Origin of the sequence: Stenotrophomonas sp. Bg11-02 (assembly GCF_002836635.1) — a bacterium.
Lineage (GTDB): Bacteria > Pseudomonadota > Gammaproteobacteria > Xanthomonadales > Xanthomonadaceae > Stenotrophomonas > Stenotrophomonas lacuserhaii.
Window position 1 is genome coordinate 1 of sequence record NZ_PJAY01000050.1, and the last position, 56,600, is coordinate 56,600.

The 56,600-nt window shown below is 66.4% G+C and carries 51 protein-coding genes and 1 pseudogene (1 of these 52 running past the window's edge); 37 read left to right on the forward strand and 15 right to left on the reverse strand.

Annotated features, from left to right (window positions below; translation table 11 throughout):
- Nucleotides 1-76: 76 nt before the first annotated feature.
- On the reverse strand, nt 77-1,198 hold the full coding sequence (locus CXG43_RS04575; protein WP_101098873.1) for an NADH:flavin oxidoreductase/NADH oxidase: 1,122 nt from the start codon (nt 1,196-1,198) through the stop codon (nt 77-79).
- Between the two features lie 491 nt (nt 1,199-1,689).
- On the opposite strand from CXG43_RS04575, the gene CXG43_RS04580 reads away from it, so the two are divergent.
- A complete protein-coding gene (locus CXG43_RS04580; protein ID WP_101098874.1) occupies nt 1,690-2,121 on the forward strand; it encodes a CBS domain-containing protein in 432 nt (143 codons plus the stop codon).
- 69 nt (nt 2,122-2,190) lie between these two features.
- Here CXG43_RS04580 and CXG43_RS04585 read toward each other — a convergent pair whose 3' ends face one another.
- Both CXG43_RS04585 and gloA read right to left on the reverse strand, forming a co-directional pair.
- A complete protein-coding gene (locus CXG43_RS04585; protein ID WP_101098875.1) occupies nt 2,191-2,619 on the reverse strand; it encodes a VOC family protein in 429 nt (142 codons plus the stop codon).
- 96 nt (nt 2,620-2,715) lie between these two features.
- Nucleotides 2,716-3,234, reverse strand: coding sequence for a lactoylglutathione lyase (gloA, locus tag CXG43_RS04590; RefSeq protein WP_101098876.1), 519 nt, complete (start codon nt 3,232-3,234; stop codon nt 2,716-2,718).
- A 119-nt stretch (nt 3,235-3,353) separates the two neighbouring features.
- Here gloA and CXG43_RS04595 point away from each other — a divergent pair, with 119 nt between their 5' ends.
- Nucleotides 3,354-4,463, forward strand: a complete 1,110-nt coding sequence (locus tag CXG43_RS04595; protein ID WP_101099026.1) for a PLP-dependent cysteine synthase family protein — start codon at nt 3,354-3,356, stop codon at nt 4,461-4,463.
- A 78-nt stretch (nt 4,464-4,541) separates the two neighbouring features.
- On the forward strand, nt 4,542-6,575 hold the full coding sequence (locus CXG43_RS04600; protein ID WP_101098877.1) for a M3 family metallopeptidase: 2,034 nt from the start codon (nt 4,542-4,544) through the stop codon (nt 6,573-6,575).
- 12 nt (nt 6,576-6,587) lie between these two features.
- Here CXG43_RS04600 and CXG43_RS04605 read toward each other — a convergent pair whose 3' ends face one another.
- From CXG43_RS04605 to CXG43_RS04615, 3 genes are read right to left on the reverse strand one after another with little or no spacing between them, the layout of a single operon-like run.
- Nucleotides 6,588-7,391 (reverse strand): SDR family oxidoreductase, encoded by an 804-nt coding sequence (locus CXG43_RS04605; protein ID WP_101098878.1) that lies wholly within the window; start codon nt 7,389-7,391, stop codon nt 6,588-6,590.
- Nucleotides 7,388-7,969: a DUF1415 domain-containing protein gene (locus CXG43_RS04610; protein WP_101098879.1), complete on the reverse strand. Its 582-nt coding sequence runs from the start codon at nt 7,967-7,969 to the stop codon at nt 7,388-7,390. Before CXG43_RS04610 ends, CXG43_RS04605 begins: the two co-directional genes overlap by 4 nt.
- 34 nt (nt 7,970-8,003) lie before the next feature.
- Nucleotides 8,004-8,486, reverse strand: a complete 483-nt coding sequence (locus CXG43_RS04615; protein WP_057508881.1) for a YajQ family cyclic di-GMP-binding protein — start codon at nt 8,484-8,486, stop codon at nt 8,004-8,006.
- Between the two features lie 79 nt (nt 8,487-8,565).
- Here CXG43_RS04615 and CXG43_RS04620 point away from each other — a divergent pair, with 79 nt between their 5' ends.
- The 3 genes from CXG43_RS04620 to CXG43_RS04630 all read left to right on the forward strand — a co-directional run bounded on the left by CXG43_RS04620 (nt 8,566) and on the right by CXG43_RS04630 (nt 11,491).
- Nucleotides 8,566-9,462: a DMT family transporter gene (locus CXG43_RS04620; RefSeq protein WP_101098880.1), complete on the forward strand. Its 897-nt coding sequence runs from the start codon at nt 8,566-8,568 to the stop codon at nt 9,460-9,462.
- Nucleotides 9,463-9,797: 335 nt separating this feature from the next.
- Nucleotides 9,798-10,805: a methionine ABC transporter ATP-binding protein gene (locus CXG43_RS04625; RefSeq protein WP_101098881.1), complete on the forward strand. Its 1,008-nt coding sequence runs from the start codon at nt 9,798-9,800 to the stop codon at nt 10,803-10,805.
- Nucleotides 10,802-11,491, forward strand: coding sequence for a methionine ABC transporter permease (locus CXG43_RS04630; RefSeq protein WP_101098882.1), 690 nt, complete (start codon nt 10,802-10,804; stop codon nt 11,489-11,491). Before CXG43_RS04625 ends, CXG43_RS04630 begins: the two co-directional genes overlap by 4 nt.
- A 38-nt stretch (nt 11,492-11,529) precedes the next feature.
- Here the strand turns inward: CXG43_RS04630 and CXG43_RS04635 are convergent, their stop codons facing one another.
- A complete protein-coding gene (locus tag CXG43_RS04635; protein ID WP_101098883.1) occupies nt 11,530-12,144 on the reverse strand; it encodes a lipocalin family protein in 615 nt (204 codons plus the stop codon).
- Between the two features lie 152 nt (nt 12,145-12,296).
- On the opposite strand from CXG43_RS04635, the gene CXG43_RS04640 reads away from it, so the two are divergent.
- Nucleotides 12,297-12,575 carry a hypothetical protein gene (locus CXG43_RS04640; protein WP_101098884.1) on the forward strand — a complete coding sequence of 93 codons (279 nt, stop codon included), beginning with the start codon at nt 12,297-12,299 and terminating at the stop codon, nt 12,573-12,575.
- A gap of 69 nt (nt 12,576-12,644) precedes the next feature.
- Nucleotides 12,645-14,747, forward strand: coding sequence for a prolyl oligopeptidase family serine peptidase (locus tag CXG43_RS04645; RefSeq protein ID WP_101098885.1), 2,103 nt, complete (start codon nt 12,645-12,647; stop codon nt 14,745-14,747).
- 57 nt (nt 14,748-14,804) lie between these two features.
- Here the strand turns inward: CXG43_RS04645 and CXG43_RS04650 are convergent, their stop codons facing one another.
- Nucleotides 14,805-15,998: a pyridoxal phosphate-dependent aminotransferase gene (locus CXG43_RS04650; protein WP_101099027.1), complete on the reverse strand. Its 1,194-nt coding sequence runs from the start codon at nt 15,996-15,998 to the stop codon at nt 14,805-14,807.
- 110 nt (nt 15,999-16,108) lie between these two features.
- Between CXG43_RS04650 and CXG43_RS04655 the strand changes: the two genes are divergently transcribed.
- From CXG43_RS04655 to CXG43_RS04720, 13 genes are all read left to right on the forward strand, one after another.
- Nucleotides 16,109-18,220 carry a S9 family peptidase gene (locus CXG43_RS04655; RefSeq protein WP_101098886.1) on the forward strand — a complete coding sequence of 704 codons (2,112 nt, stop codon included), beginning with the start codon at nt 16,109-16,111 and terminating at the stop codon, nt 18,218-18,220.
- A 127-nt stretch (nt 18,221-18,347) separates the two neighbouring features.
- The gene (locus CXG43_RS04660; protein ID WP_101098887.1) at nt 18,348-18,773 is read left to right on the forward strand and encodes a YbaN family protein; all 426 of its coding nucleotides are present in this window, start codon (nt 18,348-18,350) and stop codon (nt 18,771-18,773) included.
- A 65-nt stretch (nt 18,774-18,838) separates the two neighbouring features.
- Complete coding sequence (locus CXG43_RS04665; protein ID WP_101098888.1) at nt 18,839-19,117, forward strand: lipoprotein; 279 nt, start codon at nt 18,839-18,841, stop codon at nt 19,115-19,117.
- Nucleotides 19,118-19,190: 73 nt separating this feature from the next.
- Nucleotides 19,191-20,003: a diaminopimelate epimerase gene (gene dapF / locus CXG43_RS04670; RefSeq protein ID WP_101099028.1), complete on the forward strand. Its 813-nt coding sequence runs from the start codon at nt 19,191-19,193 to the stop codon at nt 20,001-20,003.
- Nucleotides 20,000-20,671, forward strand: coding sequence for a DUF484 family protein (locus CXG43_RS04675; RefSeq protein ID WP_101098889.1), 672 nt, complete (start codon nt 20,000-20,002; stop codon nt 20,669-20,671). Before dapF ends, CXG43_RS04675 begins: the two co-directional genes overlap by 4 nt.
- Before the next feature lie 5 nt (nt 20,672-20,676).
- A complete protein-coding gene (gene xerC, locus CXG43_RS04680; protein ID WP_269801227.1) occupies nt 20,677-21,597 on the forward strand; it encodes a tyrosine recombinase XerC in 921 nt (306 codons plus the stop codon).
- 246 nt (nt 21,598-21,843) lie between these two features.
- Nucleotides 21,844-22,374, forward strand: coding sequence for a fimbrial protein (locus tag CXG43_RS04685; RefSeq protein WP_101098890.1), 531 nt, complete (start codon nt 21,844-21,846; stop codon nt 22,372-22,374).
- A 106-nt stretch (nt 22,375-22,480) separates the two neighbouring features.
- Nucleotides 22,481-23,032: an ATP-dependent protease subunit HslV gene (gene hslV / locus CXG43_RS04690; protein ID WP_101099030.1), complete on the forward strand. Its 552-nt coding sequence runs from the start codon at nt 22,481-22,483 to the stop codon at nt 23,030-23,032.
- Between the two features lie 82 nt (nt 23,033-23,114).
- Nucleotides 23,115-24,488 carry an ATP-dependent protease ATPase subunit HslU gene (gene hslU / locus CXG43_RS04695; protein WP_101098891.1) on the forward strand — a complete coding sequence of 458 codons (1,374 nt, stop codon included), beginning with the start codon at nt 23,115-23,117 and terminating at the stop codon, nt 24,486-24,488.
- Between the two features lie 331 nt (nt 24,489-24,819).
- On the forward strand, nt 24,820-25,371 hold the full coding sequence (locus CXG43_RS04705) for a fimbrial protein (protein ID WP_101098893.1): 552 nt from the start codon (nt 24,820-24,822) through the stop codon (nt 25,369-25,371).
- A 274-nt stretch (nt 25,372-25,645) separates the two neighbouring features.
- On the forward strand, nt 25,646-26,263 hold the full coding sequence (locus CXG43_RS04710; protein ID WP_101098894.1) for a fimbrial protein: 618 nt from the start codon (nt 25,646-25,648) through the stop codon (nt 26,261-26,263).
- Between the two features lie 6 nt (nt 26,264-26,269).
- Nucleotides 26,270-27,016 (forward strand): fimbria/pilus periplasmic chaperone, encoded by a 747-nt coding sequence (locus tag CXG43_RS04715; protein ID WP_101098895.1) that lies wholly within the window; start codon nt 26,270-26,272, stop codon nt 27,014-27,016.
- Nucleotides 27,017-27,119: 103 nt separating this feature from the next.
- Entirely contained in the window at nt 27,120-29,690 is a 2,571-nt protein-coding gene (locus CXG43_RS04720) for a fimbria/pilus outer membrane usher protein (protein WP_101098896.1), read from the forward strand.
- 70 nt (nt 29,691-29,760) lie between these two features.
- Here CXG43_RS04720 and CXG43_RS04725 read toward each other — a convergent pair whose 3' ends face one another.
- Nucleotides 29,761-30,411 carry a TetR family transcriptional regulator gene (locus CXG43_RS04725; RefSeq protein ID WP_101098897.1) on the reverse strand — a complete coding sequence of 217 codons (651 nt, stop codon included), beginning with the start codon at nt 30,409-30,411 and terminating at the stop codon, nt 29,761-29,763.
- Between the two features lie 178 nt (nt 30,412-30,589).
- Between CXG43_RS04725 and smeD the strand changes: the two genes are divergently transcribed.
- The 3 genes from smeD to CXG43_RS04740 are packed head-to-tail and all read left to right on the forward strand — an operon-like array spanning nt 30,590 to nt 36,363.
- Nucleotides 30,590-31,819, forward strand: a complete 1,230-nt coding sequence (gene smeD / locus CXG43_RS04730; protein WP_101098898.1) for a multidrug efflux RND transporter periplasmic adaptor subunit SmeD — start codon at nt 30,590-30,592, stop codon at nt 31,817-31,819.
- Between the two features lie 12 nt (nt 31,820-31,831).
- Nucleotides 31,832-34,978 carry a multidrug efflux RND transporter permease subunit SmeE gene (smeE, locus tag CXG43_RS04735; protein WP_101098899.1) on the forward strand — a complete coding sequence of 1,049 codons (3,147 nt, stop codon included), beginning with the start codon at nt 31,832-31,834 and terminating at the stop codon, nt 34,976-34,978.
- Nucleotides 34,975-36,363 carry an efflux transporter outer membrane subunit gene (locus CXG43_RS04740; RefSeq protein ID WP_101098900.1) on the forward strand — a complete coding sequence of 463 codons (1,389 nt, stop codon included), beginning with the start codon at nt 34,975-34,977 and terminating at the stop codon, nt 36,361-36,363. Before smeE ends, CXG43_RS04740 begins: the two co-directional genes overlap by 4 nt.
- Before the next feature lie 146 nt (nt 36,364-36,509).
- Here the strand turns inward: CXG43_RS04740 and CXG43_RS04745 are convergent, their stop codons facing one another.
- The 3 genes from CXG43_RS04745 to CXG43_RS04755 all read right to left on the reverse strand — a co-directional run bounded on the left by CXG43_RS04745 (nt 36,510) and on the right by CXG43_RS04755 (nt 37,965).
- Nucleotides 36,510-36,920: a low affinity iron permease family protein gene (locus CXG43_RS04745; protein WP_101098901.1), complete on the reverse strand. Its 411-nt coding sequence runs from the start codon at nt 36,918-36,920 to the stop codon at nt 36,510-36,512.
- 93 nt (nt 36,921-37,013) lie between these two features.
- The gene (locus CXG43_RS04750) at nt 37,014-37,340 is read right to left on the reverse strand and encodes a hypothetical protein (protein ID WP_042615015.1); all 327 of its coding nucleotides are present in this window, start codon (nt 37,338-37,340) and stop codon (nt 37,014-37,016) included.
- Between the two features lie 172 nt (nt 37,341-37,512).
- Nucleotides 37,513-37,965, reverse strand: a complete 453-nt coding sequence (locus CXG43_RS04755; RefSeq protein WP_101098902.1) for a nucleoside deaminase — start codon at nt 37,963-37,965, stop codon at nt 37,513-37,515.
- A 76-nt stretch (nt 37,966-38,041) separates the two neighbouring features.
- Between CXG43_RS04755 and ubiE the strand changes: the two genes are divergently transcribed.
- Both ubiE and CXG43_RS04765 read left to right on the forward strand, forming a co-directional pair.
- Nucleotides 38,042-38,803 carry a bifunctional demethylmenaquinone methyltransferase/2-methoxy-6-polyprenyl-1,4-benzoquinol methylase UbiE gene (ubiE, locus tag CXG43_RS04760; RefSeq protein WP_101098903.1) on the forward strand — a complete coding sequence of 254 codons (762 nt, stop codon included), beginning with the start codon at nt 38,042-38,044 and terminating at the stop codon, nt 38,801-38,803.
- 184 nt (nt 38,804-38,987) lie between these two features.
- Nucleotides 38,988-40,919, forward strand: coding sequence for a M1 family metallopeptidase (locus CXG43_RS04765; RefSeq protein WP_101098904.1), 1,932 nt, complete (start codon nt 38,988-38,990; stop codon nt 40,917-40,919).
- Nucleotides 40,920-41,131: 212 nt separating this feature from the next.
- On the opposite strand, the gene CXG43_RS04770 is transcribed toward CXG43_RS04765, so the two are convergent.
- On the reverse strand, nt 41,132-41,755 hold the full coding sequence (locus tag CXG43_RS04770; RefSeq protein WP_101098905.1) for a TetR/AcrR family transcriptional regulator: 624 nt from the start codon (nt 41,753-41,755) through the stop codon (nt 41,132-41,134).
- A gap of 130 nt (nt 41,756-41,885) precedes the next feature.
- Here CXG43_RS04770 and CXG43_RS04775 point away from each other — a divergent pair.
- The 3 genes and pseudogenes from CXG43_RS04775 (at nt 41,886) to CXG43_RS04785 (ending at nt 44,419) form a co-directional block, all read left to right on the forward strand.
- Nucleotides 41,886-42,940, forward strand: a pseudogene (locus CXG43_RS04775) (MBL fold metallo-hydrolase).
- 130 nt (nt 42,941-43,070) lie between these two features.
- Entirely contained in the window at nt 43,071-43,799 is a 729-nt protein-coding gene (locus tag CXG43_RS04780) for a hypothetical protein (RefSeq protein ID WP_101098906.1), read from the forward strand.
- Nucleotides 43,796-44,419: an HAD-IA family hydrolase gene (locus CXG43_RS04785; RefSeq protein WP_101098907.1), complete on the forward strand. Its 624-nt coding sequence runs from the start codon at nt 43,796-43,798 to the stop codon at nt 44,417-44,419. Before CXG43_RS04780 ends, CXG43_RS04785 begins: the two co-directional genes overlap by 4 nt.
- 86 nt (nt 44,420-44,505) lie before the next feature.
- Here CXG43_RS04785 and CXG43_RS04790 read toward each other — a convergent pair whose 3' ends face one another.
- Nucleotides 44,506-45,444: a carbohydrate kinase family protein gene (locus CXG43_RS04790; RefSeq protein ID WP_101098908.1), complete on the reverse strand. Its 939-nt coding sequence runs from the start codon at nt 45,442-45,444 to the stop codon at nt 44,506-44,508.
- A 370-nt stretch (nt 45,445-45,814) separates the two neighbouring features.
- Between CXG43_RS04790 and CXG43_RS04795 the strand changes: the two genes are divergently transcribed.
- From CXG43_RS04795 to CXG43_RS04835, 8 genes are all read left to right on the forward strand, one after another.
- Complete coding sequence (locus CXG43_RS04795; RefSeq protein WP_057509333.1) at nt 45,815-46,861, forward strand: rod shape-determining protein; 1,047 nt, start codon at nt 45,815-45,817, stop codon at nt 46,859-46,861.
- A 118-nt stretch (nt 46,862-46,979) separates the two neighbouring features.
- Nucleotides 46,980-47,939: a rod shape-determining protein MreC gene (gene mreC, locus CXG43_RS04800; RefSeq protein WP_101098909.1), complete on the forward strand. Its 960-nt coding sequence runs from the start codon at nt 46,980-46,982 to the stop codon at nt 47,937-47,939.
- A complete protein-coding gene (mreD, locus tag CXG43_RS04805) occupies nt 47,936-48,421 on the forward strand; it encodes a rod shape-determining protein MreD (protein WP_101098910.1) in 486 nt (161 codons plus the stop codon). The genes mreC and mreD overlap by 4 nt, the downstream gene beginning before the upstream one ends.
- Before the next feature lies 1 nt (nt 48,422).
- Nucleotides 48,423-50,576 carry a penicillin-binding protein 2 gene (gene mrdA, locus CXG43_RS04810; RefSeq protein ID WP_101098911.1) on the forward strand — a complete coding sequence of 718 codons (2,154 nt, stop codon included), beginning with the start codon at nt 48,423-48,425 and terminating at the stop codon, nt 50,574-50,576.
- The gene (rodA, locus tag CXG43_RS04815; RefSeq protein WP_101098912.1) at nt 50,573-51,685 is read left to right on the forward strand and encodes a rod shape-determining protein RodA; all 1,113 of its coding nucleotides are present in this window, start codon (nt 50,573-50,575) and stop codon (nt 51,683-51,685) included. Before mrdA ends, rodA begins: the two co-directional genes overlap by 4 nt.
- 463 nt (nt 51,686-52,148) lie before the next feature.
- The gene (gene mltB, locus CXG43_RS04825; RefSeq protein ID WP_101098914.1) at nt 52,149-53,297 is read left to right on the forward strand and encodes a lytic murein transglycosylase B; all 1,149 of its coding nucleotides are present in this window, start codon (nt 52,149-52,151) and stop codon (nt 53,295-53,297) included.
- Nucleotides 53,294-54,625 (forward strand): septal ring lytic transglycosylase RlpA family protein, encoded by a 1,332-nt coding sequence (locus CXG43_RS04830; RefSeq protein ID WP_101098915.1) that lies wholly within the window; start codon nt 53,294-53,296, stop codon nt 54,623-54,625. The genes mltB and CXG43_RS04830 overlap by 4 nt, the downstream gene beginning before the upstream one ends.
- A gap of 107 nt (nt 54,626-54,732) precedes the next feature.
- A complete protein-coding gene (locus tag CXG43_RS04835) occupies nt 54,733-55,944 on the forward strand; it encodes a D-alanyl-D-alanine carboxypeptidase family protein (RefSeq protein WP_101098916.1) in 1,212 nt (403 codons plus the stop codon).
- Nucleotides 55,945-56,161: 217 nt separating this feature from the next.
- On the opposite strand, the gene CXG43_RS04840 is transcribed toward CXG43_RS04835, so the two are convergent.
- On the reverse strand, nt 56,162-56,600 hold the 3' end of the coding sequence (locus CXG43_RS04840) for a lipid A deacylase LpxR family protein (protein WP_101098917.1). Its footprint extends 623 nt past the window's final position; only the last 439 of its 1,062 coding nucleotides appear in the window; its start codon lies off the right edge, out of view — the gene reads right to left on this strand; its stop codon occupies nt 56,162-56,164.

Here is a 56,600-nt window from a genome sequence, read left to right on the forward strand (position 1 = left end):
TCAGACGTGTGTAAGAAACAGAAGCAGAACCGCAGGCTTTGGAAGTTGACGTTGACGTTGACGTCAAACCTCCTGCTTACTGCGCCGAAGCGCGGCCCGGCCCGCGGTAGCGCGCCAGCCAGTGCGCGTACGGCGCCGGCAGGGTGGTCCAGGCCGGGTTTTCAACCCCCAGTTCCTGCGCCAGCTGGTACGGGTAATGCGGGTTGGCCAAGTGCGCGCGGCCGATCATCACCAGGTCGCTCTGCTGCTCCTGCACGATGGTTTCGGCTGCTTCAGCGCCATCCACGCACCAGCCAACCGCCACCGCGATGCCGGCTTCATCGCGCACGCGCTGGGCAATCGGCGCCAGGAACGAGGGAGTACCCCACGGCACGACGCCGGTCGGGATGACGAAGTTGACGCTGACGTTGAGCAGGTCCAGCCCACGTTCGCGCATCTGGCGGACCAGTTCGATGGACTCGGCCACGGTTTCTTCATCGCGCCCGTCGTATTCGATGACGCCCATGCGCGCGGTCAACGGCAGCTCGGCCGGCCATACCGCGCGTACCGCGGCCACCGTTTCCAGCAGGAACCGGGCGCGGTTGTCGAAGCTCCCGCCATAGGTGTCATCGCGCTGGTTGCCATGGGCGGAGAAGAAACTCTGCGCCAGGTAACCGTGTGCGAAGTGCAGTTCCAGCCATTTGAACCCGGCATCGCGCGCGCGTTCGGCGGCGGAGACGAAGTCAGCCTGCACGCGCTTGATGTCCTCGACCGTCATTTCCTGCGGCAGCTTGGACAGACCGCCGCCGAAGGCAATCGGCGAGGGCGCCAGAGTCGGCCAGCCGCGCGCGTCGTCATCGGCGATATGGTCGTCACCTTCCCACGGCAGGTTGGCACTGGCTTTGCGGCCAGCATGGCCGATCTGGATGCCCGGTACCGCACCGGTCTCGGCGATGGCGGCGGCAATCGGGGCAAGTGCGTCAGCCTGCGCCTGGTTCCACAGGCCCAGGCAGCCGGGAGTGATGCGGCCTTCCGGCGATACGCCGGTGGCTTCCACGATGACCAGGCCAGCACCGCCGCGGGCCAGTCCGGTGTAGTGCGCCAGGTGCCAAGCGTTGGGCACGCCATCGGTGGCGCTGTACTGGCACATCGGCGGTACCGCGATGCGGTTGCGCAGGGTCACGCCTTTCAGCTGGAACGGGGAGAACAGGTGGGACATGGGGACATCCGTGGAGGAGGGGGAGCGCGACGCGTGGCGTCGTGGACTGCCCTAACCATGGGGGGCGGCGCAGGCTGAAACCACCACGCTGCGGCAGGACGCTGCATGCCATGGGTGCAGCGTCCAAACAGGGTGCGCGGCGTGTGTCATGACAGACGCCGGATTGCAACTGGGACACAACTCCGGTGTTCTGTCCGCATCTCGGCAGAGGGCGACGCATCTTGAGCGCACTTCGTAGGCTGTGTTCAGCAGCGGTTTCTACGGCAGTGCCATTCTCTGGACTGTTGGTTGGTTCCACGATGCACTGTGTCATCGATGCCGGTAGTGACCGATGGTCGCAGTCGTAGAATCGACCTGCCGGGGTGGGATTGAGCGATTGAACCTGCCCCGTTCGCGCTGCACCAGACGTGCGCTGGAAGGTCGGTCCCCGGGGAGGGGGCGCATCGGCAGAGCACATTTTTCGAATCAGTGACCTGCAACAGGAAACAAGAATGAACGTCCGCGAGCTGCTGCAATCCAAGAAAGAAGCTGTCATCACCATCGATTCCGAGGATACGATCGGTGCTGCCGCGCACAAGATGAGCGCGAACAAGATCGCTGCCCTGGTGGTGACCAAAGACGGTGCCCCGGTCGGCATCATTTCCGAGAAGGACATCGTGCGCAGCCTGGCCGATGACGGTCCGCAGGCCGGCCGCCGGGTGATTTCCAGCGTACCGTCGACGGGCCTGGAAGGCATCGCGCCGGAGGCCACGCTCAAGCAGGCGATGTCCCTGATGACGTATTCGCGACGCCGCCACCTGATGGTGACCGAAGGCGCGACGCTGGTCGGCATCCTCAGCCTTGGCGATATCGTCAAGAACCTGCTGGGCGAGCTGGAGCTGGAAAAGGCCGTGCTGCAGGACATCTATCTGGCCGCGCACTGACCCCTCGGCACATCGCGACATGGGAAGCCGGGCAGCGCCCGGCTTCTTCGTTTCAGGCCGTCGAGACCGTCAGAAGGTGACCTTCACCGAATCGGCGCTGTAGCGCGCTTCACCGTGATGGACCACTTCAATATTGTTGCCGTCCGGGTCCAGTACGAACGCGGCGTAATAGCCGGGATGATAGGGCCGTTCGCCCGGCGCGCCATTGTCCTTGCCGCCGGCGGCAAGGGCTGCCTTGTGGAACGCCTCGACGGTGGCACGGTCGCGTGACTGGAAGGCCAGATGGTGGCGGCCGGTCAGTTGGCCGGCGGCGGCGTCACTCTCCGCGCTGGAAATGAACAGCTCATCGGCCCAGAAGTAGTCCTCGCCTTCGCCAGCGATGGGGATGCCGATGGTGTCGAACACCGCTTGGTAGAAGCGTCGGCTGGCGGCAAGATCGCGCACGATCAGCTGGATGTGGTCGATCAATCGCCCGCGATGCAGCTCGTTGGTTTCCATGCTCACGCTCCATGAAAAGGGGACGGAGGGGATTAAGTCGCTTGCGGCCCGATTGTGCCAGAAATGACTTAATCCCCTCCGTCCCCTTTTTTCACGTCAGGCGTTGGAGATGATCTCTACCCAGTAGCCGTCCGGGTCCTTGATGAAGGCCAGGTGCTTCATGCGGCCGTCTTCCAGGCGCTTCTGGTAGGGCACCTGCAGGTCGTCGAAGCGCTTGCAGGCCGACTGGATGTCCGGCACGGACACGCAGATGTGGCCGAAGCCGCGCGGATCGCTGTTGCCATCGTGGTACACCGGGCCGTCCTGCGCTTCGGTGCCATGGTTGTGGGTCAGTTCCAGCACCCCCGGCATGCCTGCCATCCACAGGCGGCGCTCGGCGTCCGACTCAGGCACCGGTGTGCCTGCCGGCAGCAGCGCCAGGAAGTACAGACTGAACCGGGCCTCGGCAAAGTCGCGCTTGTCGATCAGCTGGTAGCCCAGCACGCGGGTGTAGAAATCCAGCGAGGCGGTGGCGTCCTTCACCCGCAGCATGGTGTGGTTGAAAACGAAGCCGGCGGTTTCCGCCGGCGGCTGGGCAGCGACGCCCGGGACGGTCTGCAGTTCGGCAAGGGTCATGGGGATCCTTCAATGGCGGCGCCCGGAATGGCGCGATGTCCCATTCTACCGACCGGCGGATGACGGTCCGGCGTAGAATGCGTCCACCGCACCGTTCCACCACGGACAACGATTCCGCCATGTCGCAGCGTGAATGGGTGGCTGCCGCCATCCGCAAGATCGAGGCCGATTTCAACCGTTCGGCCGATACCCACCTGATTCCGATGGACCTGCCCGGGTTCGACGGCATCGAGGTGTACTTCAAGGACGAGTCCAGCCACCCCACCGGCAGCCTCAAGCACCGCCTCGCGCGTTCGCTGTTCCTGTACGCGCTGGCCAACGGCTGGCTGCGCGCGGGACGGCCGGTGATCGAAGCCTCCAGTGGTTCGACGGCGGTATCCGAAGCGTATTTCGCGCGCCTGCTCGGCCTGCCCTTCATCGCGGTGATGCCGGCCAGCACCTCGCCGGAGAAAATCGCCGCGATCGAGTTCCACGGCGGCCGCTGTCATCTGGTGCAGAGCGCGTGCGGCCTGAATGCCGCCTCCGAGCAGCTGGCGCGCGAGACCGGCGGCCACTTCATGGACCAGTTCACCTTCGCCGAGCGGGCCACTGACTGGCGCGCCAACAACAACATTGCCGAATCAATCTTCAAACAGATGGCCGAAGAGCCGCATCCCATCCCGGAATGGATCGTCTGCAGCCCAGGCACCGGCGGTACCGCGGCCACGCTGGGGCGCTACGTCAGCTACCGTCGGCACGACACCCGCATCCTCTGCGCGGATCCTGAAGTGTCGGTGTTCTATGACGGCTACCGCGCCTCGCTGGCCGGTGAGCCGTGGCGGCAGTTGACCTGCGAAGGCGGTTCACGGGTGGAAGGCATCGGCCGTCCGCGGGTGGAGCCCAGCTTCATCCCGACCAGCGTGGACGCCATGGTGAAGGTGCCCGATGCGCTGGCGCTGGCGGCAATGCGCCAGGTCAGCCGCCGCCTGGGGCGCCGTGTCGGCGGTTCCACCGGCACCAATTTCATCGGCGTACTGCAGGCCGCGCAGTGGATGCGTGAGGCAGGTCGCGGCGGCAGCATCGTCACCATCCTGTGTGACAGCGGCGAGCGCTACGCGCACAGCTATTACGATCCTTCCTGGTATGAACGGATGGGGATCGACGTGGTGGGCGCCGATGCAGTGCTTGCAGCGGTACTGGCAGGGGGCGCCTTGCCGGCGCTGCCGGTGAGCAGCCTGGAAACGATCTGACCCCCCTTGCCATCCGGGCGGCGCGGCGCCATATCCAGCAGCATGCCACCGCGCGTGGCACCTGCTACTGGAGCCCCCATGACCGCCACCAACCCGTTGCTTGATTTCTCCGGCCTGCCGCGTTTCGCCGAGATCCGGCCTGAGCACATTGGACCGGCGCTGGACGTGCTGCTGGCCGACGCGGAAGCCGCCGTCGTCGCCGCCGAACGGGTGCAGCCGGTGTCGTGGGAATCCTTCGTGGTCCCGCTCGACGATGCCACCGAGCGACTCTGGCGGGCCTGGGGCCAGGTCGGTCACCTGCAGGCGGTGATGAACACGCCGGCGCTGCGTGAGGCCTACAACCAGAACCTGCCGCGGATGACCAACTTCGGCACCGCACTGGGCCAGAACGTTGCACTGTTCCGTCAGTACCAGACGCTGGCGTCCAGCGCCGGCGCCACCGGCTTCGATGCGCCACGGCGCAAGGTGCTGGACAACACCCTGAGGGACTTCCGCCTGGGTGGCGCGGAACTCGATGGCGCCTACAAAGCGCGCTTCACCGCCATCAAGGAAGAACTGTCTGCGCTGGGGGCCAGGTTCTCGCAGAATGTGCTCGACGCTACCGACGCCTGGTCGTTGTTCGTCCAGGACGAAGCGCGCCTGGCGGGCCTGCCGCAGGATGTCCGGGCCGCGGCGCGCGCCGCCGCCGAAAAGGACGGCAAGGACGGTTGGAAACTGACCCTGCAGATGCCCTGCTACCTGCCGGTGCAGACCTATGCCGAAGACCGGAACCTGCGCGAGACCCTGTATCGCGCCAGTGCGCAGCGCGCTTCGGAATTTGGAGAGGGCTCACTGGACAACAGCGGCAACATCGACCGCATCCTTGCACTGCGCGCGGAGCTGGCTGGACTGCTTGGCTTCGCCTCTTATGCAGACTATTCCATCGCCACCAAGATGGCGCACGACCCGGCCGACGTGCTGGCGTTCCTGCGCGACCTGGCGGCGCGTGCCAAGCCCTTCGCCCGCCAGGATCGCGTGGAACTGGAGCAGTTCGCGCGTGACACGCTGGGCCTGGACCACCTGCAGGCCTGGGACCTGGCTTTTGCCGCGGACAAGCTGAAACAGGCGCGCTACAGCTACTCCGAGCAGGATGTAAAACAGTACTTCACCGAACCCAAGGTGCTGGGCGGACTGTTTGCCGTGATCGAGCAGTTGTACGGCTTGCGGGTGCAGCCGGACAGCGCGCCGGTGTGGCATGACGACGTCCGCTTCTTCCGCCTGGAAGACGCGCAGGGAGCGCTGGTGGGGCAGTTCTACCTGGACCTGTACGCACGCGAAGGCAAGCGCGGCGGCGCGTGGATGGACGATTGCCGCAACCGTCGCGTGCGCGCCGACGGCAGCGTGCAGACGCCGCTGGTCTACTTGGTCTGCAACTTCGGCCGCGGTGCCGATGGCGCGCCGGCGACCTTCAGCCACAACGAGGTCACCACGCTGTTCCACGAAATGGGCCACGGCCTGCACCAGCTGCTGACGCGTATCGGCGAACTGGGCGTGGCAGGCATCAACGGCGTGGAGTGGGATGCGGTGGAGCTGCCCAGCCAGTTCATGGAAAACTTCTGCTGGGAGTGGAGCCACCTGCAGGGCATGACCGCGCACGTGGAAACCGGCGAACCGTTGCCGCGCGCGCTGTACGAGAAAATGCTGGCGGCGCGCAATTTCCACAGCGGCATGGCCACGGTACGACAGCTGGAATTCGGCTTGTTCGACATGCTGCTGCACAGCCAGTTCGAACCGCAGCAGGACAGCGTGCTGGCCTTGCTGGAACGTGTGCGCGAGGAGGTCGCGGTGAACCATCCGCCGGAGTGGAATCGCTTCCCGCACCAGTTCAGCCATATCTTCGCCGGTGGCTATGCGGCGGGGTATTACAGCTACAAGTGGGCCGAAGTGCTGAGTGCGGACGCCTATGCGGCCTTCGAGGAGGCGCCGGACGCGGTGGCGGCGACCGGTGCGCGGTTCCGCGATGAGATCATCGGGCGCGGCGGCAGCCGCAGCGCCGCGGAAAACTTCCAGGCCTTCCGCGGCCGCGCGCCAAGCATCGATGCGCTGTTGCGGCATTCAGGCATGGCCGGCTGACGCGGCTGCTTTTCAGTCGACGTAGATCATCCTGCGGGTCATGCCGCCGTCGACGATGTGGTCCTGGCCGGTGATGAAACCCGCCATGTCCGACAGCAGGTACACCGCCAGGGCACCGATGTCTTCGGGCTGGCCGACCCGGCCCACCGGATGCTGCGCGTGGTCGGCACGGGACAGCCTCGGCGTGCGCCGGCGCGTGGGCGCCTGCCAGGCGCCCGTGGCGATCCATCCGGGGCTGATGCTGTTTACCCGCACTGCCGGGCCCGCACTGAGCGCCAGCGCATGGGTGAAAGCGAGCAGTCCGCCCTTGGCGGCGGCGTAGGCTTCGCTGTTGGGTTCGGACTGCTGGGCGCGGGTCGATGCGATGTTGAGGATCGCCCCGCCCCCGTCGGCCGCCAGTGCGGGCAGGGCGTGCTTGCTGCACAGGAAGGTGCCGTGCAGCGAGGAGAGCCTGCGCTGCCATTCCGCCCATTCCATGTCGACCAGCGCGGTGCCGTGCGCACCGGCAATCCCCGCATTGTTGACCAGCCCGTCGATGCGGCCGAAGCGCTTCAGCGCGGCCGCGACGAAGCCGCGCGCGCTGGCTTCGGCGGTGATGTCCAGCTTGCGGAAGGCGGCGTCGGCAGGGCGATCCCATTCGGCCAGGCAGGCCTTGCCTGCTGCCACGTCGAGGTCGCCGATCATCACCTGGCCGCCCGCGCCCAGCACGGCCTGCGCGATGCCGCGGCCGATGCCGTTGGCGCCCCCGGTCACCAGCACCACCTTGCCCGCCAGGGGCGCGGCGGGCCACGCTCCAACCGCGGGCACGATGCTCATGAGAGGTCCTGCCCGCGCAGGCGCCGCCACCAGCCCTCCACCCCGATGCGATCCAGGGTCTGGATGTTGCGCTCCACGATCACATCCGGGTCCGGGAAGGCATCCACCGCACGTGCCACGCTGTCTTCGCGCAGCAGGTGCAGGGTCGGGTAGGGCGCGCGGTTGGTGTAGTTGCTGGCATCGTCCGGCGCAACGCCTTCGAACTGGTACTGCGGGTGGAAGCTGGCCACCTGCAGGATGCCCTGCAGATCCAATGCTTCGATCGCCGCATCGGCGTTGTCGAGGAAATCGTTGTAGTCCAGGAAGTCGGTCAGCACGTCCGGATGGATGATCAGGGTCGTGTCGATCTGTTCGGGCGAAGCATCGCGCAGCAGCACCAGTTCTTCCGCCAACTGCTCCACCAGCGCTTCGGGCGTGGTGGCATCGCTGAGCACATAGCGCACCTGTTCTTTGACATAGACCGCCTTGGCGAAGGGGCACAGGTTCAAGCCGATGACGATGCGCTCCAGCCACAGGCGGGTAGCGGCAACGGGGTCTTCGGCGGGCAGCCCTTCGGAGGTAACAACGGAATCGGTCATGGCGGGCTCGGCAGGCTGGCGGAGAAGTCGGCGATCAGTCGCGGAAGTTGTCGAACTGCAGCGGTAGTTCGAAGTCGTTCTTGCGCAGCAGGGCCATCGCGTCCTGCAGGTCATCGCGCTTTTTGCCGCTCACCCGCAGCTTGTCGCCGTTGATCTGGCTTTCCACCTTCAGCTTGGCTTCCTTCAGCGTGGCGGCGATCTTCTTGGCGATCTTCTGCTCGATCCCCTGCTTGACGGTGATCTTCTGCCGCGCGCCGGCGACGTTGGTTTCCACCTCGCCGAATTCCAGGCTCTTGGTGTCGATCTGGCGGGCGGCCATCCGGGCGCGCAGGATGTCGGTCATCTGCTGCAGCTGGAACTCGCTGGGAGCGCTCTGCGAGATCACGCTGTCTTCCAGCTCGAACTTCGCGGCCACGCCCTTGAAATCAAAGCGCGTGGTCAGTTCACGGTTGGCCTGGTCGACCGCATTGACCAGCTCGTGCTTGTCCACTTCGGAGACGACGTCGAAAGAGGGCATGGGGAAACTCCTGGATTCAGTGCCCCCCATTCTACCCAACCCGCCTTGGAAGGTCGGCGTGGCAGGGCGATAATGGGCCATGAACGCCCCCGCCTCCCCTTCGCGCGCCGTCATCTGGATGGTTGCCGCTGTCGCCTGTTTCTCGCTGATGGACGCGGGCATGAAGCAGCTGGCGGCCGGATATCCTTCGCTGCAGGTGACCTTCCTGCGCGGCGCCGCCTCGCTGCCGTTCGTGCTGGTCTGGGTGCTTGCCAGTGCCGGGCCGCGTTCCTTGATTCCAAAGCGCTGGGGCCTGCACCTGCTGCGCGGCGTGCTGGGCATGGTGATGATCGGCTGCTTCGTGTTCGCGCTGCGCGACCTGCCGCTTTCAACGGCCTACAGCATCTATTTCGTCGCCCCGCTGATCATCGCCGCGCTCTCGGTCCCGCTGCTGGGCGAGCGTGTCGGGCCGCGGCGCTGGGTGGCCATCGGCATCGGCCTGCTCGGGGTCATCGTGGTGCTGCGGCCCGGCGTGGACGGGTTCATTTCCATCCCCGGGCTGATGGTGCTGGTGGCGGCCACGGCGTATGCGGTGGCCGCCATCACCGTCAGCCTGTTGACCCGCACCGACACCTCGCAGTCGATGGTGGTGTGGTTCCTGGTGATCATGGGGGTCGGGGCCGGTGCACTGGCCTGGCCGGAGTGGGTGCCGATGCAGCTGGCCGATGCGCCGCTGGTGGCTGGCATGGGACTGGCCGGCGCACTGGGACAGATCGCGCTGACCCGGGCCTTCCAGCTGGGCGAAGCGTCGATGATCGCGCCACTGGAGTACACCGGACTGGTCTGGGTGATCGGCTGGGATCTGCTGTTCTGGCAGCAGTTGCCTGATGCCTGGACCTGGAGTGGCGCGGCCATCATCGTGGCGTCAGGCCTGTACCTGCTGCACCGTGAGCGGGTGAACCGCCAGCAGCCACCGAAGCCGCTCGATCACCCTTGAAGCCGGTGGGCATTTCCGAGGCGAGGCTGCCGGTGCTCTGCAGCGCCCGCTTGTGGTCGCCCACCACGGTCTCGATCCTCGCCAGCCCGGCCAGGAACACCTGATTCCGTCGCCTCCTATCGCGCAGCCCGCGCCTCCACTGGTTCTTGGGGCGGCCGCCGCCCAGGGCGGGCTTGGGACCGGCCATGGCGAAGGCGGCAGTTCGCCGCGCGGGAGGCCTGTCACGTGGCTTAGAACCATCCGGAATATCATTCGTCTCACCGGCATAGGCGGAAGACCGTCCGCGCTGGTAGGCTGCACGCCCCCCTCCAACGCCCATCCGGTGAGCTGCTGCCGTGATCGAGTTCCAGCGCCTGCACAAATCCTATGCCGTGGCCGGCCGCGCCGTCAGTGCGCTGCAGCCCCTGGACCTGACCGTCGAGTCCGGCGAAGTGTTCGGCATCATCGGCCACTCCGGCGCGGGCAAATCGACCCTGATCCGCATGATCAACCGGCTGGAGGAGCCCAGCGGCGGCCGCCTGCTCATCGAAGGGGAAGACGTCACCGCCCTGGATGCAGCCGGCCTGCGTGCGCTGCGTCGGCGCATCGGGATGATCTTCCAGCACTTCAACCTGCTGTCCTCGCGCACCGTAGCGTCCAACGTCGGCTTCCCGCTGGAGTTGGCCGGCACGCCACGGGCGCAGATCGACGCCCGGGTGGCCGAACTGCTGCAGACCGTCGGCCTGCAGGCGCATGCGGACAAGTACCCGGCACAGCTGTCCGGCGGGCAGAAGCAGCGGGTCGGCATCGCGCGCGCGCTGGCCACCGGCCCACGGATCCTGCTGTGCGATGAGGCCACCAGTGCACTGGATCCGCAGACTACCGCTTCGGTGCTTGGGCTGCTGTCGAAGATCAACCGGGAACTGGGCCTGACCATCGTGCTGATCACCCACGAAATGGATGTGATCCGTCGGGTCTGCGACCGCGTGGCAGTGCTTGATGCTGGTGAACTGGTGGAGATGGGGCCGGTCACCGATGTGTTCCTGCATCCGCAGCATCCGACCACGCGCCGTTTCGTCAGCGAATCCGAGCACATCGACGAGGGCACGCTGCACGGTGATTTCGATACCGTTGGCGGCACCATCGTGCGGCTGACGTTCCTTGGTGCTGACACCTACCAACCGCTGCTGGGCAGCGTCGCCCGCCAGACCGGCGTGGATTACAACATCCTGTCAGGCCGCATCGACCGCATCAAGGACACCCCGTACGGGCAGCTGATCGTGTCGCTGGTCGGCGGCGACCAGGCTGCTGCGCAACAGGCATTCGCCGCTGCCGGCGTGCACGTAGAGGAATTGCGCCGATGATCTTCGCAAGCAACGGCGGCTTCTTCCGCCACCTGGACGCCGGCAAATGGGCCGATATCGGACAGGCCACCGTCGACACGCTGCTGATGCTGGCCGGGTCGCTGCCGCTGACCCTGGCCATCGGCCTGCCGCTCGGCGTGCTGCTGTACCTGTTCGGCTCACCACAACTGCGGCGCAGGCCGGTTGCCTACGGGGCGCTGGCGCTGGTGGTGAACCTGCTGCGTTCGGTGCCTTTCATCATCCTGATGATCGTGCTGATTCCGGTCACGTTGGGGCTCATGGGCACCTCGCTGGGTGTGCGTGGTGCCATCGTGCCGCTGGTGATCGGGGCAGCGCCGTTCTACGCGCGGCTGGTGGAGACGGCGCTGCGCGAAGTGGACCGCGGGGTGATCGAGGCCACTCAGGCGATGGGCGCCACCACCTGGCAGCTGGTGAGCCGCGTGCTGTTGCCCGAAGCCCGCCCCGGCCTGATCGCCGGCGCGACGGTGACCACCGTGGCACTGATCGGTTTCACTGCGATGGGCGGTGCGATCGGGTCCGGTGGCCTGGGTGATCTCGCATTCCGCGATGGTTACCAGCGCTCGCATACCGACGTGGCGCTGGTCACCGTGGTGCTGCTGCTGGTGCTGGTGCAGCTGCTGCAGATGCTGGGCGACAGGTTGGTCGCGCACTACAGCCGGAAGTGACCCCAGCGCCGGGTAGTGCCCGGCGCGGTGGCCGACGCTCAGCGCTGGTTGGGCACTTCGTAGCCGAGTTTGTCGACCTGGCTGCGCTGCTGCGGCACCCGCTTGAGCTTGTCGGTGTTTACCCCGTACTCGTCGCGCAGGCGTTCGGCCAGCTTCTTGTACAGACCGTTTTCCATTTCGGGCTTGCGCGCGAAGATCCACGCCATCTCACGGCCGGGATAGCCGACCAGCGCCCATGAATAATCCGGTGCCACTTCCAGCACGCGCGAATGGGTCGGTACCACGCGGTAGAACCAGGTGCGCCAGTCGTGGTTGCCGCTGTCTTCGTCGACCGAGGCGCGCGCCTGGATTTCCTGCAGCGGTTCACTGAAGCCATCGCGATAGCGATACGTGATGCCGATCTTCTGCGGCTCGCGCAGGGTGTATTCATTGACGCTGGCGACATGGCCGCGTTCAATGAAATTCGGCACGCGGCCGATCACATACCAGGTGCCCATGAAGCGCTGCAGGTTGATCGGCGCCCCCCGATCGTCCTGATCGGCCACGGCCACCGGCTCCGGCGCGCTGGACGCGCTGGAACGGAACATCGCACAACCCGGCCCGACGATCAGGGTGGTCAGCAGGACAGCACACAACGGGCGGATCGACGGCATGGGAAAGCGGGCTCCAGGAGGGCTTGCGCAAGCATGGTCGAATGCGCGCGAGGGATTCGTCAATGGTGTCTGACCGTGAGATGTCGCAGCTGGTGAGAAACGACAGGGGCAAGGTGGCGACTCGAAACCCTTTTTCGCCTTCGGAGACCTCCATGCGCCCACGTCAGCCTGCCCGCTCTCCTTCGCCGGACACCGGTCCGGACCCGCGCCTGCTGCGATGCGTCAGGCACGCCGCGCTGGCCGGGCTGGCGATGGTGCTGGTGTGGCCGGCCGCGCGCGGCAGCACCGGCTGGCTTGGCTGGATGCCGCTGTGGCTGCTGGGCATGCCGCTGGTGGCCTGGTGGTCGCTGCTGCGCTTCCCCCTGCCGCGTTGGCAACGCCGGCGCGTGCAGGCGCGGCGGCGGGGAACGCGCGCGGTCCGTACGGCCTGACCTTCGACACGGGGGCAGGGCGCAGGCCCTGTGATAGCGTTCTGCAGCTTATGACTGCCTGGAACCGCAATGTCACGACTCGCTTCCGCCTGCCTGCTGGCCGGCATGATGACCGCTGCCTCGGTGGGGACCGCCGTGGCCGCTGAAACTGAACAGAACGATCAGTATGCCTGGCTGGAAGAGGTTGCCGGTGACAAGCCGCTGGCATGGGTGAAAGAGCAGAATGCCAAGGCCGAAGCCCGTCTTGCGCAGTCGCCAGCGTTCGCCCAGATGGAAGCCAGCATCCGTGAAGTGCTCGATTCGGACGCCAAGATTTCCGGCGTGGAGAAGATCGGCGAGTACTACTACAACTTCTGGAAAGACAAGCAGCACGAACGCGGGCTGTGGCGCCGCACCACCCTGGCCGAGTACCGCAAGGCGTCGCCGCAGTGGGAAACGGTGATCGACCTGGATGCGCTGAACAAGGCCGAAGGCGAGAACTGGGTGTGGCACGGCGTGGAATGCCTGCGGCCGGAGTACGACCGTTGCCTGATCGCGCTGTCGCGTGGCGGCGCCGATGCCGATGTCACCCGTGAGTTCGACCTGGCCAGCCGCAGCTGGGTCACCGATGGCTTCTTCCGGCCCGAATCCAAGGGCGGGCTGGGCTGGGTGGACCGTGACAGCGTGTTCGTCTATACCGATTTCGGCGATGGCTCGATGACCACCTCCGGTTACCCACGGGTAGCCAAGCTGTGGAAGCGCGGCACGCCGCTGGCGTCGGCGCAGGTGGTGTATGAAGGCAAGCCGGACGACATGTACATCGCGGCCGTTCACGATGACACCCCGGGCTTCGAGCGCAACCTGGTCAGCCGCACGCTGGCCTTCTACAACAACGAGCTGTACCTGCGCGCCGACGATGGCAAGCTGAGCAAGATCGACGCGCCGAACTCGGCTGAAAAGGGCCTGCACAAGCAGTGGCTGAGCCTGGAGCTGCGCGAGCCGTGGACGGTGGGTGGCAAGATCTACGCGGCCGGCTCGCTGCTGGCGGCCAGGCTGGAGGACTTCCTCGCCGGCAAGCGCGATTTCGACGTGCTGTTCGCCCCGACCGACACCACCTCGCTGGCCGGTGCGGTGTGGACGAAGGACCACGTGGTGCTGAACGTGCTGGACGACGTCAAGAACCGACTCAGCGTGCTGACCCCCGGCGCCAACGGCTGGACCGGCAGTGAGTTTGTCGGTGCGCCGGCATTCGGCACGCTGGGTGTCGGCGCGGTGGACAGCAACGACAGCAACGCCGTGTGGGTGACCGCCACCGATTACCTGACCCCGACCACCCTGGCGCTGGCCGAGATCGGCAGCAAGCCGGAGGTGCTGAAGACCATGCCGGCGTTCTTCGATGCCGAAGGCAAGGTCATCGAACAGCACTTCGCCACCAGCAAGGACGGCACCCGCGTGCCGTACTTCGTGGTGCACGCCAAGGACATGCCGCGCGATGGTTCGAACCCGACCCTGCTGTACGGCTATGGTGGTTTCGAGATCTCGCTGACCCCGAATTATTCCGGCGGCATGGGCCGTGCGTGGCTGGAAAAGGGCGGGGTGTACGTGGTCGCCAACATCCGTGGCGGAGGCGAATATGGGCCGCGCTGGCACCAGGCCGCGCTGAAGCAGAACCGCCACAAGGCGTATGAGGACATGGCCGCGGTCGCGCGCGATCTCGTCGCGCGGAAGATCACTTCGGCCAGGCACCTGGGCGTGCAGGGCGGCAGCAATGGCGGCCTGCTGACCGGCAACATGCTGACCCAGTACCCGGAGCTGTTCGGTGCGGTGGTGGTGCAGGTGCCGCTGCTGGACATGAAGCGCTACAGCCATCTGCTGGCCGGTGCCTCGTGGATGGCCGAATACGGCAATCCGGACACCGCCGATTGGGAGTACATCAAGACGTTCTCGCCGTATCACCTGTTCGATGCGAAGAAGACGTACCCGCCGGTGCTGTTCACCACTTCCACCCGCGATGACCGCGTGCATCCGGGCCATGCGCGCAAGATGGCGGCGAAGATGATCGACGCCGGCAAGGACGTGACCTACTACGAGAACATCGAAGGCGGTCATGGCGGTGCGGCGAACAATGCGCAGGCCGCGCACATGTCCGCACTGGCTTACAGCTTCCTGTGGGAGCGCCTGGGCGGTAAATGACGGAATGAAAGACGCCGCCTCCGGGCGGCGTTTTTCTTTCGGTAGTGACGGCCGTCACTACCGGGGCAGCGTACGCAGCCCGCGCGCGATTCGTTCCACCGCTTCCTGCAGGCGTGGGATTTCCTGCGTATAGGCCAGCCGCACATGCTGGTTGGCCCGGTGGAAGCCGAAATCCAGGCCGGGGGTGAACGCCACGTGCTCGGTTTCCAGGAAATGCGCGCAGAACGCCTGCGCGTCGTCGGTGAATGCACTGACATCCGCGTACAGGTAGAACGCGCCCTGCGGTTCCAGCTCGATGCGGAAACCGAGTTCGCGCAGCGCCGGCAGCAGGAAATCACGTCGCTGCCGGAAGGCTTCGCGGCGCTGTTCGAAGATCGCCATCGCTTCGTCTTCGAAGCACGCCAGCGCGGCGTGCTGGGCGATGCTGGAGGCGCTGATGTACAGATTCTGGGCCAGCTTCTCCAGTTCCGGCACTGCGGCCGGCGGTGCCACCAGCCAGCCCAGTCGCCACCCGGTCATGCCGAAGTATTTGGAGAAGCTGTTCAGCACGAAGGCCGAGTCGTCGACCTGCAGCACGCTGGCCGCGTCCATGCCGTAGGTCAGGCCGTGGTAGATCTCATCCACCACCATGTGCCCACCCCGCGCGTGCAGCGCCTGTGACAGCGCCGCCAGCTCCGATGCCGACAACACCGTGCCGGTGGGATTGGCGGGTGAGGCCAGCAGCGCCCCGACACTGTGTTCGTTCCAGTGCGTGGCCACCAGGTCTGGAGTGAGCTGGTAAGCCGTGCCGGCGTCGACCGGCACCAGCTGCGCGCCGCCTTCCACCAGACGCAGGAAATGCCGGTTGCACGGATAACCCGGGTCCGCCAGCAGCCACTGCCTGCCCGGGTCCACAAGCAGGCTGCTGGCCAGCAGCAGCGCGCCGGAACCGCCGGGGGTGACCAGGATCCGCTGCGGGTCGATATCCAGGTGGTACTGGCGGCGGTAGAAACCGGCGATCGCTTCGCGCAGCGCAGGCAGGCCGCGCGCGGCGGTATAACGGGTGTGGCCGGCGGCCAGTGCGACCTGCCCGGCACGCACCACCGGTGCGGCGGTGGTGAAGTCCGGCTCGCCGATTTCCAGATGGATCACATCGTGGCCGGCCTGTTCCAGCGCCTGCGCACGCGCCAGCAGGGACATCACGTGGAAGGGGGCGATATCGTGGCTGCGCCGGCTGTAGGCCGGTCGCTTGTCGTCATGCAGGGGGCTCATGCCGCCCATGGTACGCCGGTGACCAACGGCAGGCTTGTCCACCGCCACGCGTACGCCCAGACTGGCGGTTCAAGGAAGCCGTTGCAATCCCGTCCCAGGAGCCTTACTTCGTGAAGTCCACCCTCTGCCTGTTGCTTGCGAGCCTGATGACCACCACCACCCACGCCGCCCCCCCGCCCGTCGCGCCGGACGCCGAAAAGCGCCCGCACGTGGTCAAGGCCCCGTTCGGTGCCAGCCGCAACGACGACTATTACTGGATGCGCGACGACAAGCGCGAAGACAAGGCGATGCTGGCCTACCTGCAGGCCGAGAACGCCTACACCGACCAGGTGGTGGCGCCGCTGAAGCCGCTGCAGGAGACCCTGTACAAGGAGATCGTCGCGCGCATCAAGCAGGACGATTCCAGCGTACCGGCGCGGGAGCGCGGCTACTGGTACTACAGCCGTTTCGAGACCGGCCAGGACTATCCCATCCATGCGCGCCGCAAGGGCGACATGCAGGCGGCCGAAGAGATCCTGCTGGATGTCAACCAGATGGCGGCCGGCAAGGGCTACTTCAGCGTCGGCACGATGGAGGTCAGCCAGGACAACCAGCTGCTGGCCTGGGCCGACGATGACGTGGGCCGTCGCCAGTACGTCATCCGCTTCAAGGACCTGCGCACCGGTGAGGTGCTGCCGGACACCATCACCGGTTCGTCCGGCAACCTGGTGTGGGCCGATGACAACCGCACCGTGCTGTACGTGGAGAACGATCCGGAAACCCTGCTGACGGTGCGGGTGAAGAAGCACGTGCTGGGCACGCCGGCCAGCAGCGACGTGGTGGTGTACGAAGAGCAGGACGACAGCTTCTACATGGGCATCGGCCGCACCCGCGACGACCGCTTCATCACCATCGGCCTGCACAGCACGGTGACCTCCGAAGAGCGCTATGCGCCGGCCAGCGATCCGACCACCTTCACCGTGCTGGCGCCGCGCCACCGCGAAGTGGAATACGATGCGGACCACTTCGATGGTCGCTGGGTGATCCGTACCAACGACGGGGCCAAGAACTTCAAGCTGGTCACCGCGCCGACCGACGCGACCTCGCGTGCGCAGTGGAAGGACTGGATCGCGCACGACCCGGCGGTGTACATCGAAGGCTTCGAACTGTTCGATGCGTTCACCGCCATTGCCGAACGTTCCGAAGGCCTGGAGCGCATCCGCCTGCTGTTCAAGGACGGTCGCACCGATTACGTGAAGGCCGATGAGCCGGCGTATTCGATGGGCCTGGACGACAACACCGAAGCCGATACGCCGTGGCTGCGCTACGCGTACACCTCGATGACCACCCCGACCACGGTGTTCGAGATCAACACGCAGAGCGGCGAGCGCCGCCAACTGAAGCAGCAGCCGGTGATCGGCTATGACGCGTCGAAGTATGAAACCGACCGTGTGTGGATCACCGCGCGCGACGGCGTGAAGGTGCCGGTCTCCCTGGTGTACCGCAAGGGCTTCAAGAAGGACGGGACCGCCGCGTTGTTCCAGTACGCCTACGGCAGCTACGGCATGTCGATGGACCCCTATTTCAACCAGACCGCGGTGAGCCTGCTCGACCGTGGCGTGGTGTATGCCATCGCGCACATCCGTGGTGGCCAGGAGATGGGGCGCGACTGGTACGAAGACGGCAAGCTGCTGAACAAACAGAACACCTTCAACGACTTCATCGACGTCACCCGTGGTCTGGTGCAGCAGGGCTGGGCGGCCAAGGACCGCGTGGCCGCCTCCGGTGGCAGCGCCGGTGGCCTGCTGATGGGCGCGGTGGCCAACCAGGCGCCGCAGGACTACCGGGTGATGGTCGCCCAGGTGCCGTTCGTCGACGTGGTGACCACCATGCTCGACCCGACCATCCCGCTGACCACCAACGAGTACGACGAGTGGGGCAACCCGGAGCAGAAGCCGTTCTACGACTACATGCTGAAGTACTCACCGTACGACAACGTGGCCAGGCAGGCCTACCCGGCGCTGTTCGTGGGCACCGGCCTGTGGGATTCGCAGGTGCAGTACTGGGAGCCGGCAAAGTGGGTGGCCAAGCTGCGCGATGACAATACCGGTACCCATCCGATCGTGTTCCGCACCAACATGGAAGCCGGCCACGGTGGCAAGTCCGGGCGCTTCCAGCGTTACCAGGAACTGGCCGAATCGTATGCGTTCGTGCTGGACCAGCTGGGCGTTCCGGGCCCCTGATTGCACGGTCGTGACGGCCGCTGGTGGGTGACGACCGTTGGTCGTCACTGTGCCGGGCCGAAGAGCATGACGACCAACGGTCGTCACCCACCCAACCAGCGGCTGTCACTACCGTATCCTTGGTGGCATGAACACGCCTGACCGTCCTGCTGATCATGACGCCCCGGCGCCTGCGCGCCGGGCGCGTTTCAAATGGGCGTGGTGGTTGCTGGCCTATGCCAGCCTGGGCACCGGCATCGTCGGGATCTTCGTGCCGGGCCTGCCCACTACCGTGTTCATCCTGATTTCGGCCTGGGCGGCGTCGCGCGGTTCCGAACGGCTGCACGGCTGGCTGCTCGGCCACCCGCGATTCGGCCCGGCGATCCGCAACTGGCAGGCGCACGGGGCGGTCAGCCGCCGCGGCAAATGGATGGCCACGCTGACCATGGCGGTCTGTGCCGGCATCATGCTCTGGTGCGTGCCGGTGGCCTGGGTCAAGGGGTTCTCCATCGGCAGCATGATGGTGGTGTGCGGGTGGTTGTGGATGCGTCCGCTACCCCCTGCTGGAGCGTGAATCCAACCGCTGCGGGGCGGGCGCGGTGGGCGACGAAGGGCAGGGCTCGGCGCTACACTCGGGGCATGAACAATCCCCGCCGAACCCTCATCCTGATTCCGCTGGCAGCGTCCGCGCTGCTGTTCCTCAGCGCCTGTGGCAACAAGGGTCCGCTGGTAATGCCGCAGAAGCCGGTGCCGGTGGAAGAAGTCGCCGAGCCGGTCGACGTGCCCGCCGCCGATGATGCCACGCAGGAGCAAGCCACCCCGCCTGCCACCCAGGACACCGATGCGGGCAATCCCAGCACCGTTCCGGACCCGGTGACGCCGCAGATCGACGATGGCGCCGGCGACAACAATGAGTGAGGCAGCACAGGATGCGGTAGCGGCGGCCGCTGGCCGTCAACATCCGCACGGCACCCCACTGCGTTTCAGCAAGATGCACGGCGCAGGCAATGATTTCGTCATGATCGACCTGCGCGACGGCACCGCGCCGCCTTCGCCGCAGCTGGCCGCGCGGCTGGCCGACCGGCATACCGGCGTCGGCTGCGACCAGATCATCACCATCGAGCCACCGCGGGCGCCCACGTCGGTGGCGTCCTACCGGATCTGGAATTCGGACGGCAGCAGCTCTCAGCAGTGCGGCAACGGCGCACGCTGCGTGGCCGCCTGGCTGGTCCGCAATGGCGATACCGCGGACAGTGAGTTCGCCATCGACAGCCCGCTGGCCACGCATACGGTGCGTACGCTGGGCCAGGATCGTTTTTCAGTGGAAATGGGCGTGCCGGTGTTTGAACCGGCGCAGATTCCGCTGATCGGCTTCGCCCGCCCGCGCGATGAATACCTGCTGCCCCTCCAGGGCGAGACCGTCCGCTTCGGGGCGGTGTCGATGGGCAATCCGCATGCCGTGATCGAAGTCGGCCTGGTCGATGCCGCACCGGTGGAGCGCCTGGGCGCCTCGCTGCAGCAGCATGCCTCGTTCCCGGAATCGGTCAACGTGGGCTTTGCCCAGGTGCTGGAGCACGACCATGCGCGCCTGCGGGTGTACGAACGTGGTGTCGGCGAGACCCTGGCCTGTGGCAGCGGTGCCTGCGCGGCGGCGGTTTCGCTGATGCGGCGTGGTCGCCTGGGCCCCGATGCAAGGATCAGCCTGCCAGGTGGCGAGCTGCGCATCCAGTGGGCCGGTGAAGGCCAGCCGGTGCTGATGTCCGGACCCAGCGCATTCGTCTTCGAAGGGGAGTGGAATGCATGAGTGACAGTACGGAAAAGCTCGCCGGCCACGAGGTTGCCGCCTGGTTGCGGCGGCATCCGGGCTTCCTGAAACAGTTCCCGGACCTTGCCCTGACCCTGGTGGTGCCGCGCGATGACGGCCCCACCGCGTCGCTGGCCAGCTATCAGCTGGACGTGCTGCGCGACAAGAACCGCGAGCTGTCGCGTCGGCTGGCGGACCTGGGCCACACCGCGCAGGTGAACGAGCGGCTGGCCGTGCGCACCCACCAGCTGACCCTGGCGTTGATGAAGCAGGACAGCTCAGCCGATACGCTGCGCGCGATGGCCGCGACGCTGGAAGAAGATTTCGATGGCGACCTGGTGCGGCTGGTCGTGCACGTGCCGGTGCCCGGCCTGGAGCAGGCGCCGTGGCTGCAGGTGCTGGCAGCCGACAGCCCGCTGCTGGGCCCGTTCCGCGATTGCCTGAAAGACGGCGAGCCGATCTGCGGCCGCCTGCAGCCGGAGAAGAATGCGGTGCTGTATGGCGCACGTGCCGAGGAGATCCAGACCACGGCGCTGTTACCGCTTCCCGGCGTCGGCCTGATCGCCGTGGGCAGCCACGATCCCAACCGGTTCTACCCGGGCATGGGCACGCTGTTCCTGCGCATGATGGGCGAATCGCTGGTCGTGGCCTTGAAGCGGTTCGGCTGATCGCCGTGAACGATGCGGTGCCGGCATTCCTGCAGTACATGACGGTCGAGCGCCGCATGTCGGCGCACACGCTGGATGCCTACCGGCGTGACCTGGACGCGCTGCAGCGCTGGGCCGAGGCGCGCGACTGCAGCGTGGATGCGCTGGACGGCGAGCAGTTGCGCGGCTTCGTCGCCGATGAACATCGTCGGGGGTTGTCGGCCAAGAGCCTGCAGCGGCGCCTGTCCGCCTGCCGGGGGTATTACGCGTGGCAGCTCAAGCATGGCCGGCTGCAGGTCGATCCGACGCTTGGACTGAAGGCCCCACGTGCACCACGGCGCCTGCCGCAGGTGCTCGACGCCGACGAGGCCGTGCGTCTGGTCGAACTGCCTCCTGATGGTGAACTGGGAAGGCGCGACCGCGCGCTGCTGGAACTGTTCTATTCCTCCGGCCTGCGCCTGAGCGAACTGTGCGCACTGACCTGGCGCGACCTGGATTTCGCCAGCGGCCTGGTCAACGTGCTGGGCAAGGGCAACCGGCAGCGCCGGGTACCGTTCGGGCGCCCCGCGCGCGAGGCGCTGGAAGCATGGCGTGCAGAAACCAACGCTGCCCCCGCAGCGCCTGTTTTCCCTGGCCGCAATGGTGCCATCAGCCAGCGTGCCGTGCAGGTACGCATCAAGCAGCTGGCGCAGCGCCAGGGCCTGTTCAAGCACGTGCACCCGCACATGCTGCGGCACAGTTTCGCAAGCCACATCCTGGAATCTTCCGGCGACCTGCGCGGTGTGCAGGAACTGCTGGGGCACGCCGACATCGCAACCACGCAGATCTACACCCACCTGGACTTCCAGCACCTGGCCAAGGTGTACGACGCGGCGCATCCGCGGGCAAAGCGACAGCGTGGCAGCACGCCTGCCGCCGGATCCTCCGAGGACGACGCGCCGGGCTGACGCGACGCGTCCAGCCGGATGCCGACTGCCAGGCCACGCCTCCCCGCAGCAGCAGGGACGTCGCATCGTGGCAGACGCGTCCAATGATGGCTGGATGAGGTGCATCTGTCTGGACATCGCGCTGCCTCAGTCGCGTCTTATGCACCCTGCGCTTCGAAAACCAGATGCTTGCCGGCCATCACTCGTCCGGTCTGGGTAAAGCAGTTGGGCGACGTGCAACAGGCATCGGGAGACAGGTTCGTGCGGATGATCAAGGTGGCGTTGGGATTGGCGATGAGCGCCCTGGCAACGGGAGCGGCGGGGCAGGACGGAGCCGTCTCGCTCACCGGCCGGGTGATTGCCACGACCTGCGTTGTCGAAGGGATCAGCGATGTCCCCAGCACCGGCCCGGACATGGTGGTCCGCCTGCCTTCCACACGCCAGGCGCTGTTGAACCGGGCCGGGCGACGCGGGACGACGATTCCCTTCCATCTGATCGTCGGCAGCGGCGAGCACCCGTGCCAGCAGGCCAGCGTGCGTGCGATGTTCCGCAGCGTAGGGCACAGCAACGAGGCGGGCCGGCTGAGCAACCAGGGCACCGCCCGCAACGTGGACGTGGTGGTGCTCAACGCCGCGTTCCAGGACGTGCAGTTGATCACCAACGCGAACTCGCTGCCCATACCCATCGATGAAAACGGAATGGGCGTGCTCAGCTGGTGGGCTACCTACCACGCCACGGCAGTGGCGCAGCCGGGCACGGTGACGGCACAGGTGGAGTACGTCCTGGTGTATGACTGAGCCCAGGGTGGGACAGCGGGCAGCCGGATGAACGGCTTCCTACCGTAGCCGCTTGATGGCGGCCGGCGCTGGCCCCATGTCCTTCGCACAGCTTACCGGAGGCCACATGGACCCCAGCCAGAACCCCACAGTTTTCCACGCCACCACCATCGTCTGCGTCCGCCGCGACGAGCATGTGGCCATCGCCGGCGACGGCCAGGTCACCCTCGGCCACACGGTGATGAAGGGCAATGCACGCAAGGTGCGCCGGCTGGGCCGTGACAGCCAGGTGCTGGCCGGGTTCGCCGGTGCAGCGGCGGATGCCTTCACCCTGTTCGAACTGTTCGAGGCCAAGCTTGAAAAGCATGGCCAGCTGCAGCGGGCCGCCGTCGAGCTGGCCAAGGACTGGCGCACCGAACGCAGGCTGGGCAAGCTCGAAGCGCTGCTGGCCGTGGCCGACCGGGAAACCTCGCTGATCATCAGCGGCACCGGCGATGTGATCGAGCCGGAAGACGGCATCATCGCCATCGGTTCCGGCGGATCGTATGCGTTGTCCGCTGCGCGCGCATTGATGGCGCATACCGAACTGGACGCACGCACCATCGCCAGTGAAGCCATCGGCATCGCAGGCGACATCTGCATCTACACCAACCGCAACGTGGTGGTCGAAGAGCTCTGACCGCACCGGTAGTGCTGACCCTGGTCGGCCATCGTTCTGCTAGTGCCGACGCCAGTCGGCCATCCTCATTCGTGAGCACCCCATGCCCAACAAATTCGAGAACACCTCCGCTTCCATGACCCCGCGCGAGATCGTGCAGGAACTGGACCGCCATATCGTCGGCCAGCACGATGCCAAGCGCGCGGTGGCCATCGCGCTGCGAAACCGCTGGCGCCGCATGCAGTTGCCGGCCGAGCTGCGCGATGAAGTGATGCCGAAGAACATCCTGATGATCGGTCCGACCGGCGTCGGCAAGACCGAGATCGCCCGCCGCCTGGCGACGTTGGCCAACGCGCCATTCGTCAAGGTGGAAGCCACGCGCTTCACCGAGGTGGGCTACGTGGGCAAGGACGTGGAGCAGATCATCCGCGACCTGGCCGACACTGCGGTCAAGCTGTACCGCGAACAGGCCAAGGTGCGCGTGCGCACGCAGGCCGAAGAACGCGCCGAAGACCGTATCCTGGATGCGTTGCTGCCACGTCGCAGCGGTGGCATCGGCTTTGATCCGGAAGCGGCGCGCAACGAACCGTCTTCGCAGGACAATGAAACCCGCATCAAGTTCCGCCGCATGCTGCGCAACGGTGAGCTGGACGACCGCGAGATCGAACTGGAGATCGCCGCCAACGTCAGCATGGATATCATGACCCCGCCGGGCATGGAGGAGATGGGCCAGCAGCTGAAGTCGATGTTCGCCAACCTGGGCGGCGCCAAATCGAACAAGCGCACGCTCACCATCAAGGCGGCGCGTCCGCTGTTGCAGGAAGAAGAAGCCGCCAAGCTGGTCAACGAAGATGAGGTGCGCACTGCGGCGATCGAAGCCTGCGAACAGCATGGCATCGTGTTCATCGACGAGATCGACAAGGTCGCCAAGCGCGGTGACAACGTGGGTGGCGGGGATGTCTCCCGCGAGGGCGTACAGCGCGACCTGCTGCCGCTGGTGGAAGGATCCAACGTGTCCACCAAGTACGGCACGGTCAAGACCGACCACATCCTGTTCATCGCTTCCGGTGCCTTCCATCTTGCCAAGCCCAGTGACCTGATCCCCGAGCTGCAGGGCCGCTTCCCGATCCGCGTGGAACTGGGGGCCCTGACCAAGGCTGATTTCGTACGCATCCTGACTGAACCGAAGGCAGCGTTGACCAAGCAGTACGAAGCGCTGTTGCTGACGGAAGGTGTCAAGATCAGCTTCAATGAAGATGCCATCGACCGGCTGGCCGAGATTGCGTTCCTGGTGAACGAACGGCAGGAGAACATCGGCGCCCGTCGACTGCATACCGTGTTGGAGCGCCTGCTGGATTCATTGAGCTATGAAGCGCCGGATCGTGATGGTGAGACGATGGCCATCGACACCGCGTACGTGGACAAGCATCTGGGTGAGCTGGTCAAGGATCCTGATCTGAGCCGCTACATTCTCTGATACCGCAAGGCCGCCGAAAGGCGGCCTTTGCTTTTGCCGGCGTGGCGGCCATGCGCCACCGCCCGCTGCGCTCGCCGGCCATGGGTCGGCGCTACCGGCGCTCGCCCTGACGCGGCCGGAACCTTTGGTGCCCGACGTCGCGGTCGATTCGCGCCTGCACGTGCGCCTGCTCACACTGATGCTGTGATCGCATCCAGAACAACTGCCGCAGACGCTGCGCCTTCCGTCGCGTCCTAGTCTGTTTGCGGTTGCGCTCCTCGACGATGGTCTTCCCGGCGACAGCCCGTTCCCGGGTGTGAATGGTCATTGGACGAAACGAGGAGCACCTTCCATGCAAACTGCATCAATGCGCTTGCCTTCCACGTTGGCGCTCATCCTGCTCGGCGCGACCGCCACGGCGCAGGCCCAGAGTGGCGACATCACTTTCAACGGAGCGGTCTCGACCGTGACCTGCGAAGTCTCCTTCAATGGTGTGATCGGCAATAACGCGACCGTAACCCTGCCGACGATCGCGTCGAACTCGCTGCTGTCAGGACAGAGCAGGGGACGCACCCCGATCGTCGTACGGATCAGTGGCGCTGACCCGGTCTGTTCGAGCAATCGCCTGGCGATTGCGCTGAACACCGACCGTTCGGCGAACCTGCTCAACGGGCGACTGCGCAGTACGGGGATCGGCGTGGGCGGCGGTACCAACGCCGTGGTGGCCCTGCGCGATGCGCAGGGTGCGCGGATCGACCTGACCGGTGGCGTCGTGCTGAGGCCGGTTGCCGCAGACGCTGGCGGCGCCGAGTTCACTTTCTATGCCGAGTACTACGCCGACAGCCAGGATGCCGTACCCGGCACTTTCCAGGCCCCGCTGCGCTACACCCTCAACTATCCCTGAGCCGCCGAGCCGGGCGCTACGCGCCTCGCCAATCAGATGCCGCGAACGCGGTGCTGTTCAGACCCGTCTGATGGCGGGCCCCCGCGTAACGCGGTGCCATTGCAGGCTTGCCCGTGTCGCCGTGGCCCAGCTTTCATCCCCGTCTTATTAAATCCCGGCGGCCCGGTTACTAGATTAGGTGGCAAGGACAAGCAGTCCTGCCGGCCCCCCATCCACCCCACGCCGGATTCCGCCAACCAGATTTTCCCACCCGATCAACCAAGGATCTGATTCCATGAACAAGCTCGCTATCGCGCTCTCGGCCGCCCTGGCCATCGGTGCCGCGTTCTCTGCTTCGGCGCAGAGCGGCATGATCACCTTCAACGGCCAGATCACGGCCACCACCTGCGACATCACCTGGCCGGGCAGCGGCGGCACCGCCAAGGATCCGATCGTGACCCTGCCGACCATGCCGACCACCGCGCTGGCCAACGACGGTGACACGGCCGGCAGGCAGGACGTTTCGCTGGTGATCGGCGGTTCGGATGCCCAGTGCACCAGCGGCCGCGCAGCCATCGAACTGAACCCCAACTACGACGCCAAGCAAAGCAACGGCTATTTGAACAATGTAGCCACCAATGATGCGGCGACTGAAGTGCAGGTCGCCCTGCGCGATGCCAATAACGCGCCCGATCCTCCTCGACAAGCCGTGGCGTTCGGCGGTAATCGACCTGTCGACCACCAAGCAGATCGACTTCGCCGCCGAATACCGCGCCACGGGCGCTGCCACCGCCGGCAACGTCAACGCAAGCGTCGGCTACACCATCGATTACGACTGATCGAACAGCCTTCGCAATACCGGTCGGGGCCTTCGGGCCCTGGCCACCCTGGGCGCCATGCCCGTAACGAGTGACCTGTCATGAACCTGATCCGTACCGGACTCCTCTGCTGTGTAGCTGTTGCCTCGCTGCTGGCCAGTGTTTCGGCCGACGCGGGCGTCATCGTGCACGGCACCCGTCAGATATTCCCGGGCAACCAGCGCGAGATCACCGTGCGCGTGGAAAACGTCGGACAGAAGCCAGCGCTGGTGCAGGCGTGGACCGATGCCGGTGACAAACTGGCCGCGCCGGAAGAGAGCGTCACCCCGTTCGTGCTGCGCCCCCCGGTGTTCCGCCTGGACGGTGGCAAGTCGCAGTCGCTGCGTATCCTGTTTACCGGCGGTGACCTGCCGCAGGACCGCGAGAGCATCTATTACCTCAACGTACTGGATATCCCGCCGGTACCGCAGAACGGCGAGATCGCCACCGGTAACTACCTGCAATTCAGCCTGCGCACGCGCATCAAGCTGATCTACCGCCCCAACGGACTGGACGACGCCGGTACGGCGCCGCAGAAGCTGCAGTGGAGCCTGGTGCCGGAGGGCAAGGGCTGGGCCCTGCAGGCGTCCAATCCCACGCCTTATTACGTGCATGTCGGCGCCTTGGGCCTGCGCGTGCAGGGCGTCGACTACCCCGCGGTCGACCCGCAGATGATCGCGCCGCAGTCCACCCAACGCTATGCGCTGGAAAGCCTGCGGGCACGCCCAGGTGGCGGCAACGTGCAGTTCGAGTACATCAACGACTTCGGCGCCAGCATCGGCCAGTCCGTGCCGCTGTCGGGCAACTGATCCGTCGCATCGGCCGCCGCTCCGCCCCCCCCGATCGATGTCACACCCGACGATGCCTGCCCCTGGCAGGTGTCGCCGCTGCATGCCTTCCTGGAGACCGCCCATGCTGTTCCGCAGCCCGACATCGTCAGCGCCGAAGCCGTGCCGCCTGGCCTTTGCCGTGGTGGGTGCCCTGTTTCCTGCCATGGCGTGGGCGGCGCCCAACGTGGAGTTCAACGCGCAGTTCCTGCAGGGTTCGCAGGCCAGTGCGCTGGATCTGAGCCGGTTCGAGAGTGGCGAGGATGCGCCGGGCATCTACAGTGCCGACATCAAGGTCAATGGCGTGGTTGTCGCGCGGCGTGATGTGGAGCTGCGCGCGCTGGACAACGGCTCGACTGCCATATGCCTGTCGCCGGAACTGGTGGAGGTACTCGGGGTGGATCCGGCGCGGCTGCCACAGCCGGGCAGCGCCACCGATGGCGATGGCCAACCGGTCCAGCTCCAGCCGTTGCCCGACACCGTCAGTTGCGAGCCCCTTTCCACGTTCATCCCACAGGCCAGCATGCGTTTCGAGGCCGGCGAACTTACGCTGGAGGTCAGCATCCCGCAGGCGTACCTGTCCCGTGATCCGCGCGGCTGGGTCAGTCCGGACCTGTGGGATGACGGCATCGATGCGGCGACGCTGGGCTATTCCATCATCCACCAGCGCATCCAGAGCCGTGGCTACCAAAGGCAGTCGACCAGCGCGATGCTCAACGCCGGGGTCAACCTGGGAGCCTGGCGGGTGCGCCACGATGGGTATCTGTCGCAGTCCAGCGGCCAAGGCACGTCGTACCGCGCTGGGCGCAGCTACGCCCAGCGTTCCATCGCCTCTTGGGGCACCGAGCTGACCATCGGTGAAGCCAGCACCAACGGTGACCTGTTCGACGGGGTCAGCTTCCGCGGCGTCAGCGTGGCGACCGATCCGCGCATGCTGCCGCAGTCGCAGCGTGACTATGCCCCCACGGTGCGCGGCGTAGCACAGACCAACGCACGGGTGGTGATCCGCCAGCGCGACGCGGTGCTGTACCAGGCCAACGTCGCCGCCGGTCCGTTTGAGATCAATGACCTGTACGGCACCGCCTATGCCGGCGACCTGGACGTGGAAGTCATCGAGAATGATGGCCGTGTGCAGCATTTCGTGGTGCCGTTCGCTTCCGTGCCGCAGCTGCTGCGCGCCGGCCAGCATCGCTTCAACGTCACCGTGGGCACGCTGGACGACGCGTGGCTGCGCGATAACCCGGCATTGCTGGAAGCCACCCTGCGCAAGGGGATGAGCAACCGTTTCACCGGTTTTGCTGGGGTCACCGCCAGCGATGGTTATGCTGCGGGCCTGCTCGGCGGCGCGCTGAACACCCGCCTCGGTGCGTTCTCCGGTGATGTCACGGTGGCTCGCACGCAGTTGCGCGGCGCGCTGCCGGCATCGGGTTCGCGCATGCAGGGCCAGTCCTACCGGCTGGCTTTCAGCAAGGATATTCCGGCGACCGGGACCACTCTGTCGATGGCCGCGTACCGCTTCTCGACCCAGGGATATCTGTCGCTGGGCGATGCGGCGCGCCTGCGCCAACAGATGGCCGAGGGTGAAGGCGGGCGCCTGTTCGCCCGCCAGCGCTCGCGGCTGGATATCAACCTGAACCAGCGTCTGGGCGAAGGTGCAGCGTCGCTGTATGCCAGCGCCAGCAGCGTGGATTATTGGAGCCAGGACCGGCGCCGCACGAACTTTTCGGTGGGCTACGCCGACCGGCTTGGCCCTGCCAGCTACAGCCTGTCGGCGCAGCGCAGCCTGGAACGCAGTCTGGGTGGCGGGGCGGGCCGCGTAGGCAACAGTTTCCATCTGAACGTGACCGTGCCGCTGGGCTCGCGCAGCAGCGCGCCGCGCCTGGTCACTGCGGTGAACCGCAGCAGCGATGGCCGTGACGATGAGCGTGCCGGTCTCACCGGCACGTTCGGCGAGCGTCGCCAGGGCGGCTACAACGCATCGATCAGCCGCTACAGCGGTACGGGCGCGAACTACGACGCAGGCGTCAGCTACCAGACATCGGTGGCCATGCTCAACGCAGGCTACAACCAGAGCTTCGGCAGCCGTGGGCTCAGCCTGGGCGCGACCGGTGGCATCGTGCTGCATGGCGATGGCGTGGTGTTCGCCCAGCAGCTCGGTGACACCATCGCGCTGGTGCAGGTACCCGACGCAGCAGGTGCGGCGCTGGACAGCACCGTGGGCGTCAAGACCAATGCGAAGGGGTACGCTGTCGTCCCGTACATGACCCCGTTCCGCCGCAATGAGGTGACGGTGGATCCGAAGGGATTGCCGTTGGACGTGGAGCTGAAGACCACGTCCGTCATCGGCGTACCCACCGCCGGCGCGGTGGTCAAGCTGGTGGTCCCGACCAGCAACGGGCGCAGCGCGTTGATCGAAGCCTTCCAAGCCGATGGACGGGCGTTGCCGTTCGGGTTCGATGTCTACAACGAAGCAGGCGAGGTGGTGGGCGTGGTCGGCCAGGCCAGCCGCCTGTGGGTGCGCGGCATCGAAGAAGCGGGCCGCTTGAAAGTGCGCCTGGGAACCGACGAAAGCCAGCAGTGTGTGATCGACTACGCAGTGCCTGCGGGCAACAACGGTGAGCTGATCAGCGCCAACTGCGCGGTGCCCTCAAGCTGACGGGGCAGGGGCGGGGAGGCGGCTTCGCAGGCTGGATCCCGCCGAGGCGCGCGCGCGGCCGCGGTCAGCGCTACAGCGGCGCCGGCGCGCTGCCCGCCTCGAATACGCCTTCTTTGACATACGCCGCCAGCGTCATGTCCAGCGCCAGCATCCCATCGCGGCGGATGTCCATCAGCTCCGGTTCCACCATCGCCCCGTGCAGCACGCCCAGTACCGTGGCGTGCAGCATCCGCGCGGCCACTTCGGGGTTCGCCCCGGGCTTGAGCTGGCCCAGTTGTGCGGCCCGGCGCAGGGCGCGCGCCATGCGCTCCAGCCCATCGCGGAACCCTTCCTGCTGCAGGTCGGCCAACACTTTGCTGTCGGCCGATGAATCACTGCGCAGCATGATCTCCATGGTGTTGCGCAGCCGTTCGTCCTGCGCCAGGTCGATCAGCGAACCCAGGATCACCGAGCGCAGGTCCAGCACCGGGGTGTCGCGTGACTCGGTGGCGGCGCGGTCGAGTTCCTGCATGAAGGGAAGGCGCACGCGCTCGATCACCGCAGCCAGCACGTCGATCTTGTTCTTGAAGTGCCAGTAAACCGCGCCGCGCGTGTAGCCGGCGCGCGCACCGATCATCTCCAGCGTGGTGCGGGCTACCCCGTGCTCGTGGAAACAGGATTCGGCGGCGTCGAGGATCCCTTCGCGGGTCGCCTGGGTTTCCTCTTTGGTCTTTCGGGCCATTGCTCAGAAGTTGCGCGAAACATCAACGGATCATACCGCTTTACAAACAAACAGTCATGTATGTATATTTCCTGCCCATGATTGCCGAGGGTCCCGGCTGCGCCTGGAAGCGCAGTGGGCCCACGGCCGCCGAGCATGGCTCGGCGCTACCGAATTCCTGCCATCGAGACCCTCCCCCATGCTCCTGTCCCGTATTCGTCCCCTTGCCTTGTCGTTGGCCATCGCCGCGACCGTGGCCGCCTGTGGCGGTGGCGATGACCAGCCCCAACAGCAGGGCCCCGGCCAGGTGACCGTGGTCACCCTGAAGGCCGAATCGGTATCGCTGACCCGCGAACTGCCCGGCCGCACCACCGCCTTCCTGGTCGCCGAAGTGCGGCCGCAGGTCAACGGCATCGTCGGCAAGCGCCTGTTCACCGAAGGCAGCCTGGTGACCGAAGGCCAGCCGCTGTACCAGATCGACGATGCCAGCTACCGCGCGCAATCCAACAATGCGCGCGCCCAGCTGGCCCGTGCCGAAGCCACCGCCAATGCCTCCAAGCTGAGCGCGGCGCGCATCACCGAACTGGCCAAAGTGGATGCGGTCAGCAAGCAGGACCTGGAAAACGCGATCGCCGCGCAGAAGCAGGCCGAAGCCGATGTAGGAGCTGCCAAGGCCTCGCTGGATGCGGCCAATGTGACGCTGGGTTACGCGCGCATCACCGCGCCGATCAGCGGCCGCATCGGCAAGTCATCGGTTACCCAGGGCGCGCTGGTCAGTGCCGCCCAGACCGAAGCGCTGGCCACCGTGCAGCAGCTGGACCCGATCTACGTGGACCTGACCCAGTCCGCCGCCGAGCTGCTGCAGCTGCGCCGCGAACTGGCTGCCGGGCGCCTGCAGGACAACCAGACCCTGCCGGTCAGCATCCTGCTGGACGACGGCAGCACCTTCGACCAGCAGGGCACGCTGGAGTTCTCCGAAGTGAGCGTGGATCCGACCACCGGCAGCTACGGCCTGCGGGTGAAGGTGGCCAACCCCGAAGGCGTGCTGATGCCGGGCATGTACGTGCGCGCGGTGATCGGCGGCGGCGTGCGCAATGGTGCCGTGCTGGTGCCGATGCAGGGCATCGCCCGCGATGCCAAGGGCGATACCAGCGCGATGGTGGTCAACAAGGACGGCAAGGTAGAAGTGCGCCCCGTCAAGGTGAGCCGCGCACTGGGTGACAAGTGGCTGGTGGAAGACGGCCTGCAGGCCGGCGACAAGGTGATCATCGAAGGGCTGCAGAAGATCGCGCCGGACATGCCGGTGCAGGCCACCGAGAAGGGCAGCGAGCCGGCCAGGCCGGCCGCCCCGCAGGCCGCCACCCCGGCCGCAGCGTCAGCCGACGCCGCCGCACCCGCCCAGGCTCCGGCCGGCACCGACGCGCAGTAAGCGGAGAACTCCATGGCACGTTTCTTCATTGATCGACCCATCTTCGCGTGGGTGATCGCGATCATCATCATGCTCGCCGGTGCACTGGCGGTGATCAACCTTCCGGTGTCGATGTACCCGGAAGTGGCACCGCCGGCGGTCGAGATCTCCGCGACCTATCCAGGTGCTTCGGCCAAGGTGGTCGAAGACTCGGTGACCCAGATCATCGAGCAGAACATGAAAGGCCTCGACGGGCTGATCTACTTCTCCTCCAACAGCTCGGCCAACGGCCAGGCCACCATCACCCTGACCTTCGAATCGGGTACCAACCCGGACATCGCCCAGGTGCAGGTACAGAACAAGCTGCAGCTGGCCATGCCGCTGCTGCCGCAGGAAGTGCAGCGGCAGGGCATCAACGTGGCCAAGTCCAGCAGCGGCTTCCTGCAGGTGATCGGCTTCGTGTCCAACGATGGCAGCATGGATGCCAATGACATCTCCGACTTCGTCGGGTCCAATGTCGTCGATCCGCTGAGCCGGGTGCCCGGCGTGGGCAACATCCAGGTGTTCGGCGGCAAGTACGCCATGCGCATCTGGCTGGACCCGAACAAGCTGCACACCTACAAGCTGTCGGTGGATGAAGTCACCGCGGCGATCACCGCGCAGAACGCCCAGGTGGCGATCGGCCAGCTCGGCGGTGCGCCGTCGGTGAAGGGCCAGCAGCTCAATGCCACCATCAATGCGCAGGATCGCCTGCAGACCCCGGAGCAGTTCCGCAACATCCTGGTTCGTGGCGGCACCGATGGCAGCGAGCTGCGCCTGGGTGACGTAGCCCGCGTTGAACTGGGTGCGGAAAGCTACGACTTCGTCACCCGTTACAACGGCAAGCCGTCCACCGGCATCGCCATCACCCTGGCCACCGGCGCCAACGCGCTGGACACCGCCAATGGCGTGCGTACCGCGCTGGAAGACATGAAGGCGACCTTCCCGGCCGGGCTGGAATCGGTGGTGCCGTATGACACCACTCCGTTCGTGCAGGTGTCGATCAAGGGGGTGATCAAGACCCTGATCGAAGCGATCGTGCTGGTGTTCGTGGTGATGTACCTGTTCCTGCAGAACTTCCGCGCCACGCTGATTCCCACCATCGCGGTACCGGTGGTGCTGCTGGGTACGTTCGGCATCCTGGCCGCGCTGGGCTTCTCCATCAACATGCTGACCATGTTCGCGATGGTGCTGGCGATCGGCCTGCTGGTCGACGATGCCATCGTGGTGGTGGAGAACGTCGAGCGGATCATGGCCGAAGAAGGGCTGTCGCCGCTGGAAGCCACGCGCAAGTCGATGGACCAGATCACCGGTGCGCTGGTGGGCATCGGCCTGGTGCTGTCGGCGGTGTTCGTGCCGATGGCCTTCATGAGTGGTGCCACCGGCGTGATCTACCGGCAGTTCTCGGCGACGATCGTCTCGGCGATGGGCCTGTCGGTGCTGGTGGCGATCGTGCTGACGCCCGCTCTGTGCGCCACCATGCTCAAGCCGCTGAAGAAGGGCGAACACCACGTCGCCCACAAGGGCTGGTCGGGTCGTTTCTTCGGTGGCTTCAACCGCGGCTTCGACAGGTCCAGCGAGAAGTACCAGCGCGGGGTGAAGGGCATCATCGCCCGGCCGTGGCGCTTCATGGGCATCTTCGCCGGGCTGGCGCTGGTGATGGGCATCCTGTTCGTGCGCCTGCCCAGTTCGTTCCTGCCCAACGAAGACCAGGGCATCCTGATGGCGCTGGTGCAGACGCCGGTCGGTGCCACCCAGGAACGCACGCTGGAGGCGATGGCCAAGCTGGAGAACCACTTCCTGGAAAACGAAAGCGAGGCCATCGAATCGATCTTCGCCGTGCAGGGCTTCAGCTTCGCCGGCATGGGCCAGAACGCGGGCATGGCCTTCGTCAAGCTGAAGGACTGGAAGGACCGCGACGACGAACAGAGCGTGGGCGCCATCACCGGCCGCGCGATGGGTGCGCTGGGCCAGATCAAGGATGCGTTCATCTTCGCCTTCCCGCCGCCGGCGATGCCGGAACTGGGCATCGGCTCGGGTTACACCTTCTTCCTGAAGGACAATACCGGGCAGGGGCACGAAGCCCTGCTCAACGCGCGCAACCAGCTGCTGGGTGCGGCCGGGCAGAGCAAGCTGCTGGCCAACGTGCGCCCGAACGGCCAGGAAGATACCCCGCAGCTGCGCATCGATGTCGATGTGGAAAAGGCCAATGCGCTGGGCCTGAACATGGCCTCGATCAACAACACGCTGGCCACCGCGTGGGGCAGCAGCTACATCGATGACTTCATCGACCGCGGCCGGGTCAAGCGCGTGTACGTGCAGTCCGATGCGGACTTCCGCATGAATCCGGATGACTTCAACGTGTGGTCGGTGAAGAACAGCGCCGGTGAGATGGTGCCGTTCAGTGCCTTCGCTTCCAAGCGCTGGGACTTCGGTTCGCCGCGGTTGGAACGTTACAACGGTGTCTCGGCGATGGAGATCCAGGGCGAGCCGGCGAGCGGCGTGGCATCGGGTGATGCCATGAACGAGATCGAACGCATCGCCGGCGACCTGCCGCCGGGCTATGAAATCGAGTGGACCGCGTTGTCCTACCAGGAGCGCCAGGCCGGCTCGCAGACGCCGCTGCTGTACTCGCTGTCGCTGCTGATCGTGTTCCTGTGCCTGGCCGCGCTGTATGAAAGCTGGAGCGTGCCGACTTCGGTGCTGCTGGTGGCCCCGCTGGGCATCCTGGGTGCGGTGCTGGCCAACACGCTGATGGGCCTGGAGCGCGACATCTACTTCCAGGTGGCGATGCTGACCACGGTGGGCCTGACATCGAAGAACGCGATCCTGATCGTGGAGTTCGCCAAGGAGAACCTGGAGAAGGGCGCCGGGCTGATCGAAGCGACGATGCATGCGGTACGCGATCGTCTGCGTCCGATCATCATGACCTCGCTGGCCTTCGGCCTGGGCGTGCTGCCGCTGGCGATCGCCTCCGGCGCCGGCTCCGGTGCGCAGCGTGCCATCGGCACCGGCGTGCTGGGCGGCATGCTGGCCGGCACCCTGCTGGGCGTGTTCTTCATCCCGCTGTTCTTCGTGGTAGTGCAGAAGCTGTTCAACCGCACGCTGCGCAACGCAGCAAAGTCGAGTGATACCCCATGAACAAGACGCCGTTGCTGCTGGCGCTGATCGCCAGCCTGAGCCTGGGGGGCTGTGCCTCCCTGGTCCCGGACCGTACTGACGTCGCCCCGTCCATTCCCGCGCAGTGGCCGGCCGCGGCGGGGCAGGGCCGGCCGACCGACGCCGCCGAACTGGGCTGGCGTGATTTCTTCACCGACCCGCGCCTGCAACAGGTGATCGAACAGGCCCTGGCCAACAACCGTGACCTGTGCGTGGCCGTGCTCAACGTCGAGCGCGCACGCGGCCAGTACCGCATCCAGCGCGCCGACCGCGTGCCTGCGCTGAACGTACAGGGCCAGATGGAGCGCAGCGGCGGCGACATGCCGGTGAGCGAACAGTTCACCGCCGGGCTGGGCGTGACCGAGTTCGAGCTGGATCTGTTCGGGCGCGTGCGCAACCTCAGCGAAGCGGCCCTGCAGCAATACTTCGCGATCGCCGCCAACCGTCGCAATGCGCAGCTGAGCCTGGTCGCCGAGACCGCCACGGCGTGGCTCACCTTCGGTGCGGACAGTGAACTGCTGCGGATTTCCGAGGCGACCCTGGCCAGCCATGAAGACTCGCTGCGGCTGGCGCAGGCGCGTTTCGAACGCGGTGGAAGTTCGGCGCTGGAACTGGCGCAGACGCGTACGCTGGTGGAAACCGCACGTACCGATGCCGCGCGCCTGCGGGGCCAGCTGCAGCAGGACCGCAATGCACTGGCGCTGCTGATCGGTGGCCCGGTGGACGAGGCGCTGTTGCCGGCCGGCAACAACGACCTTCAGCTGGTGGCGCTGGCGCCCCCACCGGCCGACCTGCCCAGTGACGTGCTGCTGCGCCGCCCGGACATCATGGCCGCCGAGCATACCCTGCTGGCAGGCAATGCCAACATCGGTGCGGCACGCGCTGCGTTTTTCCCCAGCATACGGCTGACCGGCACGCTGGGCAGCAGTTCGGGCGAGTTGTCCGGCCTGTTCGACAGCGGCACACGGGTCTGGAGTTTCCTGCCGACGATCAGCCTGCCGATCTTCCAGGGCGGCAAGCTGCGGGCGGGACTGGCAGTGGCGAACGCGGACCGTGACATCGCACTGGCCGAGTACGAAAAGTCGATCCAGGTGGGCTTCCGCGAGACCGCCGATGCACTGGCGTTGAGCACCAGCCTGGACGCACAGGCGGCTTCGCAGCAGGCGCTGCTGGCGGCCGCCACGCAGGCCGAGCAGTTGTCGCAGGCGCGCTATGACGCCGGGCTGGACAGCTTCGTCACCCTGCTGGATGCGCGGCGCACCGCCTACAGCGCGCAGCAGAGTCAGCTGCAGACGGCGCTGGCGCAGCAGGCCAACCGCATCACACTGTACAAGGTGCTGGGCGGCGGCTGGCGCGAGCGCAGCTGAGCTTCGAGTAGTGACGGCCGCTGGCCGTCAGCTCCGCGCGGTGGTGGGTGACGGCCGCTGGTCTTCACGCGGTTGCCGCTGCGCTCGCCGAGCATGGCTCGGCGCTACCCCGGATACTGGTAGTGACGACCGTTGGTCGTCACGCTCTAGACATCGTCATCCCCACGGCCCGCGCGCACGCGTTCCAGCGCATCGCCGGCTTCGCGGGCCATGCGCTCATATTCCTTGCGGATCTCTTCCAACCGCTCCTCGTCCAGCTCTTCCAGGTCCAGCAGCTGTTTGTTGGCGTGAGCGGTCACGCGGATGAGTTCGTCCAGCTTGATCTGCATCGCGGCCGTATCGGCGTTCTGCGTGTGCTGGATCAGGAACACCATCAGGAACGTGATGATGGTGGTGCCGGTATTGATCACCAGCTGCCACGTGTCATTGAAATCGAACAAGGGCCCGGTCACACCCCAGATCACCACTACCGACACAGCGGTGATGAACGTCCAGGGCGTGCCCGTGGCGTAGGCGGTGCGCTTGGCAACCGTGTTGAAAACGGACTTGAGGCTCATGCCGGATGAATACGCCGGCCAACGTGTACGTCGTGTCGATGCGCGCTGTACTCCGCGCTCGCCGAGCGTGGCTCGGCGCTGCCTCGCATTCGGTCAGGCGATCAGCCGGGGGCGGTCGGCGCTTTGGATCATGCTGGACACGTAGACGTGGTCCCACACCTGCTCGATGAACGCGCGTGCCTGCGCTTCGGTCAGCCGCGGCATGATCTGCAGTGCATATTGGGTCTGGAACGCTTCCTCGCGCTGTTCGTTGCTGGCGCGGGGATGGGTGATCAGTGAATCACAGGCGAACTTGATCCACGGCACGAAGTGACCGAAGGATCCCGGACCCATCGCGCCATCGGCATGTCGCTGGCGCCAGTAGTTCAGCTCTGCCTCCACGTCGATGACCGGAGGGACATTGGGTGCATCTGCGCGCATGGGTTCTGACTTCTTATGAAGGGTGGCGGGGGAGCTCCGATCATCGCTATCAGTCAGTGCACGCAGCGTCATTGCTGCGTGCAATCAGCGTGGCGCAGTCGTTTTCCGACGGGCCACACGCGCGTGTTCAGTCGGTTCTGCCCGCCTGCGCGCTGAACTATTCAGGAAAAGCTCACTCGCCGATGTCTTCGTCCCAGATCTCCGGGTGGCGCTCGATGAAGTTGCCCAGCAGGTCAACGCACTCCTGGTTGTCCAGGTCGATGACGTTCACGCCACTCTCGCGCAGCCAGTCGATGCCGCCCTGGAAGGTGCGTGATTCACCCACCACCACGGTGCCGATGTTGAACTGCCGCACCAGCCCGCTGCAGTACCAGCAGGGGGCCAGCGTGGTGACCATGATGGTGTTTTTGTAACCGCGCTGGCGACCGGCCTTGCGGAACGCATCGGTCTCGCCGTGCACGGATGGGTCGCCTTCCTGCACGCGGCGATTGTGGCCACAGCCGAGCAGGCGTCCATCGTTGTGGTAGAGCGCTGCGCCGATCGGCACGCCCCCTTCTGCCAGTCCTTGGCGGGCTTCGGCGATGGCGGTCTGCAGCAGGGCCTGGTAATCGGGGGTGGTGATCATGCGGGTCTCCGTGAGTCAGGCAGCCATGATACGGGCAGGGGGTGCCGCCGACCCCGCGCGGTGCGATAATCAGCCCATGAGCGAATCCCCCTACAAGTCCGGAACTACCCATTTCGGCTTCCGCGATGTCGATGCAAAGGACAAGCAGAAGCTGGTCGGCCAGGTCTTCACCTCGGTCGCGCGCAACTACGACCTGATGAACGACCTGATGAGCCTGGGCGTGCACCGGGTGTGGAAGCGCTACTACGTGGCGACCGCGCAGGTGAAACCGGGTGACCGCGTGCTCGATCTTGCCGGTGGTACCGGTGACATCGCCGCCCTGCTGAAAGAGCGGGTGGGTGCCGAGGGCGCCGTCGTGGTGGGCGACATCAATGCCGGGATGCTGTCGGTCGGCCGCGATCGCCTGACCAACCGCGGCCTGGTGGCCGGGTTGGATTACGTGCAGTGCAACGCCGAGGCGCTGCCGTTCCCGGATGCAAGCTTCGACCTGGTGACCATTGCCTTCGGCCTGCGCAACGTGACCGACAAGGATGCTGCGCTGCGCGAAATGCATCGCGTGCTGAAGGTGGGCGGTCAGGCCCGCGTGCTGGAGTTCTCCGAAGTCACGCTGGACTGGTTCAAGCCGATCTACGACTTCCACTCGTTCAAGGTGCTGCCGAAGCTGGGCCGCCTGTTCGCGCGCGATTCGGACAGCTACCAGTACCTGGCCGAGAGCATCCGCAAGCATCCGCCGCAGGATGAACTGAAGGCGATGATGGGCGAGGCCGGTTTCGAGCGCTGCCACTACAAGAACCTGTCGGCTGGCATCGTCTCCATCCATTCGGGCTACAAGCTGTAAGCGGGTAGCGCCGAGCCATGCTCGGCGTCAGGGATCCGCCGCGCATGGCTATGCCGGTCGTCCTGACCGGCACCCTCCGGGCCGTCGCAAGCAACGTTGGCAGCGGCTCCTGCCGCTGCCTTCGGCGCTACCAGGGGCGGTTCGGGGGTAAAATCATCGTTTACCCCTGAAACGGTCTCGATTCATGCGTACCCCGTTCCTGCTCATTCCGCTGGCCGTGGCCATTGCCTCTGGCTGCTCCCAGGAGCCCGCAGCCCCCGCTGCCACGGCCCCGACCGCCCAGAAGGCGCCCGCTGTTCCGGTGAAGGCCGAAAACCGCAGCCACGACGAAAGTTCCTATGCCGAGCCGGACAAGGTCGTCATCAAGGACATCGCGCTGGACCTGAAGCTGGACTTCGACGCCAGGCAGATCGGCGGCACCGCGACCTACACCCTGGAGTGGAAGGACAAGGACGCCAAGCAGCTGGTGCTGGACACCCGCGCGCTCGACGTGGCCAAGGTGGAAGCCCTGGCCGCCGATGGTGCGCGCAGCGCGCTGCCCTTCGTGCTGGCGCCAGTGGACAAGGTATTTGGCAGCAAGCTGACCATCGAAGCGCCGGCGCAGCCGACCAGGGTCGAGATCAGCTACCACACCGCACCGACCGCCTCGGGCCTGCAGTGGCTTGAGCCCTCGATGACCGAAGGCAAGAAACTGCCCTTCATGTTCAGCCAGTCGCAGGCGATCCACGCCCGCTCCTGGGTGCCGCTGCAGGACACGCCGAGCGTGCGCTTCACCTACAGCGCGCATGTCACCAGCCGCCCGGACGTGATGGTGCTGATGAGCGCCGACAACGATCCCAAGGCCGCGCGTGATGGCGACTACACCTTCAAGATGCCGCAGCCGATCCCGTCCTACCTGCTGGCCATCGCGGCGGGTGACCTGGTGTTCGAGCCGATCTCCGGCCGCTCCGGCGTGTGGGCCGAACCGACCATGGTCGGCAAGGCCGCCAAGGAATTCGAAGACACCGAGAAGATGATCGGTGCGGCCGAAAAGCTGTACGGCGAGTACCGTTGGGGCCGCTACGACATGCTGGTGCTGCCGCCGTCGTTCCCGTTCGGTGGCATGGAAAACCCGCGCCTGACCTTCGCAACTCCGACCGTGATCGTCGGCGACAAGTCGCTGGTCTCGCTGGTCGCCCACGAATTGGCGCACAGCTGGTCGGGCAACCTGGTGACCAACGCCAGCTGGAAGGACATCTGGCTCAACGAAGGCTTCACCACCTACGTGCAGGGCCGCATCACCGAAGCGCTGTACGGCAAGGAAATGGCCGAGATGGAGCGCCAGATCGACCAGACCGACCTGCTGGCCGAAGTGAAGGACATGAGCCCGGCCGACCAGGCGCTGGCGCTGCCGCCGCTGAACGAACGTGACCCGGACGAAGCGCTGAGCCAGGTCGCCTACGTGAAGGGTTCCTGGTTCCTGGAGTTCCTGGAACAGCGCTTCGGTCGTGAAGTGTTCGATCCCTTCCTGCGTGGCTGGTTCAACGACCATGCGTTCCAGAGCGCGAATACCGACCAGTTCGTCGAGTACCTCAAGAAGAACCTGCTGCCGAAGAATCCCAACGCAGTGACCGAGGCCGAACTGACCGCGTGGCTGGAGCAGCCGGGCATTCCGGCGTTCGCCACCAAGGCGCAGTCGCGCAACTTCAGCAACGTGGACACCGCGCGCATCGCCTGGGAAGGCACCGGCAAGATGCCGACCAACCAGTTGACCGCCGAGTGGAGCACGCAGGAGTGGGTGCGCTTCATCGACGGCCTGGGCGCCACGCAGCCGCTGGACAAGCTGGCCGCGCTGGATCGGGTGTTCAAATTCACCGGTACGCCCAATGGTGAAATCGCCATGCGCTGGTACCCGCTGGCCATCCGCAGTGGCTATGCGGAGGCCACGCCGGCGGCCGCCGAGTTCATCGAGCGGGTCGGCCGTCGCAAGCTGATCATGCCGATCTACGCTGAACTGGTGAAGACCCCGGAGGGTCTGGAAGTGGCCAAGGCGGCGTTTGAAAAGGCCAAGCCGGGCTACCACCCGATCACCACCGGTTCGGTGCAGGACATGCTGTCCAAGGCCGAAGCCAAGTAAGCCGCAGGCGCCGGTAGTGACGGCCGCTGGCCGTCACGCCGTAGCGTCTGGTGGGTGACGACCGCTGGCCGTCACGTCGTATCGTCTGGTGGGTGACGACCGTTGGTCGTCACGCGGTAGCGTCTGGTGGGTGACGACCGTTGGTCGTCACGCGGTGCATCTGCCGCTGCGCTCGCCGAGCACGGCTCGGCGCTACCGACGTGCCCGCGTCGTCACGCCTTTGCGTGCAGCGCCAGGAACATGTCCACACAGTCTTCCATCAGCCGCTGCTGCGCTTCCGGCGCCAGCGGTGCCTGGCCCATCGTCACCTGCGGCCAGAACGCGAACGCCTTCAGCATGCCCTGCAGTTGATGCGCCGCTTCGCCCGGCGCGACGTCCGCGCCCAGCCGGCCATCGGCCTGCGCCGCGCGTATCCAGGTCGCCAGCCCTTCTTCTTTCTCCGCCAGCTTGTCCATCATCGCCCGGGCCCGTTCCGGCGCGTGCACCAGCTCGGCAATCGCCACCCGCGACAGGTCGATGAAGCTCGCATCGGACATCAAACGCATCTTCTGCCGGGTGAACCGCAACAACTGCTCCCGCAGCGGCTGCACCGCGCTGTAGGCCACGGCCTCCACCGCTTGGCTGGCTTCCCACAGTTGCCACAGGATGGCGGTGAACAGCTCGTCCTTGCTGGCGAAATGGTTGTACACCGTACGCTTTGAAACTCCCGCAACAGCGGCGATGCGGTCCATGCTGGTGGCCGCGAAACCGAAGCTGCGGAACTCGGCAACGGCGGCGGACAGGATCGCGGCGCGCTTGCGGTCGGTCAGGCGGGTAGGGCGTATATCGGCACTCATCGGGCTATTTTACACCGTTCAGTTTACTTTTCCTGAAATGGAAGTAGACTCGCCAGTGTACTTTTAAGGGCAAGCCCGAATGACCCGCCGCCTGCCGCGCCTTCTCCTTCTTTCTACGGTGTTGATCGCCATGTCCATTGGCCTGTTGACCTGCGGTGCCCGCCCGGCTGCCGCCTATGACCAGTCGCCGCAGTTCGGCGACGGGCGCTTCCACAATCCCGTCGGCAAGAGCGCGCTCGGCTTCGTCGGCACGCTGGGCGTGATGTGGAAGTTCCTGTTCGACAAGCCGGCCGATGCCAGCCCGCTGGCGCCGATCCCGGTGCAGGCGCTGACCCGCAGGCCCTGCTCGATGCGCCCGATGACAGCCTGTGGCGGCTGGGGCACTCGACGATGCTGATGAAGCTGGACGGCCATTTCTGGCTGACCGACCCGGTGTTCGCCGAGCGTGCCTCGCCGATGTCTTTCATGGGCCCGAAGCGCTTCCACGCCCCGCCGTTGAGCATCGACGAACTGCCGTCCATCACCGGCGTGATCATCTCCCACGACCACTACGATCATCTGGACCACGCGGCCATCCTCGCGCTCGCGCCGAAGGTGCAGCACTTCGTCACCGCGCTCGGCGTGGGTGACCGTCTGATCGGGTGGGGCGTGCCGGTGGCGAAGGTGGTGCAGTTGGACTGGTGGCAGGACACCCGCGTGGAAGGCCTGAAGATCGTCGCGACCCCGGCCCAGCATTTTTCCGGGCGCACCCTGGCCGACGGCAACCGCACGCTGTGGGCCTCGTGGGTGATCGACACCGGGCATACCCGCATCTTCTTCAGCGGTGACACTGGCTACTTCGATGGCTTTGCCCGCATCGGCGAGCGCTACGGCCCGTTCGACCTGACCATGATCGAGACCGGCGCCTACGATGCGCAGTGGCCGGACGTGCACATGCAGCCCGAGCAGAGCCTGCAGGCCCACTTGGACGTACGTGGAGCGGTGATGATGCCCATCCACAACGGCACCTTCGATCTGGCCCTGCATCCGTGGACCGAACCCTTCGAGCGCATCACTGCGCTGGCGGCCGAACGCGGCGTCACCCTGACCGCCCCGCAGATGGGCGAACGGCTGGATATCGGCGCCCCCGCGCCCTCCACGCACTGGTGGCGCCAGGTTGGCGAGGCCACGGCCCCTTCCCGGTAACGACCGTGCCTCGTGGTGGGTGACGACGCTTGGTCGTGGTGGGTGACCTTTGGTCTTGGTGGGTGACGACCGTTGGTCGTCACGCTCTTGGCAGGTACTGTATAGCCACGCCACCACCCCGGAATCCGCGATGAAACACCTGATCCTCGCCGCTGCCTGCGCATTGTCCCTGGCCGCCTGCAGCGATCCCGAAGCCGAACGCCAGGCGCAGCAGGCAGCCGAAGCGGCCGTGCAGGCGCAGAAGGAAGCCAAGGCCGACGAGGTAGCCCGGCAGTACGACACCGCCGTGGCGGCCAAGGACTGGGAGCGTGCCCGCATGCATGGCGGCTCGCTGCTGGACATCTACAAGGGCACCGCAGCGGCGGCGCGGATCGAACCGGGCTTTGCCGACGTCAAGGCGCAGTCGGACCAGGCGCGCAACCTGCGCCGCATGCAGGGCCTGTGGCAGTACAACCAGATCCCGGTCGGCACCAAGGGAACCCAGCGCTCTGCGTCGATTTACGGCAAGGAGCGCGTGGATGTCGACGGCAGCGGTCCAAAGCCGGTGCAGTTGGTGTTCCGCGACCATCCGCAGTGGAAACAGCACGCCTATCTGGTGCTGCAGGCAGGCGATTTCCGCTGTCCCGGCGGCTGCCGGGTGCAGGTGAGCGTGGACGGCGGCAAGCCGCGCGCGATGGCCGCGTGGCGCCCGGATACGGACGAGGCGATCGCCATGTTCATCACCGACCACGCGGCGCTGTGGAAGCTGGCGCGGCAGGCACAGGCGATCAGCATCGAGTTTCCGGTGAAGGCCGGTGGCACGCGCACCGTGGTGTTCGAAACCGGCGGCGTGGATGCCAGCCAGATGCCATGGAAATGAGTGCGCGCGCGGTGCCGGCTGTACAGCCGGGACTGGACGGACTGCGGCACTGGGTATTCGACATGGATGGCACGCTGACCGTCGCGGTGCACGACTTCCCGGCCATCAAGCGCGCGCTGGACATCGCCATGGACGAAGACATCATCGCCCACCTGGGGGCGCTGCCGGCTGATGAAGCCCATGCCAAACGTGCGTGGTTGTTCGAGCACGAGCGCGCGCTGGCCGAGGCCGCCGTAGCGGCGGAGGGTGCCGTGGATCTGCTGCGCGCGCTGGCCGGGCAGGGAAGCAGGCTGGGCATCCTGACCCGCAACGACCACGCGGTGGTCAAGCTGACCCTGGATGCGATCGGGCTGGGCGATCTTTTCCATGATGCGGACATCATCGGTCGCGACGAGGTCGCCCCGAAGCCGGCACCGGATGGCCTGCATTATTTCCTGGAGCGGTGGGGCATCGCCGCAACGCATGCGGTGATGGTGGGTGACCATTGGATGGACCTGGCCGCAGGGCGTGCCGCCGGCACGCATACCGTGCTGGTCAATACGCCCGGTGATCCGTGGCCCGGCATGGCCGATTGGCGCTTCGCCGATTGCCGCGCGTTGCAGGCCGCGCTGGAAAGGTGACGCGGTAGCGCCGAGCCATGCTCGGCGAGCGCAGCGGCGCTTCGGGCATTCCGCCGAGCATGGCTCGGTGCTACCACCCTGCGCGGTCAGACGTTCAGTGCGTAACCGAACTGCTGCTTGAACTGTTCGTTGAACTCATCGAAGGTGAAGCGCTGGTTCTGGGTGCCCGGGTGCTCGACCTTCAGCGCGCCCATCAGGTTTCCCATGCGGCCGATGGTCAGCCAGTCGAAGCCCTTCTGGATGCCGTAGATCAGGCCGGCGCGGAACGCATCGCCACAGCCGGTGGGGTCGACCACGCGGCGCTCGTGCGCCGGCGGAATGTCGTAGCTTTTCTCCGGGGTGTGGATGACCGCACCCTTCGGACCGCGGGTGGTGATGTACGCCTGCACCCGGCTGACGATTTCCTTCTCGTCCCAGCCGGTGCGCTCCTGCAGGAGGTTGGACTCGTAGTCGTTGACCACCACGTAGTCGGCCTGTTCGATGAAAGTGCGCAGCTCCGGGCCATTGAACAGTGGCATCGCCTGGCCGGGATCGAAGATGAAGGGAACGCCGTCCTCGTGGAATTCCAGTGCGTTCTGGATCATGCCTTCGCGGCCGTCCGGACCGACCAGGCCAAGGCTCACGCCCGGTACGTCGCGCACGTGGTTTTCATACGAACGCATCATCGCGCCCGGGTGGAAGGCGGTGATCTGGTTGTTGTCGTGGTCGGTGGTGATGAAGGCCTGCGGGGTGAACAGTTCCTCGATCACGCGCACGCGCGAAAGGTCGATGCCCAGTGCATCGAAATGCTCGCGGTACGGGCCGAAATCGGTGCCCACCGTGCCCATCGGGATCGGGTGGCCGCCCAGCAGGTGCAGGTTGTAGGCGATGTTGCCGGCGCAGCCGCCGAACTCGCGACGCATGCGCGGCACCAGGAACGAGACGTTCAGGATGTGCACTTTGTCCGGCAGGATGTGGTTCTTGAACTGGTCCGGGAACACCATGATGGTGTCAAAGGCAAGAGAACCACAGATCAAAGCGGACATCGATGTAAGCCTATGCGGGAATGAGTGGAGTGCTGGCCGCGGCGGTGGGCAAGCAAACGGCGCCCATGGGCGCCCGACGGCGCAAAGGTTACCGGCTGGCGCCGCCGAAGGGTAGCGCCGGGCTGTGCCGGGACTGTCATGGACCGGTGCCGGGACGGGTATCGGGCACGCCGGCCGGGGCGCGGTGCCGCTGGCGGGCGGGATCGCCGCCCAACCTGTACCAATCGTGCCGAAAGCTAGTGAATACGCGGGTCCGGCTGGAAATATCCTTGCCCGCAGGGGGGCGGGTTGTTAGGCTTGTCTGTCTAAATTTTGCCCACGATTCCCCATTCCAGGCCGGAATTGCGCACCCCTCAGGATCACCACCTCGATGTTGAAGAAACTCCGCGGCATGTTCTCCAATGACCTGTCCATCGACCTGGGCACGGCCAACACCCTCATCTATGTGCGCGGACAGGGAATCGTGCTGAACGAGCCGTCCGTGGTCGCCGTGCGCCAGGACCGTGCCATCGGTGGCACCCGCTCGGTGGCTGCCGTCGGCGCCGAAGCCAAGCAGATGCTCGGCCGTACCCCCGGCCACATCACCACCATCCGCCCGATGAAGGACGGCGTCATCGCCGATTTCACCTACACCGAGGCGATGCTGAAGCACTTCATCAAGAAGGTGCACAAGTCGCGCTTCCTGCGCCCGAGCCCGCGCGTGCTGGTCTGCGTGCCGGCCGGTTCGACCCAGGTGGAGCGCCGCGCGATCAAGGAATCGGCCGAAGAGGCCGGTGCGCGCGACGTGTTCCTGATCGAAGAGCCGATGGCCGCGGCAATCGGTGCCGGCATGCCGGTGACCGAGGCCCGCGGTTCGATGGTCATCGATATCGGCGGCGGCACCACCGAAGTGGCGGTGATCTCGCTCAACGGCATCGTCTATTCGGCTTCGGTGCGCATCGGCGGTGACCGCTTCGATGAATCCATCACCAACTACGTGCGCCGCAACCACGGCATGCTGATCGGTGAAGCCACCGCCGAGCGGATCAAGGTGGAGCTGGGCTGCGCTTACCCGCAGGCGCAGGTGATCGAGATGGAGATCTCCGGCCGCAACCTCGCCGAGGGCGTGCCGAAGATGATAAAGATCACCTCCAACGAGGTGCTCGAAGCCCTGCACGAGCCGCTGTCCGGCATCGTCAGCGCGGTCAAGCTGGCGCTGGAACAGACCCCGCCGGAACTGTGCGCCGACGTCGCCGAGCGCGGTATCGTGCTCACCGGTGGTGGCGCCCTGCTGCGTGACATGGATCGCCTGATCTCCGAAGAAACCGGCCTGCACGTGCAGGTGGCCGACGATCCGCTGACCTGCGTGGCCCGCGGTGGCGGTCGTGCGCTGGAGCTGGTGGACATGCACGGCAACGAGTTCTTTGCGCCGGAGTAAGTCTCCCCGGCATTACGTCAGCGCCGCGCCCTTCCGGGGTGCGGCCCGCCTTCGCGGCGGGCCGGCACCGGCAGGGCGCCGTCGTGTTTCCCATCTGATTCCTAGCTGAAGCTGCATCGTGCCGCCCTACGCCGGACCCCCCATTGCTTCCCGCTCCGGCGATGCCGCCAGCCCGCTGCGGCTGCTGGCTTACCTGGTGCTGGCGATCACCCTGATCGTGCTGGACGACCAGGCCGGCTGGCTTGCGCGCCTGCGTGACCAGGCCAACGTGCTGGTGCAGCCGGCCTGGAACCTGGCCGGCCTGCCCGGGCGCCTGGGCAACCAGGTGCGTGACAACGCAGCCAGCCATGGCCAGCTGGTGGCCGAGAACCGCCAGTTGCGTAACAACCTGCTGATCGCCAATGCGCGGCTGACCCGCCTGCAGACCGCAGCGCTGGACAACGCGCAGCTGCGCGAACTGTTGAACGTGGCCGAGCGCAGCGGGCTGGACGTGCAGTTGGCGCCGATCCTGGATATCGACCTGGATCCGGTGAAGCAGCGCCTGGTGCTGGCTGCCGGCAGCCGCGAAGGCGTGCACGTGGGCCAGGCGGTGATCGATGCCGGCGGGCTGATGGGGCAGGTGATCAGCGTGACCGCCAGTACCTCCACCGTGCTGCTGCTGACCGACCCGGACCATGCGGTGCCGGTGACGGTGGCGCGCAACGGCGTGCGCCTGATCGTCTATGGGCGCGGCGATACGCTTGAACTGCGCGATATTCCGCTGAGTGCGGGCGTGGAAGTGGGCGATGAGATCGTCACCTCCGGGCTGGGCGGGCGGTTTCCGGTCGGTTTCCCGGTGGGCAGCATCGCTGCGCTGCGCCCCGATGACACGCATGCCTTCCTGGTGGGTGAGCTGAAGCCCGCCGCGGCGTTGGATCGCGGTCGCGATGTGTTGTTGCTGCGCCCCGGCTCGCCGATCCGGATCCCGCCGTCACTACCCACCACGCGTGAGGACCAGCGGTCGTCACCCACCGAAGCGGCCGCGGCTCCGGTAGCGCCGAGCCATGCTCGGCGTGAACCCACCGGGGTGCGACCGTGAGCCGCCTGCGTGACAACCGCTGGGTGCTGCCGCTCAGCCTGGTGGTGGCGCTGCTGCTGGGGCTGTTGCCGCTGCCGGCGCTGCTGCAGCCGCTGCGTCCCTACTGGCTGGCGTTGGTGCTGGCCTACTGGGTGATCGAAGCCCCCGACCGGGTAGGCCTGGGCGTAGCGTTCGCCACCGGCGTGATCGCCGATTTCCTGTACGGCGGCGTGCTCGGCGAACAGGCGCTGCGGCTGGTGATCATGGCCTTCATCCTGCAGCGCTTCCGCGCCCGCATCCGCTTCTTCCCGATGTCCCAGCAGATCCTCGCCATCGGCGGCCTGCTGTTCAACGACCGGATCGTCAGTGCCGTGGTGCACGTGGTGGTGGGCGAACCCACCCTGCCGTGGGCCTACTGGTGGGCACCGCTGCTGGGCATGGCGCTGTGGCCGCTGGTGTTCGTGCTGCTGGATGCAGTGCGCTTCGGACGGCGCGGACGCTGACATGAGTTCGCGCCGCGCGGTCAAGAATCCGCATGCCGAGGCCGAACAGTTCCGCCGTCGCGCGGCACTGGGGTTCCTCGGCGTGCTGCTGTGCCTGGGTGGGCTGGGCGGCTGGTATTTCAAGCTGCAGGTGATGGACCACGAGATCTACGCCACACGCTCGGAGGCCAACCGCATCAAGCCGCGTCCGGTGGTGCCCGGGCGCGGCATGATCTACGACCGCAACGGCCGCCTGCTGGCCGAGAACGTGCCGGCGTTCCGCCTGGACGTCACCCCGGACAAGGTCAAGGACATAGACGCCACCCTGGCCGGGCTGGCGAAGATCTTCCCGCTCAGCGAGGAAGAGATCGAAGCGTTCAACCGATCACGCAAGGCGCGTCGCAGCTTCCTGCCGGTCACCTTGAAACTGCGCGTCAGCGAAGAGGAGATGGCACGCTTCGCGGTGGATCGCTGGCGCTTCCCCGGAGTCGAGCTGGAGCCCTACCTGACCCGGCGCTATCCCTTCGGCGATCTGTTCGCGCATGTCATCGGCTATGTCGGCCGGGTGGATGACAAGGACCTGGAGATGCTGGGCGAGGGCAACGCGGCCCTGACCCACATCGGCAAATCCGGGCTGGAGCGCTACTACGAACAACAACTGCGCGGCCGGGTCGGCTACGAACAGGTGGAAACCAACGTGCAGGGCCGCGCGATCCGCACCGTCGGCCGGGTGGCGGCGCAGTCCGGCACCGACCTGCGGCTGTCCATCGACGCCGACCTGCAGCGCGCGATGGTGGCCGCCTTCGGCGTGCAGGAAGGCGCGGCGGTGGCGATGGACCCGCGCACCGGTGAAGTGCTGGCGATGGTCAGCCTGCCTTCGTATGACGCCAATCTGTTCGTCAACGGCATCTCGCACGCGGATTTCCGCGCGCTCAACGACAACCCCTCGCGGCCGCAGTTCAACCGGCTGGTGCTGGGCGGGGTGGCGCCGGGTTCGACGCTGAAGCCGCTGATCGGCCTGGCCGGGCTGGATGCCGGGGTGCGCAAGCCGGAGGACAAGGTACTTTCCACCGGCATGTTCTACCTGCCCGGTACCAGCCGTGGCTGGGGTGATGCGCACCGTGGTGGCCATGGTTGGACCGACCTGCGCAAATCCATCGCCCAGTCGGTCAATACGTATTACTACCGGTTGGCGCTGGACCTGGGGATCGAGCGCTTCGACCACTACATGGAGTACTACGGCTTCGGCAAGCCGACCGGCATCGACCTGACCGGCGAGATCGGCGGCATCCTGCCTTCGCCGGCGTACAAGGCCAAGACCCGCAAGGAGCGCTGGTACCCCGGCGACACGGTGAACGTGAGCATCGGCCAGGGCGACTGGAAAGTGACGCCGCTGCAACTGGTGCGCGGCGTCAGTGGCATCGCCAGCGGACAGCTGCGCACGCCGCACCTGGTGATGCAGCAGCGCGCCGGCTTCGACAGCGACTGGACCATGACGCCGGCAAGTGAAACCAAGCCCCTCAGCCCCAACCCGAACAACGTGCAGGCGGTGCGCGAAGGCATGATGGCGACCATGCAGCCGGGCGGCAGCGGCGCGCGCATGGCCGCCGGGGCGCCGTATGTCATGGCCGGCAAGACCGGCACCGCACAGGTGATCAGTCGCAAGGGCACTGCAGCCGTCGATCCGCGCAGCCTGCCGCTGCACCTGCGCCATCGTTCGCTGTTCGTCGGTTTCGCGCCGGCCGACAACCCGGTCATCGCCATCGCGGTGGCGGTGGAGGGTGGCGGCTACGGCGGCTCGGCGGCCGCTCCGATCGCGCGCAAGGTGTTCGATGCGTGGCTGCTGGGCAAGATGCCCGAGGGCGTGCTGCCGCTGGACGTGGAGCGCGGCAGCGTGGCCTTCGGTGCCACCGCCTTCGACAACGAAGACAGCAGCGCCCGCGCCAATGGCGATGCTGCGGCGATGGAAGCCGGCGAGCTGCCGGTGCAGGTCGGGCCGCTGGCCGCGGAGCCCGCCACCCCGGCAGCGCCGATCCATGATCAGCGGACGCCCGCCGCGGAGCCCGCCGCCCCGGTAGCGCCGATCCATGATCAGCGGACGCCCGCCCCGGAGCCCGCCGCCCCGGTAGCGCCGATCCATGATCGGCGGACGCTCTCCCCGGAGCCCGCCCGATGAAGGACTTCCTGCGCTGGGCCGGCGACATGCTGGTGCGCTTCTTCAGCACCCTGGACTGGATGCTGTGCGCGGCGCTCGGCGCATTGATGCTGATCGGCCTGGCCACGCTGAAGAGCGCCGGGGGCGATGGCCTGGTATTCGCCCAGGGGGCGCGCTTTGCGGTGGGTCTGGCCGCGATGTGGGGCATTTCGCGGGTGCCGATCCTGCGCATCCGCTCGGCCACGCCGATGATCTACGCCATCTCGATGATCCCGCTGCTGGCGGTGTTCGCCATCGGTACCGGCAAGTACGGGCGGCAGTGGCTGGACCTCAAGCTGTTCTACCTGCAGCCGGCCGAGTTGTTGAAGGTCAGCCTGCCGATGATGGTGGCCTGGTACCTGCACCGCATGCCGCTGCCGCCGCGCTTCACGACCGTGCTGGTCAGCATGCTGATCATCGGCGCGCCCACTGCCGCGGTGATGCTGCAGCCGGACTTCGGTACCGGCGTGCTGATCGCCGCCAGCGGGGTGTTCGTACTGCTGCTGGCCGGCCTGCCATGGTGGTGGGTGGGGCTGGGCGTGGGGGGCGTGGCCGCGGTCGCGCCGGTGGCCTGGTTCTGGCTGCTGATGCCGTACCAGAAGGATCGCATCATGATGTTCCTGGACCCGGAGATGGATGCGCTGGGGGCCGGCTGGAACATCATCCAGTCCAAGATCGCGATCGGATCCGGTGGGCTGGACGGCAAGGGCTGGGGGCAGGGCTCACAGTCGCACCTGAACTTCATCCCCGAGCAGACGACGGACTTCGCATTTTCGGTGCTGAGCGAAGAGTTCGGCTGGATCGGCGTGGCGCTGGTGCTGGCCCTGTATCTGGTGGTGATCGGCCGCTGCCTGTGGATCGCCAGTCAGTCGCGCGATTCCTACTCGCGCCTGCTCGCCGGCGCCACCGGCCTGGCATTCTTCGTCTATGTGCTGGTCAACGGCGGCATGATCTCCGGCCTGCTGCCGGTGGTGGGCGTGCCGATGCCGCTGATCAGCTACGGCGGCACCTCGGCAGTGTCGTTGCTGGCCGGCTTCGGGCTGGTGATGGCCGTGCGCAGCCACAACCCCGTTCACGGTGGTTATCGATAGGGCCCGGTAGCGCCGAGCCATGCTCGGCGAGCGCAGCGGCGCGCCGGGACTCCGTCGAGCATGGCTAGCGCTGCCCAGCCACATTCGTTTCCCTGCGATGAAGGTTTCACACTTCAAGTGCGCAGTGCGTCACATTTCCGAACACTGTTGATCCGGATCAATGGTTTTGACGCAAACGGCCCTGCACAATGGCGCCCGTCAGGCAGGGCGCGTTCATCTTCTACGCCGACCACCTGGCGAACCGCAGCACGACCTCACGTTTTGCCGCCTGCTCTGGGGAGATGCAGGGGCAGTATTGGATGGTCCGTCAGGCCGGTTGCGCCCGTCGGGGGATGGGGGCGCAACCGGCTTGTTCGTTGCCGGCCTTCACGCTGGTTTTACAAAGCAGCAGCGGATTAACCAATCCTTTGCTATTCATGGTGTTAGGGGTTTTATTTCATCCATGACCTGCTAACCTGCGGCGATGATCCGACGTACTCTGGCCTGCATGCTCACCCTCGGCCTGGTCGCCTGCGCGACCCAGCCGTCGAGTCCTCCACCGCCTTCGCAGGCAACCGTGGCGCCGCACAAGCCGGCATCCGGACAGAACAAGGGACCGGCTGAAGCCGCGCCCGAATCGGCTGCGTCCAGCGCACCGCCGGTGGACCTCACTCCGGTCCCCTTTGAAACAGCCCGCGCAAACTTCATTCGCGACACCGCCGCCGCGCACGGGCTCGATCCCGCCTACATCGCCAGCGTGCTCGACCAGGCGCAGGTACGTCAGCCGATCATCGCCGCCATGTCGCGCCCAGCGGAGCGGGTGAAGCCGTGGAACGAGTACCGCCCGATCTTCATCAGCCAGGCGCGCATCGACGGCGGCAGGAAGTTCCTCGCCCAACACCGCGATGAGCTGATGCGTGTGCAGCAGCGCACCGGCGTGCCGGCCGAAGTCATCGTGGCCATCATCGGCGTGGAGACCAGCTACGGCGGCAACACCGGCAACCACCGCGTGCTGGATGCGCTGTATACCCTGGCTTTCTATTACCCGCGCAGCGGCGACCCGGCCAAGCTGGAACGCGAAGTCCGCCGCGAACTGTTCTTCCGCGACGAACTGGCCAAGGCCTTCGTGCTGGCGCGCGACGAAAAGCTGGACATCACCACGCTCAAGGGCAGCTATGCCGGGGCGATGGGCATGGGCCAGTTCATGCCGTCCAGTTACCTGGATTTCGCCGTGGACGGCAACGGTGACGGTCGCCGCGACCTCTTCAACAGCTACGACGACGTGTTCTCGTCCATCGCCAATTACTTCGTCAAGAAGGGCGGCTGGGTGCGCGGCGGACAGGTTGCCGTGCCCGCCACGCTGGCGGCCGGGCGCGAAGAATTCAATCCGACCGAATGGACCCCGAGCTGGTCGCTGCAGGATCTGGCTGCACGCGGCTACACGCCCAACGCGGCCGTGCAGCCCGGCGCCACCGCCACCCCGATCACCCTGGAAGGCAGCACCGGCAAGCAGTACTGGCTGGGCTTCCAGAACTATTACGCGATCACCCGATACAACATCTCCAAGATGTACGCGATGGCCGTGTTCCAGCTGTCGCAGGCCATCGCAGGACAGGAGCTGCCACCGGCATGAACATCAGATGGTGGGTCCCCGGAGCGTTGATCCTTGCGCTGGCCGCATGCAGCAGCGCGCCCAAGAAACCCGGTGGAACCGCCAGCACGGGCGGCAAGCCGGCCACCACGGTGGTGCAGGGCAAGGGCGGCGGCCGTCCCGCGCACTGCCCGGAAGGGTCGCCGTATGCGGCCGCGTCGGAAGACCTCGCCACCCGCGGCAACTACACCGCTGGCGGCCTGTACAAGCCGGGGGTGAAGGACACCACGCCGAGCTACATTCCCAACGTGGCCTGCATCCCGGAGCCGGAAGTGCAGGAGCTGGCCCGCTCGTCCATCGGCAACCGGTCCCCCTATGAGGTGCTGGGCAAGAAGTACAAGGTGATGGACAGCACCCGGGGTTATGCCGAAAAGGGCACGGCCTCCTACTACGGTGCCAAGTTCCACGGGCGCCTGACCTCCAACCGCGAGGTCTATGACATGTACCAGTTCACCGCCGCGCACAAGACCCTGCCACTGCCGAGCTTCGCCCGGGTGACCAACCTGGACAACGGCGAATCGGTGATCGTGCGGGTCAACGACCGGGGCCCGTTCCACGACGGCCGCGTGATTGATCTCAGCTACGCGGCCGCGGTGCGCCTGGGCATCACCCAGCGCGGCACCGGCAACGTGGAAGTGCGCGCGCTGCAGCCGGGCGAGGGCAACCTGCTGGCCGACGCCAAACCGACCCGTGCCGAGCGCCGCGCCACTACCATGGTCGCCGCCACGGCGGCGGCGCCATCGGCCATCGATGCCCTGGTGAACCGCCTGCCGGCCGAAGCACCGGCTGCGGCCACCCGGGAACCGGCACCGCGAGCGGTGGCCGCCGCCGCAAAGCCCCCCACTGGCGCGGAGGCCTACCGCTACCGCGTTGCCGACAGCGCCAAGCCCGGTTCGGCCGACAACTTCGACCGCTGGATGCGCGACAACAACGTGCGCGTTGCCACCGGCAAACCCGCCGCCCCGGTAGTGACGGCCGCTGGCCGTCAATCCGATAAACCCTCCGCAGCCGCCCGCCCCACTGCCATGGCAACCGCAGCCGTCGCGGCGCAGCCGCCCACGCTGTCCGAAAAAGTCCTCGGCAACGTGCTCCTGCAGGTGGCCAGCTTCGCCAGCCGCGACAACGCCACCCGTGCGCAGGGCCAGTTGACCGCTGCCGGCATCGTTGGCGCGACCATCAGCGACATCGCCGCTGGCGGCCGCACCTTGTGGCGCCTGCGGGTGCCGGCCAACGACCACGCCAATGCGACGGAACTTGCCGGCCGCATTGCCGGTCTGGGTTTCGGCGCCCCGCAGATCGTCAAGGAATGACACTCCCCGGCGTGGCCTGACGCCCTGCCGCGCCGCGCTTGCCGACCGCCTACAATGGCGGTCGTTTTCCCCTTCCGACCTTGGCCGCTCCAGGAGCCTGCCCGCCCATGAAATTCCGTTTTGCCGCCACTGCGCTGGCCGCCACCCTGCTGGTGGGCCTGGCCCATGCCCAGACCCCGCTGCCGACCCCGGCCGCTCCGGCTGCGACCACTGCACCGACCACCGTGGCGACGCCGCCGGCCCCGGTCCCCAGCGTGTCCAAAGCCTGGATCCTGATGGACTACGCGTCCGGCCAGGTCCTCGCCGGTGAGAACGTCGATGCCCAGCTCGCCCCGGCCAGCATCACCAAGGTGATGACCAGCTACGTCGTTGCCGCCGAAGTGAAGAACGGCAAGGTCAAGCCCGACGACCAGGTGATGATGAGCGAACGCGCATGGCGCGAAGGCGGCGCCGGTACCGACGGCAGCTACAGCGGCTTCCCGGTCAACCAGACCGCGCGTCTGGAAGACATGGAAAAGGGCATGGCGATCCAGTCCGGCAACGATGCTGCCATCGCGCTGGCCGAACACGTGGCCGGCAGCGAAGAAGCGTTCGCCTCGCTGATGAACAGCTACGCCGCGAAGATCGGCATGACCAACTCGCACTTTGTCAACGCCCACGGCCTGACCGCCGAAGGCCACCACAGCACCGCGCGTGACCTGGCACTGCTGGGCCGCGCGTTCGTGCGCGATTACCCGGAAACCTATGCCTACAACAAGGTGAAGGAATTCACCGTGGGCAACATCAAGCAGCCCAACCGCAACCTGTTGTTGTGGCGCGATGGCAGCGTGGACGGCATCAAGACCGGCCACACCTCCGCCGCAGGCTACTGCCTGATGAGCTCCGCGCAGCGCGGTGACCAGCGCCTGATCGCGGTGGTGCTGGGCGGCGCATCGGAGAAGCAGCGTGCCGATGACAGCCTGGCGCTGTTGAACTGGGGCTTCCGCTTCTTTGAAACCCATCGCCTGTACGAGCCCGGCAAGGTCGTCGCCGAGCACAAGGTGTGGAAGGGCACCGCCGACACCGTGCAGCTGGGCGTAGCGCAGCCGATGCTGGTCAGCCTGCCGCGTGGCCGCTACAACGACCTGAAGCCGAGCATCGATGTGCCCAAGTCGCTGGTGGCGCCGTTCACCGCGGGCCAGCAGATCGGCACGCTGAAGGTGACGCTGGATGGCAAGGTGGTCGCACAGGCACCGCTGGTGGCGATCGCTGCGGTCGAAGAAGCCGGCTTCTTCAAGCGTCTGTGGCACAGCTTCTGGATGTGGTGGGAATCGGAATAACCGACGGCGGTAGCGACGGCCACTGGCCGTCATCCCCCTGTCTACCCCAGAAAGCCCGCGATGCGAATCGCGGGCTTTCTGCTGCCAAAGCAGACGCATGACGGCCAGCGGTCGTCACCCACCCGCAGTCGCGTCCGGTGGAGATACGGCGCCGGCTGCGCAGGATCGCGTGCCTAGGCGGCAGCAGGTGTGATCCGCAGGTGGCCTTCCCGCCGGCTTACAGCGAACGGCTGATGGTGAAGCTGCCGAAGATCGGCGATTGCCGCTGTCCGTCGAACTCCTTGGTGCTGTGATAGCGCGCCAGAGCGAACTTCCAGCGCCCGCGCATCACCGCCACGCCGTAGCCACCCTGTGCCACCACAGGCTTCTTGTCCACGCTGTGGCTGTTGCGGAAGGTGTTGCCGTCCAGGGTGATATCGCGGATCACCCAGGCCGCATCGGTGGTGGCGAACAGGTGCCACGACCAGCCACTGGGCCGGCCACCGCGCGAGGGCGCGGTGTTCTCGCCTGCGGGCCGCAGCGGTGTGCTGCCGAAATCATCCGGCAGTTTCCAGCCGAAGCGCACTTCGCCACCGGCATTGAGGTGGGTGGCCAGGTTGCCGACCGCGCCGCCGTAGTGGCTGATCGCATCCCACCCCCAGCCGCTGGCGTTGTCG

Bases quoted from the DNA above. Each gene is read 5' to 3' on its own strand.
- CXG43_RS04750 (WP_042615015.1), bottom strand. From the start codon at position 37,340: ATGCGCGCAGATGCACCCAATGTCCCTCCGGTCATCGACGTGGAGGCA.
- rodA (WP_101098912.1), top strand. From the start codon at position 50,573: ATGAAGGACTTCCTGCGCTGGGCCGGCGACATGCTGGTGCGCTTCTTC.
- CXG43_RS04795 (WP_057509333.1), top strand. From the start codon at position 45,815: ATGTTGAAGAAACTCCGCGGCATGTTCTCCAATGACCTGTCCATCGAC.
- CXG43_RS04650 (WP_101099027.1), bottom strand. From the start codon at position 15,998: ATGAGCCCCCTGCATGACGACAAGCGACCGGCCTACAGCCGGCGCAGC.
- CXG43_RS04660 (WP_101098887.1), top strand. From the start codon at position 18,348: ATGAACACGCCTGACCGTCCTGCTGATCATGACGCCCCGGCGCCTGCG.
- CXG43_RS04640 (WP_101098884.1), top strand. From the start codon at position 12,297: ATGCGCCCACGTCAGCCTGCCCGCTCTCCTTCGCCGGACACCGGTCCG.
- CXG43_RS04715 (WP_101098895.1), top strand. From the start codon at position 26,270: ATGAACCTGATCCGTACCGGACTCCTCTGCTGTGTAGCTGTTGCCTCG.
- CXG43_RS04610 (WP_101098879.1), bottom strand. From the start codon at position 7,969: ATGACCGATTCCGTTGTTACCTCCGAAGGGCTGCCCGCCGAAGACCCC.
- CXG43_RS04790 (WP_101098908.1), bottom strand. From the start codon at position 45,444: ATGTCCGCTTTGATCTGTGGTTCTCTTGCCTTTGACACCATCATGGTG.
- CXG43_RS04600 (WP_101098877.1), top strand. From the start codon at position 4,542: ATGACCGCCACCAACCCGTTGCTTGATTTCTCCGGCCTGCCGCGTTTC.
- CXG43_RS04745 (WP_101098901.1), bottom strand. From the start codon at position 36,920: ATGAGCCTCAAGTCCGTTTTCAACACGGTTGCCAAGCGCACCGCCTAC.
- CXG43_RS04635 (WP_101098883.1), bottom strand. From the start codon at position 12,144: ATGCCGTCGATCCGCCCGTTGTGTGCTGTCCTGCTGACCACCCTGATC.
- CXG43_RS04595 (WP_101099026.1), top strand. From the start codon at position 3,354: ATGTCGCAGCGTGAATGGGTGGCTGCCGCCATCCGCAAGATCGAGGCC.
- CXG43_RS04785 (WP_101098907.1), top strand. From the start codon at position 43,796: ATGAGTGCGCGCGCGGTGCCGGCTGTACAGCCGGGACTGGACGGACTG.
- mltB (WP_101098914.1), top strand. From the start codon at position 52,149: ATGATCCGACGTACTCTGGCCTGCATGCTCACCCTCGGCCTGGTCGCC.
- CXG43_RS04710 (WP_101098894.1), top strand. From the start codon at position 25,646: ATGAACAAGCTCGCTATCGCGCTCTCGGCCGCCCTGGCCATCGGTGCC.
- CXG43_RS04575 (WP_101098873.1), bottom strand. From the start codon at position 1,198: ATGTCCCACCTGTTCTCCCCGTTCCAGCTGAAAGGCGTGACCCTGCGC.
- CXG43_RS04630 (WP_101098882.1), top strand. From the start codon at position 10,802: ATGATCTTCGCAAGCAACGGCGGCTTCTTCCGCCACCTGGACGCCGGC.
- CXG43_RS04725 (WP_101098897.1), bottom strand. From the start codon at position 30,411: ATGGCCCGAAAGACCAAAGAGGAAACCCAGGCGACCCGCGAAGGGATC.
- CXG43_RS04645 (WP_101098885.1), top strand. From the start codon at position 12,645: ATGTCACGACTCGCTTCCGCCTGCCTGCTGGCCGGCATGATGACCGCT.
- CXG43_RS04755 (WP_101098902.1), bottom strand. From the start codon at position 37,965: ATGATCACCACCCCCGATTACCAGGCCCTGCTGCAGACCGCCATCGCC.
- gloA (WP_101098876.1), bottom strand. From the start codon at position 3,234: ATGACCCTTGCCGAACTGCAGACCGTCCCGGGCGTCGCTGCCCAGCCG.
- CXG43_RS04615 (WP_057508881.1), bottom strand. From the start codon at position 8,486: ATGCCCTCTTTCGACGTCGTCTCCGAAGTGGACAAGCACGAGCTGGTC.
- CXG43_RS04620 (WP_101098880.1), top strand. From the start codon at position 8,566: ATGAACGCCCCCGCCTCCCCTTCGCGCGCCGTCATCTGGATGGTTGCC.
- CXG43_RS04740 (WP_101098900.1), top strand. From the start codon at position 34,975: ATGAACAAGACGCCGTTGCTGCTGGCGCTGATCGCCAGCCTGAGCCTG.
- CXG43_RS04675 (WP_101098889.1), top strand. From the start codon at position 20,000: ATGAGTGACAGTACGGAAAAGCTCGCCGGCCACGAGGTTGCCGCCTGG.
- smeD (WP_101098898.1), top strand. From the start codon at position 30,590: ATGCTCCTGTCCCGTATTCGTCCCCTTGCCTTGTCGTTGGCCATCGCC.
- dapF (WP_101099028.1), top strand. From the start codon at position 19,191: ATGCACGGCGCAGGCAATGATTTCGTCATGATCGACCTGCGCGACGGC.
- mrdA (WP_101098911.1), top strand. From the start codon at position 48,423: ATGAGTTCGCGCCGCGCGGTCAAGAATCCGCATGCCGAGGCCGAACAG.
- CXG43_RS04830 (WP_101098915.1), top strand. From the start codon at position 53,294: ATGAACATCAGATGGTGGGTCCCCGGAGCGTTGATCCTTGCGCTGGCC.
- CXG43_RS04770 (WP_101098905.1), bottom strand. From the start codon at position 41,755: ATGAGTGCCGATATACGCCCTACCCGCCTGACCGACCGCAAGCGCGCC.
- CXG43_RS04580 (WP_101098874.1), top strand. From the start codon at position 1,690: ATGAACGTCCGCGAGCTGCTGCAATCCAAGAAAGAAGCTGTCATCACC.
- CXG43_RS04665 (WP_101098888.1), top strand. From the start codon at position 18,839: ATGAACAATCCCCGCCGAACCCTCATCCTGATTCCGCTGGCAGCGTCC.
- CXG43_RS04605 (WP_101098878.1), bottom strand. From the start codon at position 7,391: ATGAGCATCGTGCCCGCGGTTGGAGCGTGGCCCGCCGCGCCCCTGGCG.
- CXG43_RS04585 (WP_101098875.1), bottom strand. From the start codon at position 2,619: ATGGAAACCAACGAGCTGCATCGCGGGCGATTGATCGACCACATCCAG.
- CXG43_RS04705 (WP_101098893.1), top strand. From the start codon at position 24,820: ATGCAAACTGCATCAATGCGCTTGCCTTCCACGTTGGCGCTCATCCTG.
- CXG43_RS04780 (WP_101098906.1), top strand. From the start codon at position 43,071: ATGAAACACCTGATCCTCGCCGCTGCCTGCGCATTGTCCCTGGCCGCC.
- hslU (WP_101098891.1), top strand. From the start codon at position 23,115: ATGCCCAACAAATTCGAGAACACCTCCGCTTCCATGACCCCGCGCGAG.
- CXG43_RS04685 (WP_101098890.1), top strand. From the start codon at position 21,844: ATGATCAAGGTGGCGTTGGGATTGGCGATGAGCGCCCTGGCAACGGGA.
- CXG43_RS04765 (WP_101098904.1), top strand. From the start codon at position 38,988: ATGCGTACCCCGTTCCTGCTCATTCCGCTGGCCGTGGCCATTGCCTCT.
- CXG43_RS04720 (WP_101098896.1), top strand. From the start codon at position 27,120: ATGCTGTTCCGCAGCCCGACATCGTCAGCGCCGAAGCCGTGCCGCCTG.
- hslV (WP_101099030.1), top strand. From the start codon at position 22,481: ATGGACCCCAGCCAGAACCCCACAGTTTTCCACGCCACCACCATCGTC.
- CXG43_RS04835 (WP_101098916.1), top strand. From the start codon at position 54,733: ATGAAATTCCGTTTTGCCGCCACTGCGCTGGCCGCCACCCTGCTGGTG.
- smeE (WP_101098899.1), top strand. From the start codon at position 31,832: ATGGCACGTTTCTTCATTGATCGACCCATCTTCGCGTGGGTGATCGCG.
- ubiE (WP_101098903.1), top strand. From the start codon at position 38,042: ATGAGCGAATCCCCCTACAAGTCCGGAACTACCCATTTCGGCTTCCGC.